We start from the raw sequence: 57,671 nt of genomic DNA on the forward strand, positions 1-57,671 counted from the left end.
CCCACAGCTCCTGCTGCCGGCGGTGCCGGGTCTGCGCGAGCGGGGCGGTGGGCATGCCTCAATCGTACAGGTGTTCGAACGCGAGGGGAAGCGCTGGTGAAGCGAATACGCTTGCAGCGTAACGGGATCCATCCGACCTGCCGGGCATCGTGCAAGCCCACCAGCCTCACTGACCAGCGATCAGTGATCGACGCGCCAACGGCCGAGGACGGTGCCGTCCTCCTCGAGCAGCAGCATGGGCGTCAGCGCCACGTCGACGCCGGGTCCGGCAGTGATCCGGCCGGGCCCGCCTCCGACCATGGTGGGCGCCCAGGTCAGGTCGACCTCGTCCACCACGCCTGCCGCGAGCATCGCTCCGAAGAGCGAAGGGCCGCCCTCGGACAACATGGTGCGAAATCCTCTGTCCTCCAACGCCGCTCGTGCTCCCACGAGGTCGACCTGTTCGACGCCGGTCACGATGACGTTGTCCGCACCGAGCACGGCCCGCGCGCGCTCGACTCCCGCGTCGTCGGCCGCCTCGCAGGTCACGAGCAGGGCGCTGCCCCGGGGCGAGGTCGCGGCGACCTTCGGCGGGAGGTGGCCGCGGTTGCTCACCACGGCGAGGACCGGGGCGTCGGGGTCCTCGTCGCGCAACGCGGGATACCCCTCGTCGCGCACCGTCCCGGCACCCACGACCACGACGTCGGCCAGCCGGCGCAGCAGGGAGAAGACGGTGAAGTCGGCAGGCGTGTTGATGCTGCCCGAACGCCCGTCGGCGCCGGTGACGGAGCCGTCCAGTGACGACACGAAGTTGACGCGCAGCCACGCGCGGTCACCCGGCACGGCGTACGCCTCGCGCAGGGCTGCCTCGTCGAGCACGGTGCCGGGAGCGGGGGAGCCGGTCTCGCTGAGCAGCAGGCGCATGGCGCGCAGTCTGCCTCACCTACGCTGCGTGCGTGGCTTCCCTCACCGACCGCTCGCCGAAGCTCGACCGCGACCGCCTCGTGCGCGACCTCGTGCCGCCGCCGCGCTTCGACGGGGAGCGCTTCTCCACCTACCGGCCGGACCCGTCCGAGCCCAGCCAGGCCGCGGCCGTCGAGCGGCTCGAGGAGTATGCAGCGGGGCTGCAGGGGGAGACCGGCGGCAAGGGGCTGTTCGGGCGGCGTCGCAAGCGGCCGCAGGCGGGGCGCGGCATCTACCTCGACGGCGGCTTCGGCGTCGGAAAGACCCACCTCCTCGCGAGCCTCTGGCACGAGGCGTCCGGGCCCAAGGCGTTCGGGACGTTCGTCGAGTACACCAACCTCGTCGGCGCACTGGGGTTCGCCCAGACCGTCGAGGCGTTGAGCGGTCACCAGCTGGTGTGCATCGACGAGTTCGAGCTGGACGACCCCGGCGACACGGTCCTCATGGCCACCCTGCTTGCGCGCCTCACGGAGGCGGGCGTGTCCCTCGCGGCCACGAGCAACACGTTGCCGGACGCGCTGGGGGAGGGCAGGTTCGCGGCGGAGGACTTCCTGCGCGAGATCCAGGCGCTGGCGTCACGGTTCGACGTCGTCACCGTGAACGGTCCCGACTACCGGCACCGTGACTTGCTCGAGAGCCCGGCTCCGCTCGAGGAGGCGGAGGTGCACGAGGCCACCGACCGTGACGGCGCGGTCCGTGACCACTTCGTCGACGTCACCCGCCACCTGTCCACCGTCCACCCCAGCCGCTACCGGGCGATGCTCGACGGCGTGACGGCCGTGGGCTGGACGCACGTCCGGGCGGTGACGGACCAGGCGGTGGCCCTGCGGCTGGTCGTCCTCGCGGACCGCCTGTACGACGAGGACATCCCCGTCTTCGCCAGCGGGCTGCCCCTCGGCGAGGTGTTCTCGCCGGAGATGCTCGCCGGCGGCTACCGCAAGAAGTACTACCGCGCGGTCTCGCGCCTCACAGCCCTCGCGCGCGGTGACGACCGGTGACAGGATGCGCCAATGGCGAAGAAGGACAAGAAGTCCGGTAAGTCAGGCAGCTCCGGCAAGGGTGCGGCTGTGGCCGCCGCGACGAAGGCCGGCCGTGCGAAGAAGGCCAGCAAGCACCCCGACAGCAAGGCAGCCAAGGCGACCGCCCTGGCGCCGGTGTCCTTCAGCGACGCGCTGCGGGTGCGCGAGGGGTTCATCCTCGCGGAGTGCGACCCGGGGTCGACGCCGGCTTTCGACGGGGACAAGGCCGCTGGGCAGGAGGCGCTGGCAGCGCGGGCCGGCGAGATCGGCGAGTTCCAGGAGCGGCTCTACGCCGAGTCGAAGATGGACGGCCAGCGGTCGCTGCTGCTGATCGTGCAGGGCATGGACACCTCGGGCAAGGGCGGCATCATGCGCCACGTCGTCGGGGGGATGGACCCGCAGGGCGTGCGCTACACCTCGTTCAAGGCACCCTCGGCCGAGGAGCGCAGCCACCCGTTCCTGTGGCGCATCCGGAACGCCCTCCCTCACCCCGGCCAGGTCGGGGTCTTCGACCGCTCGCAGTACGAGGACGTCCTGGTCGTCCGGGTGCACGACCTCGTGCCCCGGTCGACGTGGTCGCGGCGCTACGCGCAGATCAACGCGTTCGAGGAGAAGGTCGTCGCCGACGGCACCACCGTCGTCAAGGTGATGATGCACATCTCCACCGACGAGCAGAAGGCGCGGCTCGCCCGGCGGCTCAAGCGCCCTGACAAGCAGTGGAAGTACAACCCGGGTGACGTCGACGAGCGGATGTCCTGGCCGCAGTACCAGGAGGCCTACCAGGCGGTGCTCGACCGGACGTCCACCGACGCGGCGCCCTGGTACGTCGTCCCGGCCGACCGCAAGTGGTACGCCCGCCTGGCCGTGCAGAGCCTGGTCCTCGAGCACCTCGAGGCGATGGACCCGCAGTGGCCGGCCGTCGACTACGACGTCGCCGAGGAGCAGCAGCGCCTGCGCGCCACCTGACCCGTCCACGGGCGCGAGAGGCGGCGCGACGTCGGACCGATGAGTTCCGACCTGGTGGGCGGTCGGTAGGGGTGAGGCAGCAGCGCCTGCTGCTGCCCACGGACGAAAGGACCGGGACATGCTCCGCGACTCCAAGGCCTTCAGCGGGTTCTCGACCGACGACATCGAGGCAGCACGGGCGTTCTACGCCGGCGTGCTCGGGCTCGAGGTGACCGAGCAGATGGGGATCCTGACCCTGCACCTGGGCGGGGACCACCGCGCCATCGTGTACCCCAAGCCGGACCACCAGCCTGCCGGTTTCACCGTGCTCAACTTCCCCGTCGCCGACATCGAGAAGGCCGTCGACGAGCTCAGTGCTGCCGGGGTGCGGTTCGAGACCTACCCGGGGACGCCGATGGAGACCGACGCCAAGGGCATCTTCCGCGGCGGTGGCCCGCTGATCGCGTGGTTCACCGACCCGGCCGGCAACGTCCTGTCCGTCATCCAGGACTGACCGCCACCCGCCGAGTGTGCGGCGGTCAGCGCTTGAGCCCCGGAGGTGGCTCGGCGAGGTACCCGAGACCCCACAGGAGCACCCACGTGGCCAGCGCGCAGACGACGACGAGCACGATCCCGCCCGCGGCCATCGCGGCGCCCGAGGGCCGCTGGACCGGCGCGTGCCACACCTCGGTCTGTGGCCGCGGCGTCGGTGCGCCGAAGATCGCGCCGACGCACATGCCGAGGACGACGATGGGCAGCCCCATGTACAGGAGCGGGTCGGTGACGTCCTGGTAGCTGAGCCCCTTCATGGCGGCCGGCAGCAGGATGAGCAGGGCCGCGAGCACCGCGCCCATGAAGAGACCGATCGTGGCTCCCCGTCCGGGTTGACCTCTCATGCGGCGAGTATCGGGTCGCGCCCAGCGGGCTGTCGATCGTCCGTTCGTCGGTTGCGTCGAGCGGGCGACGTCGGTTCAGGCGGAGAACGCCCGCTCCACGAGGGTCGCCGCGCTGTGCGCGCTGAGGCCGGCGTCGAGCGTCCCGAACGTCGACCCGTGGTCGCCTCCGAGCCGGCTCGCCACGAAGGCGTCGGACACCACCCCTGGGGCGTGCCGCGCGAGGAGCGAAGCCTGCAGCGTCACCGCGAGCTGCTCCACCAGGCGCCGGGCGCCGGCCTGCGCCCGGGGGTCCGCCGCTCGTGCAAGGGCGTCAGGGAGCCGGTCGATCGCGGCGTCGAGGGTGGCGCCGTGCCCGCGGCCGAGCGCCACCTCCGCGAGGTAGGCCTCCACAGAGGCCGGCTCGCGCCCGACCGCGCGCAGCACGTCGAGGGCGTTGACGTTGCCGGAGCCCTCCCAGATCGAGTTGAGGGGCGCCTCGCGATAGAGCCGGGCCAGGCCGTTCTCCTCGACGTAGCCGTTGCCCCCCAGGCACTCCAGCGCCTCGGCCACCATCACCGGTGTCCGCTTGCAGACCCAGTACTTGCCGAGGGCCACGCCCAGGCGCGAGAACGCGGTGTCGCCCTCGTCGACGGCGTGGGCGAGTCGCAGCGCGAGCGTGGTGGCCGCCTCCGTCTCGAGCGCCAGGTCGGCGAGGACGTTCTGCATGAGCGGCTGGTCGACCAGCAGCGCGCCGAAGGCGGTGCGGTGCCGCGCGTGGTGGATGGCACGGAGCAGCGCGGCGCGCATCGTCGACGTCGAGCCCAGGACGCAGTCGAGCCGGGTGGCCGCGACCATGTCGAGGATGGTGCGGATGCCGCGGCCCTCGTCACCGACGCGGACGCCCCAGGTGCCGTCGAGCTCGACCTCCGACGAGGCGTTTGACCGGTTGCCGAGCTTGTCCTTGAGGCGTTGCAGGGCAAAGGAGTTGCGCGTCCCGTCGTCGAGGACCCGCGGCACGAGGAAGCAGCCGACTCCTGCATCGGTCTGGGCGAGGACGAGGAACGCGTCGCTCATGGGCGCCGAGCAGAACCACTTGTGGCCGGTGAGCCGGTAGGTGTCGCCACCCTCCAGCGGGCCGTCGGCCGCGGCGACGGCGCGCGTCGTGTTCGCGCGGACGTCGGAGCCGCCCTGCTTCTCGGTCATGCCCATCCCCGCGATAGCGCCCGCCTTGGCCGTGGCCGGGCGCAGCCCGAAGTCGTAGGTCCGCGAGGCGAGCCGGGGTACCCACGCGGACGCGAGCTCGGGGTTCGCCGCGAGCGCCGGCGCGGCGGCATACGTCATGGACACCGGGCACAGGTGGCCCTGCTCGACCTCGGACCACGTCGTGAAGCCGGCAGCGCGGCGTACGTGCGCGCCCGTGCCCCTCGGCCGTGTCCAGGGCTCGGCGGTCAGGCCACCCGCCACCGCCACCTCCATGAGGGAGTGCCAGGCGGGGTGGAACTCCACCTCGTCGAGGCGCTCACCGGCAGTGGAGTGGGTGCGCAGGACGGGCTCGTGGGTGTCCGCCTGCTCGGCCCAGCTGCGCGCCTGCGCCGAACCCGAGAGCGCACCCAGGTGCTCGACCTCGGCGTGTGCGGCGTCGTCGCCCCACCGCTGCAGCGCCTCGACGAGCGCGGGGTTGCTCGTCAGCGCGTTGTAGTCCGGGAGCGGCGGGGCCTGGTTGGTGACGGCGTGGGTGGGCACGGGGGCAGAGTATGCGGGATACCGTGGGCTGGTGAGTCTCAAGTCGCGGGTCCGTCGCGAGCTGGTGCGCATCCCCGGCGCCATGCCCGTCGCGCGGATGACCGTCGAGACGATCCGGGTCTGCCTGCGCTACCGCGTGACCGGCCTGGCATCCGAGGCGGGCTTCTTCATGCTGCTGTCGCTGCCGCCGTTGGTACTGGGGCTGTTCGGCGGCGTCGGCTACCTCGGCAAGTGGCTCGGCCAGAGCACCGTCGACGAGATCATCGTGGGCATCCAGACCTGGGCGGGGCGCTTCCTGACGCCCGGAGTCATCCAGAACACCCTGCTGCCCACGGTGCAGGACGTGTTCAAGGACGGGCGGTTCGACCTCATCTCCGTGGGCTTCTTGCTGTCGGTCTGGTCGGGGTCGCGCGCCCTCAACGTCTTCGTGGACACCATCTCGATCATGTACGGGCAGTCCGGCGTGCGCGGGATCGTGCGCACGCGGGCGCTCTCCCTCACGCTCTACTTCCTGTCGCTCGTGGTCGGCGTGGTCGTCATCCCGCTGGTCGTCATCGGACCGACGTGGCTCAAGGACCTGCTGCCCAAGGAGATCGAGCTCCTCGCCTGGCTCTACTGGCCCGTGGTGACCATCGTGGCGGTGGCGAGCATCGCCACGTTGTTCCACATCTCCACCCCGCGTCGCACTCCCTGGGCGCGCGACGTGCCGGGAGCGGTGCTGACCCTCGTGCTGTGGTCGCTGTCCTCCTACGTCCTGCGTGGCACCGTCGCAGCCTCCCTGAAGGGCGGCACGTCGATCTACGGGCCACTCACGGCCCCGATCGTCCTGCTGATCTTCCTGTACGCCCTCGCCATCGCCGTGCTCATCGGTGCCGCGCTCAACGCCGGGATCCGCACCCTCTGGCCGGTCGAGGAGCGGCTGTCGCTGCGGGCCCGGGCGGTCGAGTGGGTCAAGGCGCGGCTGGCCGACCGCAGGGACGACCGGGCGCGCCCGGTGGATGCCCCGGTGCGGGCCCCGCTGCCTGCCGAGGACGGCTGGGACGGCCCGGGGCGGGACGGTCTCGCAGGCACGCTCGAGGAGCTCCGGGAGGAGGCGCGCAAGCCGCTGACGCCGGTCCCGGAGGGCTCGGAAGACGCCCAATTTGGAGAGGACGCGGGTGATCGGATAAGTTTCCTTCGCACGCGCAGCGGGTAGCAACACCAGCCCGTTCGACACCAACGCGCGTGTAATGCGGATGTAGCTCAGTTGGTAGAGCGCAACCTTGCCAAGGTTGAGGTCGCCGGTTCGAGCCCGGTCATCCGCTCGGAGGGTTTGACCGCCTTCACGGTGGAGTGGCCGAGAGGCGAGGCAGCGGCCTGCAAAGCCGCGTACACGGGTTCAAATCCCGTCTCCACCTCGACACGTACGAACCCGAAGCACCACCCTCGGGCGATTGGCGCAGTGGTAGCGCGCTTCCTTGACACGGAAGAGGTCACTGGTTCAAACCCAGTATCGCCCACCAGTACGAAACAGCCCCTGACCAGCGGAAACGCAGATCAGGGGCTGCTTCGTTGGGCCGCGTCAGGGACGCCTGCTTGACTAGCTGCTTGACTAAGAGGTCGCGTTTCGGCCCTCGTACCGGTCCCTGCACGTCCGCTGACGTGCGTGGACGTCCGACGGTGGGCCCGTCACTTCCCGCGCGGGGAAGAGGTCACTCGCCGTCATGGGTACGCCGCGGGATGGACCCTTCTGCGGTGCCTCTGCGCCGATCGTGTCGAAAATCAGGCGTCTGCTGCACGGTTAGGTGACAGCGTGACCTGACCCGCGCTCTGGTTCCCTCCTGACATCGCGGATTGGGTCGAGCAACGCCGCAAGCTGAACCAGACACGAGAGCCACGCGGCCGGGTCAACTGCCGGGCCCGGATACGAGAACGCCATGGGAGGCGGTCCGGGTTCTGGGGATTCTGTTCAAGGATGGGTTCGGGCAAGGCCAGACCCGAGGGCGGCGGTCGACAGTGCGACTACCGCAGCCGCGGTGAAGGCGGCGGAGAAGCCTGCGGCGCCGAGGTGGCCGGAGGCGGGGGTGGCGGTGGAGACACCGATGGCGGTGAAGGTGGCGGTGCCGAGCGCGGCGCCGACTTGGGTGGCTGAGCCTGCGAGACCGGCTGCGAGGCCGGCGTGCGTGGCGGGGGCCGCGGAGGCGATGACCATGGTGGTGGGCGTGAAACTGAGGGCGACACCGATCGCGACTAGCAGGAGCCCGGGGAGGACGGCCACGGCATACCCGTTCCCTGCCGGCGCGTGGGCGAGCCACAGGTGGCCGGCTGCGAGAACCATGAGGCCGGCCACGAGGGTGCGCTGCGGGCCGAGGGCGCGAAGGATGCGCGGAAGCAGGGCGAGGGAAAACGCGAAGCCGGTCAGCGACGTGGGAAGCATCGCCAAGCCAGCCTCCCGTGGGGCCATGCCGAGGGCCTGCTGGAGGTAGAGGGCTACGAGGACGAAGGTGGAGGCTCGGGCTGCGCCGCCGAGGACAGCAAGGGCCACGCCGGTGCTCAGGGTTCTGGACGCGAAGAGCTCGAGGGGTACGAGCGGGTCGGGGGTGCGGCGTTCGACGGCCATGAAGATGGCGAGCAGGGCGGCGGAGGCGGCGAGGCTTGCCAGGACAGTCGGAGAGGTGAGGCCGCGTTCGGCGATGCCGAGTGCGCCGTGGACCAGGGCGATGACGGCTCCGGTGATGGCGGCGGCTCCGTGCCAGTCGAACCGGCGGCGGGTGCCGTGTGCTCCTTCGGGGAGGACGTACGGGGCGAGGGTGACGGCGGCGACGGACACGGGCACGGTCACGAAGAAGACCGAGGACCAGCCGAAGGTGCCGACGAGTAGTCCGCCGGCCATGACGCCGGTGGCTCCGCCGAGTGCTGAGGCGGCGCCCCAGATGCTCATGGCGCGCGCTCGCGCGGTGCCGGGGTAGGTGAGCAGGAGCAGGGACATGGCGGCTGGGCTGAGTGCTGCGGCGCCGGCGCCTTGGATGATGCGACCGCCCATGAGGAGACCTGCGTTGGGGGCGAACGCGGCCAGGAGGCTGCCGACGGTGAAGAGCGCCGAGCCAGCGACGAACATGCGGCGCCGCCCGAACAGGTCAGCGGCACGCCCGGACAGGAGCAGCAGGCCGCCGAACGCGAGCACGTACGCGTTGACGACCCAGGTGATGGCGGTGGGGCCCAGCCCCAGGGCGCCCTGGATGGAGGGCAGGGCCACGTTGACGATGGAGGTGTCGAGCATGACGACGAACTGCGCGGACACCAGCAGCCCGAGGGCGACCCAGCGGCGTTGACCGGCACGCCGGTCTGCGGCGTTGATGGTCGTGCTGATGGGGTCTGCCGGGCGGGTGCTGGTCTCGAGGGTGGCGGACACTTCTGGCTCCTTGGGTGTGGCACGGGTTGTGGTGCATGTCCAAGGTGCCGCTGGGGCAGGGGTGTTCGCGCCGGTGAAATGGCCGGGTTACGGGGCCCGGGCACGAAGCGCTCCTCCTGCCGCGTGAGCTGTCCTTGATGCGGACTGGCTCGCCTGAGCTGGCAGTGCGGACTGCTGACGTGGCGCGCGCCCGGTGACTAGGGGGCCAGCATCCAGTCGATGGCTTGCTCGACGTGGATTGCGGTCGTGTCGTACAGCGGCACGGAGGCGTCGCCCGCTTCGACGAGCAGACCGATTTCGGTACAGCCGAGAATGATGCCTTCGGCGCCGCGCTGGGCCAGGTGGTCCATCACTTCGCGGTACCTGTCGCGTGAGGAGTCGAGGACGACGTCTTGGCACAGTTCGTCGTAGATGATCCGGTGGACGTCGGCGCGTTCGGCGTCGTCGGGGGTGATGACGTCGAGACCTTGGTCGCGGAGGCGTCCGATGTAGAAGTCCTGCTCCATCGTGAACGCGGTCGCCAGGAGCGCGACCGTATGAAGCCCGTCGGCGCGAATGCGCGCCGCTGTGGCGTCGGCGATGTGTAGGAGGGGGATGTTCGTGGCTGCCTGAAGCTGGTCGGCGACCTTGTGCATGGTGTTGGTTGCGAGGATGAGTCCTTGCGCGCCGGCGCGTTCAAGTTCTTGGGCGGCGTCGACGAGCACTGTCGTGGTGCCGTCCCAGTTGCCGTCGTGCTGCATCGCGGCGACCGGTGCGAAGTCGACACTGTGGACCAGGAGGCGGGCTGAGTGCAGGCCGCCGAGCCGTACGGCGACGCCGTGGTTGAGCAGTCGGTAGTACTCGGCTGTGCTGGTCCAGCTCATTCCGCCCAGCACTCCCAGAAGTTTCATGGCGTCATGTTCCTCTCGATGGTCGGGACCGGACAACGTCATCCGGTGGTTCGGTGTCTTCAGGTGCGTCTTGTCTGTCATTGGGCTCGGATGGTGAACGGGACGGTGATGACGTGCCCGTTCGCGACGCGGAACTGCGCCCAGGTCTGGTAGGTCCCGGCGGTGGGGAACTCGGCGTGGACGTCGAGCTCGGGGCCGAAGGTCTGCCCTGGCAGGGCGAAGACTGGGCGGCCGCGGGAGTCGGTGACCTCGGCGTGCTCGTGGGCGAATGTCTGCCCGTCTGCGCGCATGATGACGATGTGGCCGGCGGCTGCGAGGTAGGGCTGGAGCTGGTTGATGGGTTCGCCCGTGGCGGCGTCGGTGAACGTGTAGTGAAGGTCGCTGCGTTGGCCGGGCCGGGGCTTACCTGCGAGGTCGACGCGGATGCCGTCGACGACGGCGGTACGCGACCCTTCGGACAGGGTGTCCGGGTTGGGGGCGATCCCTGCGACGGTGATGACCTGGCGCTGGTGGATGTCGGCCATCTGGCCCTGCCGCCGGAACTCGGTGTTGATGATGAAGCGTCCTGGCGTGGGGAAGGTGACCTGGACGGCGAGCTGGCCCGGTCGTCCGGTCGGCTGAAGGTGGATGTGAGTGAAGGTGCCAAGGTCCGTCCGGGTGGCGATGAGGTGCATCCACGCCTGGTGGCTGCGGATCAGGTCCTGCACCGGCTGGTCGGTGTGCGCGTCGAGCACGGTGACCGTTAGCTGGGTGGGGACTCCTGGCCGGGTGTTGGCGGGGAGGTCGACGCGCACAGCGACTCCGGCGTCAGCGGCGTCGACCGGGGGCACTTCGGCGGTCATCATGACGCTCATCGCGGGGCGCATTGGCATGCCGGTGCTTTGGGTCCAAGCCAGCTGGCCGTTCATCCCGTGTGCGGCGACGTCCATCCGGCTGAGGGCGGTCAAGCCTGCGCCGAGCGTGAGGGCGACGACGGCGACGCCAGCCAGGTAGGCGTACTGGCTGACACGGGCCCGCAGCGGCGGTCGCAGGATCTCGGCGACGGTGTCGGGGCGGGCGAAGCGGCGCAGCCGCAGCGCGTTGGTCAGGACGCTGACGGAGCTCATCGCCATGGCGGCGCTGGCAAGCACGGGGTCCAGGCGCAGGTCGTGCCACCAGGACACGGCACCAGCGGCGACGGGGATGAGGAGCAGGTTGTAGCCGAACGCCCACCCAAGGCCCTGCTTCATGGTGGTGACGGTGCGCCGGGACAGGGCGATGGCGGAGACGATGCCGCGCAGGTCGCCGCCGACGAGGGTGATGTCGGAGGCTGCGATGGCAACGTCGGCGCCGGTGCCGATGGCGATGCCTACGTCGGCTGCGGACAGAGCCGCGGCGTCGTTGATCCCGTCGCCGGCCATGGCAACGACGTGACCTTGCTGCTGGAGCTCGCGGACCTTGGCGGCCTTGTCGGCCGGCAGGACTTCGGCGAGGACGTGCTCGATGCCGACCTGGCCGGCGATGGCGTTGGCGGTGGCGGCGTTGTCGCCGGTGAGCATCCACACCTGGGTGCCGAGGGCGCGCAGCTGGGCGATCGCCTGCGCGGATTCGGGCTTGACGGTGTCGGCCACGGTGAGCACACCGGCCGGCTTGGCGTCGATGGCGACGAACATCGGGGTGCGGCCGCGGGCGGCCTCATCGGTGGCGGCTCGGGTTAGGACGGTCACGTCGATGCCATGGGCATCCATCAGGGCTTGGTTGCCGACCAGCACGTGGTGACCACCGACCTTCCCGTCGATGCCGTGGCCGGGTACGGCGTCGAACGACTGCAGTGCCGGCAGCGTGAGCGCTCGGGTGGTGGCGGCGTCGACGATGGCTTCGCCGACGGGGTGCTCGCTGCCGGTCTCGGCGGCGGCGACCAGGGCCAGGACGGTGTTCTCGTCCCAGTCGCCGATGCTGGTGACGGAGGTAAGGACGGGCTTGCCGCGGGTAATGGTGCCGGTCTTGTCCAGGACGACGGCGGTGACCCGGCGGGCGGTCTCGAGGGCGTCGCCGTTGCCGACGAGGATGCCGAGCTCGGCGGCGCGTCCGGTGCCGACCATGACTGCGGTCGGCGTTGCGAGCCCGAGGGCGCACGGGCAGGCGATGATGAGCACGGCGATAGTGCTTGTGATGGCGGTCGTCATCCCGCCGGGGCCGAACAGGGCCCATCCGGTGAACGTGGCTGCGGCGAGCAGAAGGACGATGGGCACGAACCAGGCGGAGACGCGGTCGGCAAGCTGCTGCATGGGGACCTTGGAACCTTGGGCGTCCTCGACGAGTCGCACGATCTGGGCCAGGGCGGTGTCCTGCCCGACTGCGGTGACCTGCAGGACCATGGTGCCGGTGCGGTTGAGGGTGGCGCCGATGACCTGGTCGCCGACGGACTTGTCCACTGGCAGGCTTTCGCCAGTGAGCATGCTTTCGTCGACGGCGGATGCGCCGTCGGTGACGGTGCCGTCCACGGGCACCTTCTCACCGGGTCGCACTCGCACGAGGTCGCCGACGACGACCTGCTCGACGGGAATGTCGACCTCGGTGCCGTCGCGCAGGACGCGGGCGGTCTTGGGGGCCAGGCCGACCAGGGCGGTGATCGCGGCGGCGGTGCGCTTCTTCGCCCGCCCCTCCATCCACCGGCCGGCCAGGACGAGGGCCAGGATGACCAGCGATGTCTCGAAGTACACGTGCAATGGCAAGCCCCACCGTTCGGCGGCGGCGGGCCACAGGGTGACGAACGCGCTGTACACGTAGGCGACACCGGTGCCCAGGGCGACGAGAGTGTTCATGTTCGTGGAGCGGTGCTTGGCGGCGGCCCACGCGGCGGCGTAGATCTCACGACCGGCCCAGAACTGGACGACGGTGGCCACAACGAGGATGGCTGGCATCAGCCAGTCCATGACGTCGAGATACAGCGGCACGTACATGAGCACCATCAGTCCCAGGCCGGTGGCGAGGGTGACCTGCCACTTGCGTTTGAGCGCGCTCAGGTGCGCGTCCCGGTCGTCGCGCTCCGGCTGCGTGGCGGCCGGCTTGTTCGCGTCGTCGTTCGCGTCGTGGTGGACGGTGGCGGTGTAGCCAGCCTTGGCGACCACTGCGGTCAGGTCCTCCAGTGCGATGTGCGCGGAGTTGAAGCGGACGGTGGCGACCTCCGTGGCGAGGTTGACCTGCGCGTGCACACCTTCGAGCCGGTTCAGGGCCTTCTCCACCCGCCCGACGCAGGAGGCGCACGTCATGCCACCGATGTCCAGAGTGCAGCTGTCCAGCTGTTCGGTTCCGGTGGTGGCCTGTGCACTCGTGATGGCACTGGTGGTCATGGTGGGCTCCTGGGTCGGGCGGTACGACATGTGCTTCATGGTGGTTGAGGGGTGGCGGCGTCGAACCGGCGAAATGGCCGGGTTTCGGTGCGCGAGAGGTCAGGTCTGTGTAGCGAGGTCGGCGTAGGCGGACGGGGACCAGCCAGCGAGGACTTTGGGCCGCAGGGTTGCGCCGAGGCGGGCGTAAAACCGCTGGGCGTCAACGTTGTCGGGCTCCATGCCCCAGCGGATGATGAGCTGTTCCGGCGCTGCGAGGGCGGCGAGGGCGCCCATGAGCTGGCGGCCGGTGCCGCCGTCGCGGTGGCCGGGGCGGACGTACAGGTCGTCGAGGTTGATGACGTCGCCGCCGGTCCACAGGTGCAGCTGGCGGATGGCGGAGACGTAACCGATGGGTGCCTTGTCTCGTTCGGCGATGAGCACGATGACGTCGGGACGCGCGAGCAGGGTGCGCCACTGGTCCACGTCGACGTGGACGTGGGCGACCTGGTCCTCGTGGGCCGCGATTTCGCCGACCATGGTGGCGACCTCGGTGGCGTCGGCCTCGTTGGCTCGCCGCACTCGCAGTGCGGGACCCGTGGTGTAGCTCGTGGTGGTCATCTGGGTGCTCCTTTGTCGTGGTGCGGTTGGTGGGATGGCCGTGGCGCCGGCCCGCAGGGGTGGGCCGACGCCACGGGGCTACTGGGTGGCGATGGCGGTGAGGACGTCGAGCTTGGCGGCGCGACGGGCCGGCACCAGTCCGGCCGCCAGGCCGGCCAGGACCGCGGTGGCGACCACCGCGATCAGCTGCACAGCCGGGACTCGGATCACGACGGGGTTGTCAGCGGCCAGTCCGGCCAGGGTTCCTGCGGCCAGAACGAGCCCGAGGGCGACTCCGGCGACGGCGGCGATGGCGGCGACCAGGACGGCTTCGGCACCTACCATGCGCCGCAGTTGCGCCCGGGTCATGCCGACCGCCCTCAGGAGCCCGATTTCGCGGGTCCGTTCGACGATGGACAACGCCAGCGTGTTCGTGATTCCGAGCAGGGCGATGAGGACGGCGAACCCGAGCAGCACGGTGATGAGGCTGATGACCTGCTCGGTGGCGGCGGCGCGCCCAGCGGCCGCTTCGCCCTGGTCGCGGATGGCCGCGTTGGGGAAGTCCGCGACCGCGGCCCGCAGCGCGACGCGCGCCTGCTTGCCGTCTACGCCGTCCTTGAGGGCGACGTAGACGGTCGCGTCGACGTTCTCGCTGTAGTGGGTGGCGTACGTGCCCAGCGACAGGACGTAGTTCGTCGACATTGCCTGCGCTGACCGGTCGTCCATGACACCGACGACCCGAAGCTGCTGCTGCCCGTCGCGGGGGAAAGTCATGGCGAGGGTGTCCCCTACGGCCAGCCCGCGCTCCTTGGCGACACTGTCGGCGATGACGACGCCGCCGTCCTGGAGCGCGGTGAGCGTTCCGTCGGTCATCGTCACCTTGGCGACCTTGGGCAGGGTGTTCGGGTCGACTGCGGTCAGGGCGCTGGTGGTTCCTTGGTCGAGCCAGTGCCCGTACCGGGTGGTGGACGTGTCTGCGACCTGCGGAAGGTTCGCGACCCGCTGCCCCACCTCGGGGGACAGCCCACCGAGCATCTCCTCGCGACTGCTCTGCACCATCAGGTCGGCGGTGATGGCTTCACCGCCGGCGGCGGCGATGGCTTTGACGGAGGAGCCAATCACTGCGACGAAGGTGATGAGGGCGAGAGCCAAGGCCAGGGCCATGGCGGTGGACGCCGTCCGGCGCGGGTTGCGCACTGTCGCCTCGCGGGCCAGCTGCCCAGGCACACCTAGGCGGTTCAGTGGACGGCCCACGGACCTGGCCAGTCTCGGCGCGAGGACGGGCCCGAGCACGACCACCGCACCAAGGAGCAGGGCTGCCGCGGCACCGACCCCAGGCATGCTGCCAGTCGTTGCGGCGACCACCATGAGAGCGACTGCGATGGCGAACAGGACCAGACCGGTGATCAGGCGACCGCGCTTGGTGGTCGCGGGGGCAGGGTCCGAGGCGCGCATCGCCTGCACTGGGGCGACGCGGGCGGCGCGTCGGGCCGGGCCGACCGCTGCGAGCACGGTCAGGAGAGTTCCGGCGATGAGGCCGACGAGCAGGGTGCGGCCGGTGACGGTCAGGGCGCCGCCGGGGAGGGCGAGGCCGGCCGACTTGGCCAGGCCGCGAAGGCCGTATGCGGCGCCGACGCCGACAGCGGTGCCGCCCGCCGCGCCGGTCAGACCGACGAGAAGAGCTTCACCGAGCACGGAGGTGAGCACCTGGCGACCGGTGGCCCCAGCGGCACGCAGCAGGGCGAGCTCGCGGGAGCGTTGGGTCAGGACGATGCCGAACGTGTTCGCGATGAGGAACGCTCCGACGACGAGGCCGGCACCGGCAAGGGCGAGCAGCACGATGCGCAGGTAGCTGATGGACTGCTTCGCGGCGTCGGCGCTGGCCGCTGCGGCGTCTTGGCCGCTGGTGACGGCGTACGTGATGCCGAGGGTGGCGGCCAGTCGGGTGCGAAGGTCGGGGACGTTCACATCGTCGGCGGCGATGGCTTCGATGGACGTGAGGCCGGTGCCGAGCCCGAGCAGTAACTGGGCGGTGTGCAGGTCGGTCAGCAGGACGTTGCTGTTTGGGAGCCCGTCGGCGTCACCGATTTGGGTGAGCCCGACGACGCGCAGGGTGCGACTGGCGGTGGCGGACACGGTGATGCGGTCGCCGAGCGTGACGTGCTCGGCCTTCGCGGTGGCGACGTCGAGGACGACCTCGTCGGCGCCGGTGGGGGCATGCCCAGCGCGCAACGTGTAGGCGGTGAACGGTGAGCCGGCCCAGGTGCCGAGCAAGGTTGGGCCCTTCGGCGTCACTGTCTTGCCACGTACCTGGAGCTGGGCGGAACCGCCGGCGACGGCGCGCACCTTCGCGACACCGGCGGTGCCAGCGATGCGGTCGGTGAGGGTGGCGGGCAGCGGGTCGCGCTGCACCTCCACGCCCATGGCGGAGTCGAACCCGGCGGAGCTGCGGATGGTGAGGTCGACGCCGGCGGCGGCGGTGCGGAACTGGTCGTCCAGGACTCGGCTGCTGGTGTCGGTCAGGACGAGGCCGCCGACGACGAAGGCGACACCGAGGGCGACGGCGACCCAGGTCAGGGCGAGGCGGGACCGGTGCGCGATGGCGTTGGACAAGGTCAGTCGCCACATGGTGGTCACTTCCCGTCCGGGGTGTCGAGGTGGGCCGTGCGGGCCAGCACCGTCTCGGGGGTGGGGTTTGCGAGCTCGTCGACGACGCGGCCGTCGGCGAGGAAGACGACCTGGTCGGCGTACGACGCGGCGACGGGGTCGTGGGTGACCATGACGATGGTCTGCCCGTAGCTGCGGGTGGCGTCGCGCAGGAACCTCAGGAGGGCTGCGCCGGAGCGGGAGTCGAGGTTGCCGGTGGGTTCGTCGGCGAACACGATGTCGGGGCGGGCGATGAGGGCGCGGCCGACGGCGACCCGCTGCTGCTGTCCGCCGGACAGCTGGGCGGGGCGGTGGTTCAGGCGGGCGCCGAGGCCGAGCATGGCGACCAGTTCGGCCTGCCAGGCAGGGTCGGGCTTCTTGCCGGCCAACGTCAAGGGCAGGGCGATGTTCTCGGCCGCGGTCAGCGCGGGGACGAGGTTGAACGACTGGAACACGAAGCCGAGCCGGTCTCGGCGCAGCAGGGTGCGGTCCCGCTCGGACAGTGCGCTCAGGTCGGTTCCGCCGAGCAGGACCTGGCCCGAGTCGATGCGGTCGAGTCCGGCGAGGGCGTGCACGAGGGTGGACTTGCCGGAACCGGATGGGCCCATGACGGCGGTGAACCGGCCGGCGGGGATGGCGACGTTGGCGCCGTCGAGGGCGCGGACGGTGGCCTCGTCGCGGCCGTACGTCTTGACGACGTCGATGGCGCGGGCCGCGATGGTCGGGAAGGGGGCGGATGCGTGTTTGAAGCTGGTGGCGTGCAGAGTGGTCATGTCGTTCCTTCGGGTGTTTGTGGCCGTCGCAGACGTCAGCGCACGGACAGGAAGATGGGAGGGGTGGGGTGGAGGGACTCGACCGTGGCGCGGGCGCTGCGGCGGTCTGCCCGGTGGCGCGACAGCTCGTCCTTGGCGTGGTGGGCAGTGACCGCCGCCTTCAGGTGGCGTGCACGGGTGCGGGTCCTGTAGGTGCGCAGCGTGTTCATGGTTGGTGCGTCCTTTCGTGCTGCATGGGTCGGTTTGGGTCGTTGTCGGGCCGTGCTGTGTTGCTGGGGGCGTTGCGGGGTCGCGGCGGCGGGGGCTGGGGGGCTCGTCCCGCCGCTGCGGCCCGGTTAGGGGGTCGGTCAGGGGGCCAGGAGGTAGCCGGCCTCGTCGACGGCGGCGGCGATGTCGGCGCGGTCAACGGGCTGGGAGGCCGTGACCGTGACGGTGCCGGAGGCCACCTCGACGGTGACGGAGTCGACGCCAGCGACGGCGGAGATCTCGGCGGTGACGGCCCGCTCGCAGTGCGAGCAGGTCATGCCGTTCACCGTGAACGTGGTCGAGCCGATGAACGTGCGGGGGGTGCTGGACAGCATCTGAACTCCTTGATGGTGGTTGCGGTTCTGGTTACGAGAGTCGGCGAACATGGAGTTGTTCACGCCGGTAAAACCGCCGGGTTCTCGCCGCAGCCCCGGGGCGCCCAGGTGTATTTGTGCTGGTGACGGGACCGATTGGCTCTCGCGATGTCCGCGCGGCTGGTTAGCATTTGGGCGTGCTGGCTGGACGGGGTGTGGAGCGCGCGGCAGTGACGCGCCTGCTCGAGTCGGCCCGGGATGGCCGCGGTGGGTCACTGGTGGTGCGTGGCGTCGCCGGGGCCGGGAAGTCGACTCTTCTGGCTGAGGCAGTGACGGACGCCGAAGACGTGATCGTGCTGCGTACGTCCGGGGTCGAGTCGGAGTCACCGCTGGCGTTTGCCGCGCTACAGCGGCTGCTGTGGCCCGTCCGCTCCCGGATCGACGCCCTGCCCGTACCGCAGCAGACCGCGTTGCGAACTGCCTTGGGTGAGCGGGAGGGTGACGGCGACCGGTTCCTGACGTTCATGGGCATCCTGAGCGTCCTGGCGGATGCGGCCGAGGAAGCCCCGGTCGTGGTCGTGGTCGACGATGCGCACTGGCTGGACGACGCGTCCACCGCAGCCCTGCTGTTCACTGCCCGCCGAATCCAGGCCGAACGCGTCGCGCTGCTCTTCGCCGCCCGGGACGGTGACCCTCGCCGGTTCGACGCACCTGACCTGCCGACCCTGTCCTTGGCAGGGGTGTCCGGGCCCGATGCGGACGCCCTACTCGCCGGGACCGCAGGCCGCGTTGTCGAGGCGGCTGTGCGTGACCACCTGGTCGCTGCCACCGGCGGCAACCCCCTCGCCCTGGTCGAGCTCGGCGCAGCGCTCACCCCCGAGCAGCTCGCTGGCGCAGCACCGATGCCGTCGCCGTTGCCGCTCACCGATGGGGTTGAACGAGCGTTCCTGGACCGGTACCGGCGTCTGCCCGAGGCCGCGCAACAGCTGCTCCTGGTCGCGTGCGCCGACGACACAGGACGGGTGAGCGTCATCCGCGGCGCCGCGGACCGACTCCACGCCGACGACGACGCCCTGGAAGAGGTTGAACGTGCCGGCCTGCTCAGCGTGACCGGCAGCCAGGTGGCCCTGTACCACCCGCTGGTTCGCTCGGCCGTCTACACAGCAGCGACCAGCGCCGGACGACGCGCCGCGCACCAAGCGTTGGCTGACGCCCTCGGCGACGACCCGGACCGACGGGCATGGCATCTGGCCGCCGCGACCGACCGCGCGGACGACAACGTCGTCGCCGCGCTCGACGCCGTCGCCGCTCGGGCTGCCGGACGAGGTGGGCACGAAGCTGCCGCAGCCGCGTGGGCTCGCGCAGCAGAGCTCACCAGCAGCAGTCCAGACCGCGGCCGTCGCCTGTACCGGGCGGCGTCGTCGGCATGGCTGGGTGCGCATCCGCCGCAGGCAGCCGCCCTCGCGAACGCCGCCGACCCGCACATCGACGACCCGCACCTACGGGCGCAGCTCCTGACCCTGCAAGGGCAGATTGCGTGGAACACCCGTTCGTTGAACGACGGGTACGACTTCGTTCTGCAGGCCGCGGAAGTGGCCGACAGGGTTGACCCTGCGATGGCGGCGCAGCTGGTGATGCTCGCCGCCGCCCTCGCCGCTTTCGGGGCGCATTCACCGCGCCAGCTGGACCAGGCCCTGTGGCACCGCGCCCCGGCGCCGGATGCTCCGGCGCACGGGTTGGCTGCGGCCGCGCTGCTGCGGGGGTTCCGCGGCGTTGCGGACGGCAACTGGGCGCTGGCAGCTGAGTCGATTCGTGCCGCGTTCGAGCTGGTGGACGCCGACCCTGCTGACGACCACGTCCTGCAGCCGAACCTAGCCATTGCCGCGTTTCTCATCGACGACGACGAGAGCAGTCTGCGGCTGCACGACGAGCAGCTCACCATCGCTCGCAGGGATGGGGCGCTCACCATGGTCGAGCACGCCCTGACCCGAGGGTTCTGGTCGCAGGTCGCCACGGGCGCTTGGGCGAAGGCAGCCGCGGCCGCGGTGGAGGCGCTGCCGCTGGCAGCCAGCACCGGGCACGTTGGGATGACAGCGCTGCCCACCGTCGAAGTTGCGCTCATGGCCGCGCTGCGAGGCGAGGACACCGCTGAGGCGCTTCTGGAGACGGTGGCCCAGATTCGCCGCGCTCACCGGGTCGGCATCACCGATGGCCTGGTCGTTGACCTGGTCCACTGGGCGTCGGCCTTGCGAGCCAGCGCCCACCCGGCGGTTGCTCTGCACCACTTCGAGCAGATGACGAACCCGCCGCTTCGTCGGATGGCGACCCTCGACGTGTTCGACGCGGCGGCCCGCGGCGACCGCCCCGACATCGTGCGTACCTGGCTCGCGGACATGGAAGCGTTCGCGGCCGGTGCCGGTGCCCCCGCTGCTTGCGCAGTGGTGGAGCACGGGTGGGCGCTGCTGGCGGACGGTGACGACGCGGAACGGCACTTCCGCGCTGCCTTGGCTGCGCACGCGTCGTCGGTGCGGATACCGGATCGGGCCAAGACCGAACTCGCGTTCGGTGAGTGGCTGCGCCGGGCTCGACGACGCGTGGACGCCCGAGAGCACCTGCGGTCGGCGGCCGCGCTGTTTGAGGAGCTCGGCGCCACCGCGTGGGCGGAACGAGCCGGGCAGGAGTTGCGCGCCTCCGGGGAGAAGGCCCGCCGGCGTGACGTGTCCACTGCCACCGCCCTGACTGCGCAGGAACGTCAGGTGGCCGCGCTGGTGCGGCAGGGCCTGTCGAACCGGGATGCGGCAGCTCGGCTGTTCGTCAGCCCTCGCACCGTCGACTTTCACCTGCGCAACGTGTTCACCAAGCTCGGCGTCGCTTCCCGAGCCGAGCTCATGGCCATGCCGCTGGAGGTGTGAGAGCGCTGTGCGGTGATGGGGCCGCCATGGCGCAACCCGGCGATTCTGCCGGGGTGAAGCATCGCCGGCAGTCCTAGCGTTCGGAGGCAACACCCGAACCAAGGAGCCACCATGAACAACACGCCTACGGCCGGCCCGGCGCCGCTCGATGTCATTGTGGTCGGCGCCGGTCAGGCTGGCTTAGCCATCGGTCACTACTTCGCTCAGGGTGGCCTGAGCTTCGTCCTGCTGGAGGCGGGTGGCGAGGTTGGCCATACGTGGCGGAACCGGTGGGACTCGTTGCGGCTGTTCTCTCCGGCGCAGTACGACTCGCTGCCGGGTATGCCGTTTCCTGCCCCGGCGGACAGTCACCCTTCCAAGGACGACGTGGCCGACTACCTGGCTTCCTATGCGGAACGATTCGACCTTCCGGTGCGGTTGAACTCGCCGGTGCTGCGAACGCACCGCGAGCAGGACGGGAACTTCGTTGTAACCACGCCCTCCGGTGAGCTGCGTGCCCGGCAGGTGGTGGTGGCCACCGGCCCGTTCCAGACGCCCCGGGTGCCTGCTGCCGCGAGCGAGCTCGACCGGCAGGTGCAGCAGCTCCACAGCGCCGACTATCGAAACCCCGGCCAGGTGCTCGGCACGCGTGTGCTTGTGGTCGGTGCTGCGAACTCCGGGCTCCAGATCGCGGACGAGCTCGCACCAACCCATACTGTGAGCGTCTCCGTCGGGTCCAAGCCGCTCGCCCTGCCGCATCGCATCGCGGGCAGGGACCTGTTCTTCTGGCTGACGAAGGTCGGCTTCTTCAAGGTGGCGGCGACCAGTCGCCTGGCTCGGCGGTTGCGCGCCCGCGGTGACCTGGTCATCGGCACCCGCAGCGCCGACCTGCGCAGGGCCGGTATCGGGTTCCGGACCCGTCTGACCGGGTTCACCGGGGACGTCGCACAGTTCGCGGACGGCACCACAATGCGCGTGGATGCTGTCGTGTGGGCTACCGGGTTCGCGTCGGACTACTCGTGGCTGGAGGTGCCCGGCGTCATCGTTGACCGGCAGGTCCGCCACCAGGACGGCGTGACCCAGGTTCCGGGGTTGTACTTCTTGGGGTTGCCGTGGCAGACGAGCCGGGGGTCGGCGTTGCTCGGGTTCGTCGGCGCTGACGCGGCCGCCCTGTCTGCGCGCATTGTCGGGGCTGTCCGGGCGGCGCAGGAGGCGCCGGCGGTCCACACGGCGTCCTGATCCAGGCCCCGCGGCAGCAGCGTTCGGGGCGCGCGGCCACACTTGACGGTGGCGTTGGTCACACGTTCGGCTGGTTCGCGCCGCGCGGCAGGGCTCCGTTCGACCCTGACATCGGGACCCCCCGTGCTCAATGGGTACAGCGACCCGGCTATGGCTGACAAGGTCGTGCACCTCGTCGGCAGTCAGCCTGGCAAGACGCTGCTGCGGCGAACGTCAGGGTGCTGGATACCGACCAGCGCCTTGCGAACATCCTGCTCAGGGGGCAGCTGTAGGGGCACCCGGTGTAACAACGACGCTGACCTCGATCCCCCCGTCGATGGTCATGAGCTGGGAGGCGACGGCTCAGGCGCAGTGGTCGCAGGTCATCTCGACGACTTGGAAGGTCTGCGTCGAACGGGTCTCGCCGGTGCCGGTCGTTGCGGTCGATTCGCTGCTCGCGTCGCCGAAGGCGTCTGTGGTGGGGGTCATCGGTGTGCTCCTTGCTGAGGCAGTGGGTTGGTTTGCTGTGAGCGTGCGGTCAAGGGGTGGTGTGCTCGCTGGCTGTCAGCGGATGGTTGGTGCGGACGGCGGTGACGACGTCGAGCACGGCCTGGCTGGTCTGGACGGCGTACTGCTTCTGCCCGAGCAGTCCTTGGTGGGTGGCTCCGTTGACGACGCGCCAGACGCTGTTGGTCGACAGGGTGGCGCTCCGCTTCTGGTCGGTCAGCCAGGACTCGGGGTGCTCGCCGGCGGTGAGAACGAACAGGGGCTTGTCGCCGAAGTCGTGCAGGGACGCGGCCTCCTGAACGATGGCGCCGCCGCGGAGGTACTCGTCGACGATGCTCTGCACGGTGTGCCCCTGGGCGATGTCGTACGCGAGCTGGTCCTCGTAGCGGCCGGGCAGGCTGCCCCGGGCTAGGCCGCCGTACAGCCGACCGAGCCCGACGGGGGCCGTCAGGGAGGTGAGGTTGGCGAACCGGCCGTACGCGTCGTCGGAGCTGTTGCCGGCGGCGGGGACGACGGGCATGGCCGGCTCGCTTGAGGCGGTGGAGTCCAGCAGGACTAGACCGGCGACCTCGTCGGGGTAGTGCGCGGCGAAGATGCGCACGTACAAGCCGCCGAAGGAGTGCCCAGCAAGCACGTAGGGGCCCGGGACGCCTGCGCTGTGCAGCAGCGTGTGAAGGTCGGTGGCGATCTGGGCGCCGTCTTGGGCGGCAGCGGAGGGTTCGCTGCCTCCGCGGCCGGCGCGGTCGTAGACGCACGTGCGTGTCCGGGCGGCTACGACCGGGGTGATGAGTCCCATGCTGGCCGACGTTCCGCCGGCGCCCGGCTCCAGGACGACGGTCGGGGCCCCCGAGCCGGTGCACTCGAGCCGCAGCTGGTGGCCGTCGACGGTGACGAGGCGTCCGGCGGCCAGGTACGGGTTGGGCTCGCCGGCCGAGCGGACGACCTGCCAGACGCCGCCGACGGCGCACAGGGCGAGGATGGAGAACACGGCGTACAGCTGGACGCGTCCAGCGCGGCTGCGTAGGTCGTGGTGCATCCGGACCACCATCCACACCACGAGGCCGAGCAAAGCGGGTGGCCAGACCCAGCTCAGAACCCCGCGGGTCGACCCGAAGACGAGCAGCAGGAGCCCACCTGTGCCCATGAACACGGCGGGGACCGCAGCCCAGCGTTGCGGCTGGTCGGTGAGCCACTGGGAGAGCCCGAGCAATGTCGCCCAGCCAATCGCGAAGCCGCACAGGACCGCCCCGGTGACAGCCGCCTCAGTGACCGGGACGAACGGGCAGAAGGTGAGGACCACCGCGGCGAGGACGCCTGTCGCGAGGGAGACGGCCACGACCCCGCCCATTCGACGGCGGGGCGTGGCGACGGTCGTGGTCATACCGTTCTCCAGAGCTGAGGGTGAGGTGTGGACGCGTCGTCGCAGGAGCGGGGGTCGGCGAGTCATCTGATGGCGGTGTGTTCGGTGATCGCCTCGATCAGGCGCGGCCACAGCGCGCGGGGTCGGTCATGGCCCATGTCCTCGACCAGCAAGAGTCGGGCGTTGGGAACCAGCTCGGCGGTTCGCCGACCGCCGCTGGGGTCGATGAGGGTGTCGTCGAGGCCGTGGATGACCAGGGTTGGCACATCGAGGGACGAGAGCGCCTGGGCGCGCGAGCCGTCCAGGATCATGGCGGCGAGCTGTCGGGGGACGCCCGCGGGGTAGTACGCGCGGTCGTAGTTCGCGGCAGCGTGGGCCCGCAGCTGTGCTGCGTCACCGTAGCGACGCGAGGCCCACTCAAGTTCGCGCACGGCCGTGGCCACGTACCCGTCGCGGTCAGCTGGCCGGGAGGCGAACAGCACCTGCTGTGCCTCGGGCGTCGACTGCCCGTACTCCGGCTCGCCGGTCGAGGACATCATCGACGTCAACGACAGCACCCGGCTAGGGAACTCGATCGCCATCCTCTGCGCGATCATGCCGCCCATCGAGGACCCGACCACGTGAGCACGGTCGATGCCGAGCTGGTCGAGCACGGCGATACCGTCGGCGGCCATGTCCCGCAACGAGTACGGCGCCATCGCGAGCGCGCGCTCGAAGTCGCCAGACGTCACCGCGGTGATGAGGTCGCCGAGGGAGACCGGGTGCTCGTCCAGCTTCGTCGAGAGGCCGCAGTCGCGGTTGTCGTAGCGGATGACGTAGCGGCCGCGGGCAGCGAGCATGCGGCAGAAGTCGGCGTCCCAACCGAGCAGTTGGGTTCCGAAGCCCATCACGAGCAGAACGGCCGGGTCGTCAGGGGCTCCGAAGGTCTCGTGCTCGATAGTGATGGGTTTGCTGCTGGTGTCGGTGAGCGCGACTGCTGGCTCGGTGCCCGTCGTGGTGTCTGGCGTCGTGGCCGCCTGGGGTGACATGGCTGTCTCTCTCGTCGCGCGTCTGAGGTCAGGTGGGCCGGTACCGAGACAGGGGGATTGCGGCACCGGCCACATGACGAACTTTACATGTCGTAATCGACCTGTCAATACATACATGTTCAGGTAGGGTGTGCTCATGTCCTTGCGCTACGCGGTTCTTGGCCTGCTGGCCCGCCGTCCGTCCACCGGCTACGAGCTGACCCAGACCTTCGACCGGTCGCTGCGGACCTCATGGCACGCCCGGCACAGTCAGATCTATCCCGAGCTCGCCAAGCTCGAGGATGCCGACCTCGTGGAGGTTGTTGGGCATGGAGCCCGCCGGAGCAAGACCTACGCGATCACGGATGCCGGCCGTGCCGAGCTACGACAGTGGCTCGTCGAGGCGGAGCCTGACCGGTCCCAGCGCAGCGAGAGCGGGCTGCGCCTGTTCCTGACCCCGCTGCTGGACCCGGCCGACAGGCAGGCGACGTACCAGCGTGATCTCGTGCACGTCGACCAGGAGCTCGCCAGCCTCCAAGAGGTGCGAGCTGAGGTGCGAGCTGCGCCGGAGCCGGAGGCGTTCGCCCCGCAGGTCGAGCTCGGCATTCGGATCAACACGGTGCTGCGTGACTGGCTGCGCGAGCAGCTCCAGGCATCCGCCGGCGGCCCGGGCCATGACTGAACCCCGCCAGACCGGGGGTGTCCTGGGTCCGAGCGGACCGGTCCTGGACGGCTCAGCAACGACTCATCTCGGTCCTCTCGGGCCGCCCGAAGGAGAGGAGCCCGCGGTGACCAGGACGTACCGGGTTCAGGTGACCGGTCAGTTCACTGATCTGACCCCTGACGTCCGCGCCCAGCTTCGAGCCGAGCAGGCCGAGCATGATGTGTTCCTCGCGGCGTTCACGCCGGAGGGAACCTTCACGTACACACCCACGCTGACCCGCTTCACCCTGCGCTACCTCCTCGAGGTCTCGGAGGATTCGGCCGCAGAAGCCGATGAGGCTGTCGGAGTGCACGGCGAACTTCTGGCGATGCTGTTCCTCGAGGCTCGGAGCATCACCCACAAGACGTTGACCACGACGGCAGTTTGCGTGGACGACGTCAAGACCAAGCGCCGACGCAACAAGCCATGACCTGAGTCGGACCTTGCGCGAGCGCCGCGACCCACGCCCCCGGTTGGCGCAGTCCATCCGGGGGGCGTGGGCACTGGGGCAGCTCCCTGCCGTGCGGAACACCTCCGCGGTTGGGTCGGCACGTGTACAGAGTTTCCGAGGGGACGTCCCGCTGGGGTTTCCGGATGCGTGAGCTGCAGCGTCCGTCAGCCCTGATGCGCCGGCCTAGGCAGGTGTCGGGGGCGTGGTGACAGCAGGTGCGCCATCACGTCGGGTCGCGCCACCAGAACGCTGATTTGCTCACAGGTGGTGTTCGACGCGGTGCCGCGGAGGCTGACGGCGGCGAGGTCGGCGCCTTGGTCCAGCAGCTTCGACAAGGTCCGGGCCTTCGCCTTGTTGACGTATGCGGCCACGGGGGCGCCGTCGGTGTCGGCAGTGACGGCAACCGCGAACGGGTCGTGCTTGTTGCTCGGTTCGCGCTTGAGCCGGACCGCGGTCCCTGAGGAGAAGTCACCTCGTCGGCAGGCTGCCTTGTGGTAGCTCTCGCCGCGCAGGTTGGAAACGTAGATTCCCGCTGGCGCCAGGCGCCAGGCGTCGGTCGGTCGGTCCGACGAGCATGCCGGTCGAGTCCTCGCACAGGCGCAGGACTTGGTCTCCGTCCTAGCGGTAGCGGATGAGGTGCAGGAGCGGCATGCCGCTGTCTGCGTCGATGAAGCGGTCTCGGTTGCCGTCGACCGGCACGTACCAGCGGGTCTGCTCGGACGCTGGCATGAACGGTGGCGGCTTCGCTCCTGCTCCCGCCTGGGCCGCGACCGCCGGCTCGACCTGGCGTTTGCGAAACATGTCTTTCCACCCCATGTTGCGAACCTACCCATCAGGGCAGCGTCGGGTCGTGGGAACGAGAAAGGCGAAGGGGGTGGTCGCCTACTCAACAACGTCAGAGCGGTCCAGTGGCCGAGGCACGAAGGAGAACGTCGCAAACGCGTCGAAGGAGTCCCGCCAGTTCTGCGACGCCGCCGAAGTCACTTGGTGCACGCCCAGGTCGACGGTGAGGCGGCCGGGGTCAACTTTGGCCGACCCAGGCCGGTCAGCGCAGCACCACCCTTGGGGTGCGGGTGTCAGGACTTCGCGGCGGCAGCGACCTTGCTCATGCCGGCGCGGGCGACCTTCTCCATGTCGTCGCCGGGCATCGGGGTCAGGCCGGCGGCGGTGAAGGAGACGACGTTGTGCCCGACGGCGACGAACACGGCGTCGATGACGACTTCGATGCCTTCGGACTTGGCCTTGGCGCGGAACGCGAGGGTCTGGTCGCCCAGGTTCGGGAACGACAGGCCGGTCATGGTCATGGGCATGCGGTCGGCGCCGTCGACGACGGTCATCTTCGAACACTGGGTGAGGACCTTGGCGAGCCCTTCGACCTTGTCGCCCTGGTTGTCGTCGTCGAAGGAGGCGACCTCTTCCTCGAACTGGACCCCGAGCATGCCGCCCTGGGTGAACGACGCCTTCGCCTTGGTCTTCGCCTTGGTCTTCTTGCCGGAGGTGTCCATGTTGTCGAACAGCTTCTGGCACGACGCCGGCTCCACCGTGGACGTGTCGTCCTTGTCAGGCTCGGCCTCGGCCGCAGCCCACCCGGTCGGCATGTCGCCCACGGCCAGCAGCGCCGCCTTGACCTGCTTGGCGTTGAGCTTGTCACCGGCGCCCTTGGGCTTCGGGGCAGCCTTCGTCGTCTCCGCGACCTTGACGGCAGGCGACTCGGTGCCCACCGTCACGGCGCGCTCCGGCGCGCTCCCGCAAGCGGCCAACGAAAACGCGAGAAGGGCGAGGGGCAGGGCAAAGCGGATGGTGCGATTCACGAGATGTTCCTCCAGAACGGTGCGGGGTGCGCGTGCGGGCGCAGGGCCACCGTAGAGGTCGCGGCGGACACGGCGTTGACCGTTTTGAGGCTCCTGTGACTCAATCGAAATGGTTCGCACCCTTCGGGACAGTCTGCGCAGGGCTCGGGGTCCGCCAGCCCCTACTGCCGGGCCTGGCATGGACCCTGGGTGCGGCAGGGATGGGCGCGGTCGACATGCGACCGAGCTGCCCGCGACGGAGCGGCTTCTCCTCCGCCGGTGGTAGTGATGTCCACGTTGCCGAGCTGGGTCGGTCGAAGCTTCGCCTGGCTGCTCGAGACCGGGCGAGCCCCGTTTCACTGGGTGAACTACGTCGGCTCGTGCGGTGGCGCGCTCGTGTTCAATCACGCCCGGTTGGGACGGCTGTGCGACCACACCATCGGCCACCTGGTTGCCAGCCTTGAGCGGGAGCCGGAGGCGCGGCTGGTGCGCGGGATGCCGTTCCCAACGAGCTGGGACCCGTACTTCGAACAGCACATGACGCTCGCCGATGTGTACGCCTATCGGCCGCTGCACTACGCACACCATCGCAGGCTGCTGACGCTCGACCACTGAACCCACGTGGACCGAGCGACCAGACCAGGGGCGCGTGCAGACACCCGCAGAGCTCTCGAGGGCGCGTGTCGCTCAGGTCCGGAGGGTGGCGCTCCGGCGGGTCTTGCGCAGCAGGGTGGGCAGCGCAGCCGCGCCGGTGGCCAGGGCCAGGCCCAGCGCAACCAGCAGCGGGAGGCGGACCTCGCCGCCGGTGTCGACCAGGCGCAGGTGGGCGGATGGGTAGTCGATCATCTTGGCGGCTGACACTGCGGTCGCCCGGCCCGAGTGCGAAGCCAGGTATTGCAGGGCGCCATCGAAACCGGGCGAGTTGCCGCCCGCGTGGATGGCATCAACGGGGACGTGGTGGCGGGTGGCCCATCCCTTGAGGGTGGGGTCGAGGGTGGTGCCGGCCGGTCCGGGGACGGCGAGCCTGGTCGGGGTGGGGTCGTCGCTCAGGGTGCTGGTGTGCAGGACCATTCCGTGCTTGGTGGTGACGGTGCCGGTGGCGCTGAGTGGGATGGGCCGGGCGGCATAGGACACGTCGTACACCTCGAAGCTGCTGGCGAGGTCGATTTCGCCAATGCCGTCGGTGAGGACGATGCCGAGGGTGGGCCTGCCCCAGGGGAGGAGGGCGTTCAGACCGACGGGGGCGTCGGTGCGGGCGAAGGACTGGGTGGGGATGTCGGGTGACTGGGTGAGAGACCAGTTGGGGTAGCCGACGAGGCGTCCGACGCGGGTGGCTTCGTCGGCCCCGGCGAGGTCGGCCATGACGCCTAGGGCTCCGGGGATGCCGGAGGTGACGCCGGCTGTGGAGGTGATGGGGCCGTCCTGGACGAACCGTTTCCCGGCAACCCAGTTCACAGCCGGGTACTTCTTGGCGTAGGTGTGCAGCCGGGACCAGTGGGCGGTGGCGGTGCGTCCCTCGAGGAGGCCCGCTGCGGCGAGGATTTCGGCCCCGTTGCACACGCTGAGGATGCGCGCGCCAGCGCCCGCTTGGTCGGTGACCCAGGCGCGAAGTGGCGCTTCGGCTGGTCCGTCGGCGGTGGCGACGGCGGGTACGACGACCACGTCAGGGCGAGGTGTGCGGCCCGACGTGGTGTCGGCGAACGTGTACGTCGGCACGATGTAGGGCCCGCCCTGGGTCGGCTGCGCGGTGTGGGTGGCGGCGACTGTGTAGACGGCGAACTTCGGTGAGCTGGCAAAGACCTCGTAGGGGGCGAGGGCGTCGCTGCCGATGGTGCCGGACGCTCCGAGGACGACGGCGACCTTGATGGGGCCGTTCGACGAGGGCCGACTGGTCGGGGTGGGTCCGGTGGTGTGGGTGGGTGCCGGGGTGGTGGCCTGAGCCGTGGTGACCCACGCTCCGGAGGCGGCGAATCCGCCCATGGTCAGCAGCGCCAGCGCGCTGGAGACGGCGACGCGGAGGGCGCGGCGGGTGCGGCGGGTGCGGGTGGGCATGGGAGTGGTTTCCGTTCGGGTCGGGTGCTGCTGCTGTCGCGTGGGATGGCGGTTGGCGGAGGGGTCCGGAGCGGCCCGCCAGTGGATCGCGGGCCGCTCCCCGGGCCGTCGCCACCGTGCAGGGGGTTTAGCGGCGGGGCCTCGGCGGTCACCTGGGAAGGGGGTTGCGGTGACCGGGAGCTCGGGTGCTGCGTGGTCGCTGACGCAGGGTTGGTGTCAGCGGGTGGGCAGCGGGCTGTGGGTGCGGACGGCTGCGAGCACGTCGGTGATGGCGGCGACGGCGTGAGTGGCCCCGGTCGGGTCGGTCAGGAGCCCGACGTGGGACTGGTTCTCCACCGTGTGCCTTGAGTTGGTTGACAGGGCTGCCATCTGGTCCTGCGCGGTGCCCCAGCCGGGCTTGGCGTCGACGTTGTCCTTCGCGGTCAGCACGACCAGCGGGGTGTCGCCGAGCGTGGTCAGTGCCTGTGCCTGGCGGAACGCGACCGGGAGGGCGGCCTGTTCGGCGCGCTGGTTCGCCCACCCTCGGCCGCTGTTCGTGAACGTGGACACCTGCGCCCCGGCCTGCCCCGGCAAGGCGGGCGGCGTGGCAGCTGCGAGGACGTGGCCGATACCGGACCTGAACAGGGTCGGTGCGATGGCCAGGGCGCGCCGCATCACCTGGTACTCGCCGTTGAACGTCTTGACGAGCTCGACCTGGTGAGGGCTCGCGCTGTCGAGGAGGACGACACCAGCGACGTCGGAGGGGTACATGTGCGTGTACGTGAGGGCGTGGATGCCGCCGCTGGAGTGACCCGCCAGGACGAACGGACCGGGCTCGCCGGCAGCGGTCAGGAGCTTGTGCAGGTCGGTCGCGGCGGTTGTGGCGTCGGCCGGGTTGGAGGAGTCGTCGCTCCAGCCCTGACCGGCACGGTCGTACGTGCACACCCGTGACGTGGCGGCAACGGCCGGCTGGATGCGGGCCCACAGCGGGGAAACCTCCCCGAGCCCGTTGAGCAGGACGACGGTCGGGGACCCGGTGCCGGTGCAGTTCAGGTGGAGGCGGTACCCGCCGACGTCGACGAGCTTACCCGGCATGGGCTCGGCTGCAGCGGTCGGGGACGGGGCGCTGGCTTGGTACAGGCCGCCCAGACCGGCAAGGGCCATGGCGCTGGCAACTGGGTAGATGAACAGGCGCGACCGGCCGGGCATGGTGCGACGTGCCTGTCGCCAGACCCAGACGCCGAGGGCCACCATGGCCGGCGCCCACACCCATGACAGTCGCGTCATGGTCGGCTCACCAGCGTTGATGGCTGCGACGACGACGCCGGAAGTAGCCATCACGGCGGCCGGGACGTACGCCCACCGTTGGGGTTGGGTCGTCCAACGTGTGGTGAGGAACGCGAGCATGGCCCACCCGGTCGCGAACGCGACCATGACGGCGCCGATGACGCGGGCCTCGGATGCGTCGGGGACGACCCCGACGATGAGGCCGACGGCGGCCAACGCACCGGTGGCCATGGACGCGAACGCGATGCGACCCATCGGGCCGACCCGAGTGGCCGGCGACGTGGTCCCAACCGTTCTGGTGGTGGTTCGGACGGTGGTGGTCATGACCTTTCCCCTTTCCTGGCCGTCCGGTGTGGACGGCCACGGGCACCACGGTCGTGGTGAACGGATTTGCTCGCCCCGGTCACATGGCCGGGATTGCGACCCCTTCGTGGTGCGTCATCGACGCTACGAACGGCGAGTTTCCGCCCGCTGTCCAGCGACTGTCCCCGCGGGCTGACCCACGCCATGACGTCGCACACGCATAACCCGGTCACTTGACCGGGGCGAAGCACCCGCCGGTGGGGTCACTCTGAGGTGCACCCGCCGGAACACCCGCAGCAGGACATGCTGTGAGCAAGGAGACCCCGATGAACACCCACACGACCGTCGGAACGCACACCTGGACGATGGGCACCGGCGGACGCCTCCAACCCGCCGACACTCGCCGCCTTCTCGTGGACGTCGCCCGTGCCCACGCCGGCAACGCCGTCGGACGGCTCACCCTGCTGACGCATCTGAACTCGGGCCGGAACGCGTACGTGGACCCGGCCCGGCTCATCCCGCCGAACTCGGCACTGACCCGGGCAGCGACCGACGCCGCCACCAAGGTCCTTCCCCCGCCCCTGCTCAACCACAGCTACCGCACCTACGTGTTCGGTCGCGCCATCGGCGAGCTCGAAGGAGTCGACGTCGACGTAGAACTCCTGTTCGGCGCCGCCCTCCTGCACGACATCGGCCTGGTCACCGCGACCGGCCGCGACGACTTCACCCTCACCTCAGCACGCGCCGCCCTCGACGTCGCCGAGACCGTCGGCCTGTCCACCGCCGCCACCGACACCCTCCAGACCGCCATCACTCTGCACCACAGCCCCCGCGTCACCCTCGACGCCGGAGCGGTCGCCTACCTACTCGCCGCCGGAGCCGGTGCCGACGTCGCCGGTCTTCGCACCTGGCAGCTCCCCCCGAGCATCCTGACCGCCACTGTCCGAGACCACCCCCGCGACGGGTTCAAGAAGTACTTCACCCAAGCCTGGGCCACCGAAGCAGCGCGCGTCCCCCAGGGCCGCGCCCGCTTCCTACGCCGCTACGGCGCGTTCAGCGCCGCCATCGCACTTGCCCCATTCGACGAGTGAACCCGCCCGACAACCAGCCCCCTGAAGGACCCTTCAGATGAAGGTCATCGTCCAAAACCCGTAACCTTGGTGGCCCAGCGCAAACCCACACCCCAAGCGCGTGCGCGTTCACGTCACCACGTCATCACGCTGCCGCCGGTGGCCAGCACCAGGACCCGCATCGTGGGGGTCTCAACGTCACGGGCAGCTCGAACCTGCTGCCGGTCCCGCGGCTGGGAGAAGTCGCCGGCGTAGTACCCGTTGTGCGGGTGAACCCAGCGCTCCGACGTGCCCGATTCCTCTTCCACACTCATCCATCCAGCCATCGGTCTCACATCCCCTTGGTCAGTGCCAGCGACCCAGTGCGGGTCCTTGCACACCACCGTCAGGCACATCTCTTGCCGAGCCCTGTCCCTGCTCTTTCGCCAAGAACCCCCTCACGGCAGCCAACCCTCCCGGGCGCAGACCGCAGCGCCCAGGGGTGGACAGCGCGCGGACAGCGGTGCCCCGCATCGTGGGAGGCAGGTCCTACATCGGAGGTGATTGCCGAATGCGGCAGCTCAACCTGTTCGTCGGCGGCATGGGCTGCCGAGGCTGCGTCCGCGAGGTCACAGCGCTGCTGCGCGACGTGCCCGGAGTCGAAACGGTCAGCGCAGACACGGCCCGCTCCGTCATCCGCCTGAGCGGAACGATGCAACCCGACTCTGTCATTGCCGCCTTCAACGGCTCCACCTTCACCCCCACGCTGCTGCCCCCCACCCTCGAGTCAGATGCCGCCGAACACGACCGCGGGGCGACGACAGAGTGAGGACAGACCGCCGACACGGCCCCGGGCGACGCTGGTCACACCTAGGTGTCCGCGCCCGGCAGCTACCCCGCGCACTCACCCAACCGACTTCCCGCCACGACCGCGGCGGCAAGCTCAACAAGCACCACCCGCAGGCATGGGCGGATGAAACTGCATCGGTCCTCCGCGGCCGCCCCAGACTCCTACGCCACCACGGCGCGTTCAACTCGCCGCCATCGCACTCATCCAGCTCGACGAGTGACCCCGAACCACACACGCACACCCCACCCCGCAAGGACCCCGTCATGAAAGCCATCGTCCAAGACCACTACGGCAACGCCACCTCGATCCGCTTCGACGACATCGACCGCCCACCCGTGCCCGACGACAAGGTCCTCGTCCAGGTCGTCGCCGCCGGCGTCGACCGCGGCGCCCTGCACTTCATGACCGGACAGCCCTACCTGATGCGCCTGGGCACCGGTCTACGCACGCCCCGGGTCCGCGTCCCCGGCGTCAGCTACGCCGGCCGCATCGAAGCAGTCGGGGCCAATGTGACCGGTTTCGCCGTCGGCGACGAGGTGTACGGAGCCGCCCGCGGCACCTACGCCGAATACGTCCTCGCATCCCCGGACAAGATGGCGCACAAGCCCACCCAGCTCACGTCCGACCAAGCCGCCGTGCTGCCCTACGCGGCCTTCGCCGGCCTCCAAGCAGTTGCAGACCACGCCAAGGTCCAGCCCGGAGAACGCGTCCTGGTCATCGGCGGCACCGGAGCCGTCGGCAGCGTCGTCGTCCAAGCCGCCAAGGCAGCCGGCGCCGAGGTCACCGCAGTGACAGGCCCACACAACCAGGACGCCGCCACCGACCTGGGAGCCGACCACACCATCGACTACACGCAGGCCGACTTCACCGACGGCACCCACACCTACGACGTCATCATCGACGTCTTCGGCCGCACCCCCACCCGAAAGCTGCGCCGCGCACTGACACCAAGCGGACGGCTCATCATCGCCGGCGGCGAAGGCGACCGCTGGATTGGCGGCATCCAACGTCAGCTTGGGGCCGTACTCCTCAACCCGTTCATCGGTCAGAGCCTGCGCATGTTCCTCGCCAAGGAAAACACCGCCACCCTCGAGCACATGAACGGCCTCATCGCCGCGGGGAAGGTCCAGCCGCCGCACACGCACACCTACCCCCTGGTCGACGCGGCCAACGCCGTCCACGACCTTGAGGCGGCGGCAACACCGGGACGGCTCGTGCTCACCGTCTGACTTACCCGCCACAGCCACCAACGCAATTGCCGCGAAGCCCCCGGGGCGGTGTCCACGCCGCCCCGGGGAGCCGCGCGTCCGGAACTGGCTGTCGCGGCTCGTGGGTGCAGAGGTCTATACGGAGACTGGTCACGGCAGCGGGACCCTGACCGTGGTCGAGCCGGTATCGCCGCGCAACGAATGCGGGGCCCAATCCCGGCCGATGTGCCGGGGTGAGTACGCCCAGGTCGGAGAACAGTCGTCCATGCCCCACCGGTATCAGGCCACTAGCTCACCGGACGGAGCGAACGCCATGACACTGCTCGCGAGCTCGGCCGTGCACCAGCGCGACGTCATCGCAGGCTTGAACGGGTCAACTGCCCCGGGTCAGTTCTGCTCTTCACCGCGCACTCCCTTGACGTGCCGGGTCACCCGAACCCTTCGACAGCGCCAGGACAGACCCAGGACAGGGCTCCCAAGAACGCTTGCCTCACAGCCACCGTCGGCTGTCTGACACGAAAGAGGCCCCCATGTCTTCCACCCCACCCACCGCGGGGCGCCAGAGCAGCCGGCGCTGGCTGGCTCTCGGACTCATCGCCACCGCACAGTTCTTCGTCATCATGGACACGTCCATCATCGGAGTCGCCCTGCCCAAGATGCAGGCCGACCTCGGCTTCACCGCCCAGGGCTTGTCCTGGGTGTTCAACGCCTACGTCGTCGCCTTCGGCGGTCTACTGCTCCTCGGCGGCCGCCTCTCCGACCTGCTCGGTGCACGCCGCATTTTCTCCACCGGCTGGGCCGTCCTCGCCGCCGGCTCCCTCGTCGCGGGCCTGGCGCAGAACGGACCTGTGGAGCTCATCGGCCGCGTCGTCCAAGGGGCCGGGTCCGCACTCATCGCACCCGCCGCCCTGACGCTCCTGTTCACCACGTTCGGCGCCACCCCCAAGGAGCTCACCAAGGCCCTGGCCCTCTACGGCGCCGCCGCACCCGCAGGTGGCACCGCCGGCGTGTTCCTCGGCGGAGTCCTGACGCAGTACGCGAGCTGGCCCTGGGTGTTCTTCATCAACATCCCCCTCGCAGCCGCCGTGCTCGCCCTCACCCCAGCGGTGATGCCAGCAGGGGCCCGCACCCGCGGGTCGCTCGACATCGCCGGCGCGGTCACCGTCACCGGCGGCCTGGGCGCGCTCGTGTTCGCCATCGTCCAGGCACCCCACAGCGGCTGGACCTCACCCACGACTGTGACAGCCGCACTGGCCGGAGTCGTTCTGCTTGCGCTGTTCGTGGTGCTGCAGGCGCGGCTGCGTCAGCCGCTGATGCGCCTGGGCATCTTCCGCGCCCCCAACCTCGCCGCAGCCAACGGCGCCCAGTTCCTGCTCGGGGCGGCATGGATTCCGATGTTCTTCTTCATCAACCTGTACCTGCAGCAGGTGCTCGGGCTCGGCGCGTTCGCCAGCGGCGCCGCCCTGCTGCCGCTGACCGTGACCATCATGGTCGGGATGGTCGTTGCCGCGCCCAAGCTCATCGCCCGGTTCGGACCCAAGACGATGACCGTCGCCGGCCTCGCCACGTTGGCCGCAGGACTGGTGTGGCTGTCCCTCATCCGCCCCGACGGCACCTTCCTCGTCGACGTTCTTCCCGCAACGCTGGTCACCGCCGCCGGCATGGCGATGGCGTTCATCCCCTCCCTCGGTCTGGCCCTGTCGTCGGCCGCGCCGCACGAGGGCGGCCTCGCCGCCGGCATCGTGAACACCAACTACCAGGTCGGGTCAGCTCTCGGACTGGCCGGCATGACGGCGGTCGCTGCTGCGTTCGGCGGTACCGGCGCCGACGTCGCCTCCCTCACCGACGGGTTCTCCGCCGGACTGCTCGGAGCCGCCGCCATCGCCGCCACTGGGGCCGCCCTCACCGCCGCGTGGCTGCGCAACGCCTCGCCCGCCCATCAGGCCAGCGACGCCGCCTCCGCCGGCGAACCCGAGCACGCCTCCGCCTGACCCCCCAAGGCTCCGTGCCCCCGGCGAGCACCCACGCCGCCGGGGGCACGGCCCCCAACACAAGAACGCCAAGACCCGACAACCAAGAACCCACCCCACACCAGCACCCAACCCAACCCAAGGGAGATAAGCACCGTGAGCACCACCACCCAGACCTACACCGTCACCGGCATGACATGTGACCACTGCGCTCGCGCAGTTCGCGCCGAGGTCAGCGACATCGACGGCGTCACCGACGTCGACGTTGACGTCGTCCACGGCCAGGTCACCGTCACCAGCACCCAGGCCGTCCCGGTCGCGGCGCTGCGGTCCGCAGTCACCGAAGCCGGCTACACCCTGACCGCATGACAGCCGCCCGGCGGAGCCACCCCGTGCCCCGCCGGGCGACCTCATCCAAGCCGAGGCGTGTGCTGGCAAGGCCGTTCACTGCGCCCACCCGACCCTCTTTCGCACCGCCCCAGGAGAAGTAATGACCCCCCAGACAACCACCGCCGCCGACCGCACCCTGGGCGCCGACGAAGCAACCCAGAGCGAGACATGCACCCTGCAAATCGGTGGCATGACCTGCGCATCATGCGTGCGACGCATCGAGAAAGCTCTCACCAAGCTCGACGGCGTGACCTCAGCCCAAGTGAACCTCGCCACCGAGGTCGCCTCCGTCACCTTCGCGTCGAACCTCGTTGGCGTGGAGCAGCTCACCGCCGTCGTCAGCCGTGCCGGCTACACCGCCACACCAACGCATGCAGCGACCCACGATCCGACCACGCCGGTCGACACCACCGCCGCCGACGACAGCAGAGACCGAGAGCTCCGCCAGCTCAAACGCCGCTGGCAAGTCGCCCTCACCACCGGGCTAGGACTGATGGTCCTGATGTACGTCCCGCTCTACATCGACACCATGGACTGGCTCATGCCCGTCATCTTCCTCATCACGACCGTGGTCCAGTTCTGGGCTGGCCGGAGCATCTACGCCTCAGCGTGGGCAGCGGCCAAGCACCGCAGCACAAACATGACCACCCTCGTGGCACTCGGGACCGGCGTCGCCTACGGCTACAGCACCTTCGTCACGCTCTGGCCGGGCCTGGCCGAGAGTTGGGGCCTGCCCCTGCACGTCTACTACGAGACGTCGTTGGTCATCATCGCCCTGGTCCTGGCCGGCAAGTGGATGGAGGCAAAAGCCAAACGGGCGACCGCAGCGGCCGTCAACGCCCTCCTCAGCCTTGCACCCCCAACCGCTCGAGTCGTCCGGGACGGCCACGAGCTCGACGTCCCACTCGAACAGGTCGTCGTCGGCGACACGGTCCGCATCCGGCCGGGAGAAAAGGTTCCCGTGGACGCGGTTGTCACCACTGGCAGCACCACCGTGGACGAAAGCATGCTCACCGGCGAAAGTCTCCCGGTCGACAAGGAGCCCGGTGACACTGTCATCGGAGGCACCCTGAACACCACAGGTAGCGTGCTGGTACGCACCACCGCCGTCGGTGCCGACACCGCCCTGGCCCAGATTGTGCGGCTCGTCGAGGACGCCCAAGGCGCCAAAGTGCCCATGCAACGACTGGCCGACGCCGTCTCCTCGTTCTTCGTGCCCGCCGTCATCGTCGCGGCCGCCCTCACCTTCGCAGGATGGGCGCTCTTCGGACCCGGCCAGGAAAACCTGACCATGGCAATCACCACCACCATCGCCGTACTCATCATCGCCTGCCCCTGCGCGCTCGGCCTGGCCACTCCGACCGCCGTCATGGTCGGCACCGGCCGCGCCGCCGAACTCGGCATCCTCATCTCCAACGGCGAGGCACTCGAGCAGGCCAAGCGCGTCACCGCCGTGGTACTCGACAAGACCGGGACCATCACCCGCGGACGTCCAGCCCTGACCACGTTCACCGCCACCAACGGCTGGGACGACAACCAGCTGCTGTCCCTGGTCGCCGAGGCAGAGGCGGGCAGCGAGCACCCAGTTGCGCAGGCCATCGTGGCGCACGCCCGCGAGCTCGGCCTGCCCCTAGCCCAGCCGCAGTCGTTCGAGGCCGTCCCCGGACACGGCCTGCAGGCCGTCGTGGACGGATTCACGCTCGGCATCGGCAACAAGGCGCTCATGGACCGGACGGGAGTCGACATCTCGACGCTCGAACCGGCTGCCGCCCGCGCAGCTGCCGCCGGTCAGACACCGATGTACGTCGCCGTCAATGGCGAAGCCGCCGGCCTGGTCGCAGTCGCCGACACCGTCAAACCTGAGTCCGCGAAAGCTGTCGACCAGCTGCATGCGCTCGGGCTGGAGGTGTGGATGATCACCGGCGACAACACCCTCACGGCCCGAGCGGTCGCTGAGCAGGTCGGAATCACCCACGTCTTGGCCGACGTCCTCCCGGCGGACAAGGACGCGGCGGTCGCCCAGCTGCAGGCGCAGGGTCACGTCGTGGCCATGGCTGGCGACGGAATCAACGACGCAGCCGCGCTGGCCCGCTCCGACCTCGGCATCGCCATCGGCACAGGCGCCGACGTGGCCATCGCCGCCTCCGACATCACCCTCATGGGTGGAGATCTGCGCGGCATCGTCGCAGCGATCGCCCTGTCGCGGCGCACCGTGAGCACCATGAAGCAGGGCTTGGTGTGGGCGTTCGGCTACAACGTCCTGCTCGTGCCGGTCGCGGCCGGGGCGCTCTACGCCTTCGACGGGCTCCTGCTCGACCCGGTGCTGGCCTCAGCCGCGATGGTGATGAGCTCAATCAGCGTGCTGACGAACGCGCTGCGACTTCGGCGCTTCCGCCGACCGGCGTCGGCGCAGGAGATTCTGCACCCACCGCTGCGGTCGCGTGTGGGCCAGTACGCCTACCTCGCTGCCGTGGCAGTTCTGGCCTTGGCCATCGGCAGCGCCCTGACGGGGGTGAGCCGGATGGACTTCGCCAAGCGCGGGATGAACGGCCTGCTCGCGTGGAACCAGTCCACGGGGATGCCGATGCGGCCGGCCATGAGCACCATGATGACCGCCGACGTCCCGCCCACCGAGGCGGCGCAGGCCGGCCTTGATGTGCGACTGTCCGTGCCAGCCAGTACACGACCCGGCGTCCCGACCCGGGTGACTGCCACGGCCGTCCAACACGGCACCGGCGACCCGGTGACCGACCTGACCTTGACCCACCAGGCGTGGATGCACCTGATCGCCGTGCGGGAAGACCTCGCCACCTTCGGCCACGTGCACCCGCAGCCCACCGGGCACCCTGGCGAGGTGGCCGTCGAGATGACCTTCCCGACACCGGGCCGGTACATCGTCAACATCGAGTTCCGCCGCCGCGGGCAAATGAGCGACGTGCACTTCCGCCAAGTCGTTACCGTGCCGGGGGTGCCGACCAGTCCTCGCGAGCCCGTCACCGTGAGCAGCCGTTCCGTGAACGTCCGGGGTACCAACGTCCAGCTCCTGGGCGAGGCGCGTGTGGACGGCAGCAGCGACCTGCACTTCCGGTTCTCCGACGCCAACACAGGCGCGCCGGTGACCGACCTGCAGCCCTACCTCGCCGCCGCGGGACACATCGTGGTCATCAACGCCGACGGTTCCTCGTTCGCCCACGAGCACGCCGAAGTCGAGGACCAGCGCGGACGCCCTATGTTCGCCACACCAGGTCAGACCTTCGGGCCCTCGCTGAACGTTCACGCCACCTTCCCGGCCCCCGGCACCTATCGGCTCTGGGGTCAGTTCCGCCTCGCGAGCGGCGTCGTGATCACAGCACCGTTCACCGTGCAGGCCAAGTAGGCACACCGCCCCGCCCGACTCGCGTCCCTCACCGCGTCGGGCTGGGCGGACCGGACCCCACCCATGCGACGAGCACCCCAGTCCGGCCGGAACGACCCTCGTGAGCCGACCCGCCCCCCACCAGAGACCGCTCCGCAGGCCGTTTGCCGTCAGCGCCCCCATGACGGCACCATGGGCACGACACGAGGTTGGGGTAATCGTTGCAGACGTTGCGTTTTAGGCTGCTGGGCTCGACCGACATGCTCGTCGACGACGAGTCCGTCAGCCTGCCCGGCGCAGCCGAACGTGCCCTGCTCGTCCTGCTGCTGCTGTCCCCGGGGCGCATCGTTCCCGCGACCACCCTCATCGACCGGTTGTGGTCCGAGTCCGCGCTCCCGGCCGACCCCGTCAACGCGTTACAGATCCGGGTGTCCAAACTGCGCCGTGCCCTGCGGGACGTCGACCCGGACCTCATAACCCGCGAACGCACCGGCTACCGCATCAACGTGGACCCCTCCGCCATCGACGCCGAAGCGTTCGTCACCCAGCTGCGGCAGGCCCGAACGGCGGCCGCTCACGGCGACTACACGGCCCAGCACCTCCAGGCGTACGACGACGCCCTGGCCCTGTGGCGCGGGCAGGCCCTGGCCGACTTCGCCGAAGAGCACTGGGCTCTTGCCGAAGCTGCCCGACTGACCGAGCTGCGGCTCGCCGCCCTGTCCGAACGGGCCCAGGTCGCGTTGGGTCTGGGACGGCACCGGGAGGTAGTCACCGACCTGGAACCGGTCGTCGCGGCCGACCCCACCCTGGAGTCGCTGGCCGGGCAGCTGATGACGGCCCTGTACCGCAGCGGCCGCCAGGCCGACGCGCTCGAGGTGTACACCCGAACCAGGACCATGCTGGACGAGAACCTCGGACTTGAACCGTCCACCGCGCTGCGGTCCCTGCATGAGCGGGTCCTTCGCCAAGACCCGGCACTGGGTGGGGACGGGGACAGTGCCCTCCTCGCTCCAGCGCCCGTCATGGCCCCCACCCGCCAACGCCGCGACAGAGCACCCCAAGCACCAGGAACCCTGGCATTAACCCCCAAGCCGCTCATCGGCCGCGACGACCAGCTCAGCTCCCTCGATGCCCTGCTCACCGACCAGCGGCTGGTGTCCCTCGTCGGACCGGGCGGCGCCGGGAAGACCACTCTCGCCTTGGCCGCTGCCGCTGCCGCTGCCCACCAGTTCTCCCACGGCGCCGTAGGCGTGCGGCTGGCACCAGTCAGCGACCCGGGCCAGGTCCCCGTCGCCTTCGCGGACGCGCTCGGCGTGCCGCTGGACGGAGGAGCCGCCGACCGGGACATCCAGGACCGCCTCACCCGGTTCCTGACCAGTCGAAACCTGCTGCTCCTGGTCGACAACTGCGAACACGTCGTGGACGCAGCCGCCAGCGTCATCGAGGACATCCTGGCCCGCTGCCCCGACGTCACCGTCATCACCACCAGCCGCGAAGCACTCGCTGTCCCGGCCGAGCTGCAAGTCCTCGTCGGCCCGCTCGACACCGCACCGGAGAACGCCGGCCCCGACCAGGTCCTGACCTACCCCGCCAACCAGCTGTTCACCGAACGGGCCCGGATGGTGCGACCCGGCATGGTCCTCGACGAGCAAGACGCCCTCGCCGTCGCGCGAATCACCCGAGCGCTCGACGGGCTCCCGTTGGCTGTTGAGCTGGCCGCCGCCCGTATCGCGTCCATGTCACCCACCGAGATAGCGGAACGTCTCAACCACCGGTTCGCCCTGCTCACCAGTGGTTCACGCACCGCCGAAACGCGCCAGCAGACGCTGCGCGCCACGGTCGACTGGAGCTACGCACTCCTCGAGCCCGGCGAGCAGGCGGTCTTCGACGGACTCTCGGTCTTCCGCGGCGGTTGGACCCTGGCCGCGGCCGAAGCCGTCCTGTCCGACGAAGGAATGGCCTACGGCGCCGTCCTGGACACCCTCGGCCGGCTGGTCGAACGGTCGCTGGTCGTCGTCGACCCAGGCCGCACCACCCGGTACCGGATGCTGGAGACGCTGCGCGAGTATGCCGCCGAACGACTCGAGGCCCGCAACGACGACATGACCCGGCGGCAACGGCACGCGGACTACTTCCGCCGGTTCACCCAAGACGCCGAGATGGACCTGCGCGGTCACGGCCAACGCGACGCACTGGTCCGTCTACGAGCCGAACAGCCCAACATCCGGGCCGCACTGGCGTGGCTCAGCTCGCCCGCCGGCGACATCGACGCGGCCCTGTCCATGGCAGGCGCGCTCGGCCTGTTCTGGCACTTCGGGCGTCACCTCGAAGGCCGCGAAGCCTTAGCTCGGCTCCTCGCACCCGGGACCGGGAGTGAGCAGGCCAAGGCCCACGCGCTGCAGGCGGTGTCCATCGTCGAACGCCCGCGCGCGTGCCTGGTCCATCCCAGCCCCCGCTGTGCCGAGACAGCCGAACAGAGCCTGACCCTGTTCGAAGACCTCGGCGACGCCTCACGTGCCGCCCTGTCGCAGGTGCTCCTGGCGGTGGAAGGAGTCACCGGCGCCCACCCCGAACGCAGCGGACAGCTTCTCCGGCACGCGCAGCACCAGTTCAGTGCCGACGACGACCCGTGGGGGCAGGCCGTCATCGGGTTCGTCCGGATGGAGACCGCCCTCAAGGCCGGCCACCAGGACGTCGCCATTCCCACCGGCAGGGCAGCAGCAGCCGCGTTCCGCGAGCTCGACGACCCCTGGGGGCTGTCCGCCATCCTGTACCACCTCGGATGGGGCCTGCGGCAGTTCGGCCGGTACCCCGAAGCCGCACGCACCCTCGAGGAAGCGATCGACGTGGCCACCAGCGCCGGCCTGTACAACACCGTCCAATGGGCGCTGGCCGACCTCGGCGTGACCCACCTGCACCAAGGACACCCGGGGCAGGCACGGGACATGTTTGCCCGCGCCAGCGCCGCGTCCGAGCACATCGGCGACGGCGCCGGCACCGTCCTCGCCACCTACGGGCACGCGCTGATGGCTCAAGTCGACGGTGACTGGGCGCAGGCACGCCTCCAAAACACGACCGCCCTGGAAGGCTTCCGCACCCTCGGGACGCCCGTTCCCCAAGGGCTGGCACTCGCGGGCCTGGCGCGCTGCGACGAAGCCGACGGTGACCTCGACGCCGCCCAGGACGGCTACCGCGGAGTGCTGGACCTCAGCCACCAAGTGGGCGAGCCGTCCTTGACCGCCACAGCCCTGGAAGGGTTGGCGCGGGTCGCATCGGCACTCGGCGACACACACAAGACCCAAACCCTGCTGACGCAGGCAGCCGACGTGCGGGAGACACGCAGCAGGCCGGCGCCGCCGCACGAGCAGCGAGACCTCGCGCCCTTCCTGCAAGCTAGTGCGACGTCCGCGGCAGACAGGGCTCCGTAGAAGCCCGATGACCCTGCAGATTCGGTCGCTCGGTAGCCCTGCTTCGACAACGATGGTTCGTGGATCGTCACACGGTGGGCTGCGGGTCGTACTGGATGTCCCTGCGCACCGTCCTGGCGCGGTCAACGCCGGCGAGCCGAGCCACGAGGTGCAGTGCCATGTCGATGCCGGCACTGACACCGGCGCTGGTGATGACGTCACCGTCGTCAACGAACCTTTCCATGGGCTGCATCTGGATGGTGCGGTCCAGCGACGCCAGAAGTTCGAGGGACTCCCAGTGGGTGGTGGCTGGCCGACCGGTGAGCAGTCCAGCGGCGGCATACACGAGGGCACCGGTGCACACGCTGGTCATCAACGGGACGGACTCACGCTGCGCGCGAACCCAGGCCAGATGGTCAGGGTCTCGCATCAGGACCCGCGTGCCTTGCCCACCGGGGTGAATCAAGACCTGCATGTGCGGCGCGTCGGGGAACGAGTGGTGCGCGTCGAGGACTAGTCCCTTGGCGGCTCGGACCGGCGCGCCGTCACGGGACAAGAATGACACCGCCCAGCCGTCGTCCGGGTGGTTCAGGGTCCAGTTCGCCAGGACTTCCCACGGGCCGAAGGCATCGAGCTCTTCGACGCCGTCGAACAGCAGGATGCCGATGTGCCGCACGGCGGGTAGGTGGGCCGCGAGGGCAGAGGCGGTGGTGGAGGTCATGGTTGGGTCCTTCAGGCTGGCGGGACGTTCTTGCGGATGGTTCACGATGCAGACATCGCGTGGGGTATCGCCCCGGTCAAAGTGCCGGGATGGTCCTCCCGACAAGCTGAGTGGGCGGTAGCGTCGGGTGGTGCTACACGGCCGTGAGCCCGAACGCGCGCATCTTGCCGCCCTCGTGGAACAGGCACGCGCGGGGAACGGTGCCGTCCTCGTCGTGCTGGGAGAGCCCGGTGTAGGCAAGACGGCCCTGCTGCGTGACCTGACCAATCCCCAGCAACCGTCGGGGGAGCGTGGGGACCTTCGAGTGCTGCGCACGGCCGGGGTCGAGTCCGAGTCGCCCCTGCCGTACGCCGCCCTGCACCGCCTGCTGCGTCCCGTCGCGGATTTCGACCCGTTGCCCGCTCCTCAGGCGCGGGCGCTGCGGGTCGCGTTCGGTCTCGAGGAGGGACCCACCGTCGAACCGTTCCTCGTGGGCGTCGCCACCCTGTCGGTGCTGACCAACGCAGCCGAACCGGACCATCCGCTGTTGTGCGTGGTCGACGACGCGCACTGGCTCGACTCCGCGTCCGCGGACGCCCTGCTGTTCGCGGCCCGTCAGCTGTCTGCCGACCCCGTTGCCATGGTCTTCGCCGCACGAACCGGCGAAACCGCTGGACGAGAGTTCACAGCGCCTGGGCTGCCCGTCCTGGAGATCCGCGGCCTCGGCGACAGGGCGGCCCGCCAGCTCCTCGACGAACGCGGCGGCGACGCGCTCCCTGGTGAAGTCGCGCAGCGCCTCGTCCGCGACACCGGCGGGAATCCCCTCGCCCTGCTGGAGCTGCCCACGGAGCTCAGCCCAGCGCAGCTGCAGGGCCAGGTGCCGCTACCCCGGCAGCTGGCGTTGACCGCCGGCGTCGAGCGCGCGTTCCTCGACCGGTGCCGCCGCCTGCCGCAACCGGTGCAGACACTGCTGCTGGTCGCCGCAGCCGACGCCACAGGCCGTGCAGCGACCGTCCGGCAGGCGGCCGCCACTCTCGGCGTCGACGGGACCGCCTGGGCGGACGCCGAGCGGTCGACCCTGCTCAGCGTCTCCAGCGACACCGTGACCGTACGACACCCGCTGGTCCGTTCCGCTGTGTACCAAGCAGCCACCAGCTTCGAACAACGGCAGGTGCACCGCGCTCTCGCACAGGCGGTCGACGCGGACGACCCCGACCGGGCCACGTGGCACCGCGCCGCAGCAGCCGACGGACCCGACGCCGCCGTCGCCGACGCCCTGGCCGACGTGGCGGTCCGGGCCGAACAGCGCGGCGGCCACGGTGCAGCAGCCGACGCGTTCGAACGCTCAGCCGCCCTGACCGCAAAGGAACCGGACCGAGCCACCCGCCTGTTCGGCGCCGCCCGTACCGCATGGGCGGCCGGGCAGACGATGCGCGCCCGCGCCCTCGCGGCGGCCGCCCGGGAACATGCGGTCGACCCGCTGCAGCGAGCCGACATCGACCGGCTCCGCGCCCGCATCGAGGTCAACGTCGGATCCGCCGTCGACAGCCACCGCATCTTCACCGTCGCGGCGCGCACCATCGCTCACCACGACACCGGTCGCGCCCTGGAGATGGCGTGCGCGGCCGCCCTGAACCGCGCATACGGCGCCGACAGCGGAGCCACCCTCGGTGCCGATGTCCTCACCGAGATGCTGGCACCAACCGTCACGGACACGCCACGCACCACCTGCCTGCGGCTGCTGCTGCGGACCCTGACCGCGACTGGAGACCAGGACTGGGCGAAAGTCATCCCCGCCCTCGAGCAATCACTCGAGGCTGGGCGCGAGGTGGAAGACCTGGACGTGATGGGCAATCTCGGCAACACCGCCTTGCACCTCGGGCACGACGAAGGCGCTCGCTTCTACTACTCGGCCATGGAGGCCGCCGCGCGCGAAGCCGGTGCCGGCATGGTCGTCATCTACGCCCTCGAACGGCTCATGTTCGCCCATCTGCCCACCGGACCATGGACGGCGGTTCGCAGCTCCGCCGACGAAGCGCTCACCTTGGCACGCAGTGTCGGCCAGCCCACCCTGACTGCGGCACCGCTGGCCTGCCTGGCGTTGCTGGCGGCCCTGACCGGCAGCGACGACGTCGACGACCGCCTTGCCGAGGTCGAGGACGTCGCCACCCGCCACCCGCTCGGCATCATGACCGGGCCGACCCACGACGTCACCCGGTGGGCCAAGGGCGCACGTGCCGCCGCCCAAGGCGACGCTGGAGGTGCACTGCACCACCTGTCGGGGATGCGGGTCCCGGCGCTGCATCGGTTCGCGTTCATCGACCGGCTCGAAAGTGCCGTCCGCGCCGGCGACACCAACCAAGCCCTGATCTGGGTCGAAGAGCTCGTCCCGTTCGCCACGGGCACCGGCCAGGCGTGGGCGGTCGGGGCCACCAACCTTGGACGGGCCCTGACCGCGACCGACCCTGCCGACGCCGCGTCATCGTTCGAGCAAGCTGTGGGGCACTACCGCAGGGCTAACCGCCCATACGACCTGGCACGAACCCAGCTGGCATACGGGGAGTTCCTACGCCGCACCAACCGCCGGGTCGACGCGCGCACCCACCTGCGGCCGGCACTGGAGACCTTCACCGAGCTCGGCGCCAGCCCGCTGGTGGAGCGCGCCACCCAGGAGCTGCGCGCCTCGGGCGAGACTGCGCGCAAACGTGACCCGTCCACGCTGCTGGACCTGACCCCGATGGAGCTCAAGGTCGCTCAGCTGGTCAGCACCGGCCTGTCGAACAAGGACGTCGCAGCCCAGTGCTGGGTGTCACCGCGCACGGTGGCGTTCCACCTGCGCAACGTGTTCACCAAGGTCGGAGTCAGTTCCCGCACCGAGCTCGCCCAGCTCGACTTCAACTGAACGACCCTGGCACACAGCCGCGATGGGCATCAGCCGGCTGAAGCACCGGCGAGTGGACGCAACGAACTGACGAAGGCAACTCGGGAGTCTCCCTGGTCGAACCGGCACCCGTGCTGACAATTGCCCCAGCCCAACAGTCACAACGGACTTCGGGTGTTGCCCAGGCTCGGGGAGCAGATCATCCTCGAGGGCATGAACACCTACGACGTCCTCATCGTCGGTGGCGGCGCCGCCGGTCTGTCCGCGGCCCTCGTCCTGAGCCGCGCCCGCCGCACCGTCGTAGTCGTTGACTCCGGCGCCCCACGCAACGCCCCTGCCGCCCACATGCACGGATACCTCTCCCGCGACGGCATGCCGCCCTCAGACCTGCTGAAGACGGGCCGCGCCGAGGTCACCGGGTACGGCGGAACTATCATCGCCGGCCGCGTGGACGAACTGGTTCGCGACGACGGAGGCGGTTTCACCGCCGTGCTCGGCGACGGTGACCAGATCCACGCTCGACGGGTCCTCGTCACTACCGGGTTGCGCGACGAGCTGCCCGACGTTCCTGGTCTGCGGGACCGGTGGGCCAACGACGTCCTGCACTGCCCCTACTGCCACGGGTGGGAGGTCCGCGACCGCGCCGCAGGGGTCATCTGAAACGGCCCAGAGACCACCCGGTACGTCCAGATCGTCCGCCAGTGGATCCGCGACCTTGTCCTGTTCGCACCCAACGGGGCGCTCACCGCGCAAGACCGCGCCGAGCTGGCTGCCCGCGCCATCAGCCTCGTCGAAGGCCCCATCGACCGCCTCGTCGTCGAGGACGACGTCTTGTCCGGTGTCGCCATGGCTGACGGGTCGCTCATTCCCAGGCAGGTCGTGTTCGTCCCGCCTCACCTTGTCCCGCACAGCGAGCTGCTTGCCAGCCTTGGTGCCCAGCTCGACCAGGACGGTTGGGTGACCACCGCGATGGCCGGAGCCACCACCGTTCCAGGCGTCTGGGTCGCCGGGAACGTCGCCAACCCGCGCGCACAGGTCATCACCGCAGCAGGCGAAGGGTCCGCGGCGGCCATCGCCATCAACGCCGACCTCGTCGACGAAGACGTCCGGGCGGCCGTCGACCAGGTCGGCGAGGGACTGGTGACCAACCCCGCCTGACCCACACGGCCAACCTCGACGGCCACCCGCCGCGTGCGGCCTCACAAAGCGCTGGGACCCAGGCAGGCGCCGCCGGACGCAGCGTCTCCGCATACCTGCTCGCCCCGCCGGGCGCGTGACTCCTTGCGCCTCGGGGGCATCTGCCATTGCACACCCCGGCCATTTGACCGGCGCGAGCCTGCGGCATTCAGACGACGGTAGGCATCACCCCACCAACAGATCGCCCTGGTGGACCACAAGCCGAGACCGTCAAGGAGTTGTCATGCACGCCAAGCTCACCGCCGAACCGGTCGCGGTTCACACCGTCACCGCCAGCACCCACCCTGCACCCAACGCCACAACTGCCACCACTCACCACGCACCCGCCCCTGCCACTACCCACCACGACCACACCGACGGGCCCCGCAAGCCCTGGACCGTCCTGGCCCTCGCCCTCGCCGCGCAAATCCTCGTCGTCCTGGACATCTCCGTCGTCAACACGGCCCTGCCTTCCATCGGCCGCGACCTGCACCTGAACGGGTCCGACATGCAGTGGGTCGTCACCGCCTACCTGATGATGTCCGGCGGCGGGCTGCTGTTCGGCGGCCGCATCGCCGACCTGCTGTCCTGCAAGAAGGTGTTCCTGACCGGTCTGACCGTGTTCACCACCGCATCCATCGTCAGCGGATTCGCCAGCAGCGCAACCGAGCTCATCGCCGCCCGCGCCGGCCAGGGCCTCGCCGCAGCCCTGATGACTCCCGCCGCGCTGTCGATCATCATGACCACGTACGCCGGCGCCCAGCGTCGTCTGGCCCTGACCCTGTGGGGCGCGGTCGGGTCCCTCGGCGTCGCCGCCGGAGTCCTGCTCGGCGGAGCCCTCACCACCTGGGCCGGCTGGCAGACCATCTTCTTCATCAACGCCCCCATCGGCGCCGTCGCCCTGGTCGCCGGGCTCAAGATCATCCCCGTCGCCACCACCCCTGCCGTCACCCTCAAGCAGTTCGACGTGGCCGGCGCCACAACCGTCATCGGCAGCCTGGCCGCACTCATCTACGGCCTCGGTGCCACCGAGCAGCACGGCTGGCTCTCCGCCCGCGTCCTGGTCGCCTTCGCCACCTCAGCGGTCCTCGCCGTCGCGTTCAAGGTCCGGGAGAACAGAGCGGCCAACCCGCTGGTCCCGCCGCACACGTGGAAGGTCACGTCCCTCGTGTCCGGCACCACCGTCATGCTCGGCGTCAGCGGCATCCTGGTCGGAACCGTGTTCCTCGCATCCATCTTCGTCCAGAACGTCATGGGATTCTCGGCTATCCGCGCCGGGGTCGCGTTCGTCCCGTTCGCCCTGGCCATCACCGCCGGTACCGTCGTCGCCAGGCACGCCATGACGCACGGCACCCCGCGGGCCCTCGCCACAGTCGGACTGGTCATCTTGGCCGGCGGAGCCGTCCTGCTCACCCAGGCGTCCGCAGGGTCCAGCTTCGCCACCGGCATCCTGCCCGGCCTGGCCACCATCGGCATCGGAGTCGGCATGGTCTTCGCCCCCGTCTCGGTCACCGCCATGGCTGGCATCCCGCCGCAGCACGCGGGGATGGCGTCCGGGTTCCTCATGACCGGGCACGAAGTCGGCGCCGCCCTGGGCGTGGCCGTTCTTTCCGCCGTCGCCAGCACCGCCGGCAGCCTGGCCAGCATCGCCGGTGTCGTTGCTGGCTTCGACCGAGGGTTCCTCGCCGCAGCAGGCATCGCCCTCGTCCTGGCCGTGTTCGCGTACATGCGGATGCCCAGCCAGCGCGTCGAAGGTGGCGCCGGAATGCACATGCACCACTGACGCAACCCCAGCGCACCACGCTCGAGCGCTCGGACCCCACCAAGGGTCCGAGCGCTCGAGCGTGTCTCGTCGTTCAAGCGCTCGTGACGAAGGGAAGGCCGCACCTCCAAGGTGGTGTCGAGGCAGGGAAATTCGCCCCGCAGGAGCCGCCCTGCGTGCCATACGCTCAGTGGATGCAAGTACTGGGGATTTGCTTCGCCGGGACCTCCACCGCCCAACGCCCCTCGATGAGTGCCTTCGTCGGCGACGTTCTGGGCCTGCCCGTTCGAACCGTCGACGGCGTGGAAGCAGACCTGTTCGCGCTCCCCGACGGAAGCTCGTTCGCGGTGGCCTCACCGGGTGGCATGGGAGACAGCGCCCGCTCGCTCGGGTTTCTCGTGGCAAGCCTGGACGAAGCCATCGCCGAGCTGCACGCCGCTGGCGTGGCAACGGATGCACCCGCGGTGAACAGCAGGGAGCGGTACGTGCACTTCACCGCACCGGACGGCCACCTGTACGAGCTGGTGGAACGCATCAACCACTGAACCTGACTTCGACGCTGTGGTGGTATCACCCCTCTCATGCTGAGCGAGCGGGGGAGCGGCGCTGCTTGACTAACTGCTTGACAACGGGAGCATGTCCGGGTGGATGCAGGCGCACATCGGGGGACTGGCTTCGTGCTCAGATGGACGTCCGGGCACGGTTGCGGACGGGTCGAGAATGCTTGACACGGAAGAGGTCACTGGTTCAAACCCAGTATCGCCCACCAGTACGAAACGGCCCCTGACCTGCGGAAACGCCGGTCAGGGGCTTGTTCGTTGCCCGGGACCAGGGGCCGGATCTGACCTCTTCTCTGTTGGTGAATGACTAACTGAGTGACCAAGGCCCTCGCACTCACTCGCAGCGACGGTCCGGCGGGGTCCGTCGCGGTCCGCCGTCGTCCGTGGCTGGCTTGGGCGGCCTGCGTCGGGCGGTGGATCTTGGTTCGGCTCACTGCTGACTTCTTCCGTGGGCTGTGCGCATTCGGGCCGTGGTCGGGGGCTGCCTACCGCAGACTGTGGAGGCGGGGGAGGAGGACGTTCGAGCAGCGGCGTCGCTGGGAGCTGGTGCGGACCGAGCTGTGGAGTGGGCGCCGGAACATTGCGGCGGCCGCGGCCTGGATGTTGGGCGGGGCCGTAGTGGTGCTGGTGCTGCCGGTCGGATCAGGCATGGTTCGAGGGTTCGTCGCCGGGACGCTGGCGACCAGCTGGGCGTGGATGGTCTTCGTGACGTCGTTGATCCGGACGTATCCGGTGACGATGGGGGAGTGGGGGGAGTCGTTCACGCGTGAGGTCCTCACCAGCCGGGAGTTCGGGTGGCCGTTCCTGGACGACGTCCCGATGGAGAAGCGCAACATCGATCACGTCGCGGTAAGTCCGCGCGCGGTGCTGGCGATGGAGACCAAGTTCGTAGGTGCGGGCCGGCAGTGGGCGACGGACCGCTATCGCGAGGTGGCGATGGATGGTGCCCGCTCGAGTGCCAGGTCCGTGCGATCGATCCTTCTCTCCCAGGGTTTCAAGGACGTACCCGTCGAGGCGGTGCTGATGATCTGGGGACCTGGCGCAGGACAGCTTGAGAACGACTGGGCGGTCCTGGATGGGGTCCACGTGGTCAGGGGTCTTGCCGCCGCGGATGAATGGCGTCGGCACTGCAACGACGGCGACATCAGCGCGGCCCGGGCAAAGGAGCTCCACGGGATCCTCAGGAGCCATCAGGCCATGCGTGATGCCCACGCCGGAGCCAAGACTCGTCCTGCTCACGCGAGCGCCGGCTGCTCGCGTCCGGGGCCGCCTCGCTCTAGGGAGAGCTGATGCAAAGGCGGCGGAATGACCCGCCTTCGTCGGCTGCCAACTGGCGTGCAGCCGCTCGGGGGCATTTGATTGTCCGCGCACATTGGGCTTGGCGGCCTCGCACTCAAGCTCGACGACGCCCTCGGTTTGGTCGCACCTCGGAAACAAGAAGGACGAGCAAGACGACGGCTGCAATACCCATACGCGCACCGATGTGCTCAAGCTGCACCCAAAGCCAAGTGAGGAGGCCGCCTCCGGCGAGGGCGTTGACACCAATCCACACGAGGGACCTGGGACCGACGTCTGGCAATCCGTCCCAGTGAGCTCGCGCTAACCGCTTCAGAAGGCGCCAACCGTTCAGCAGGAGGATGCCGCCCACGAGCGCCAAAGCTGCCATTCCGGCAAGTTCTCCGAGAGACGGTGCACCCTCCATCCATCGAAGAGGTCCGCGGTACAGCGGGTTCGGAGGTGCAGTCATGCGGGCACGCTAGCCGTGGCCACTGACACTGCCTGCAGGCCCTTGGAGGCTCGAGCCGCGCCAACGCGGTGGTTAGACGCACGATATTGGGCTCGCATCTTGCCGCAGGGATCCTCTGTCAAGCTCCGAGCGCGGAATGGTGCAGCATGGAGAGATGGCACCGGCTCCCGGCACGTATCGAGTCTCTGACGAATCTGGAGTCGCGTTCTCCGAGGCGCTGAATCTGTGGGTACCCCTCGCCTATGACTGGCTGATCAAGACCGCTCAGCGATACAACGGCTGGACCACATATCTCGAGTTGACCGAACACGTGCAGCAAACCTCGGGCGTCAGGACCCGGATGCTGATCGGAAACTGGAGCGGCAAGCTGTTGGAGCGAGTAGCACAGCTCGCCACCGACCGAGGCGAGGTGCCGCTGACATCGCTTTGTGTCCATCAGAACGGGACCATCGGCATCGGATATCTGCGCGCGCCGAAGTCAGTTGACGTCGATCCAGCAGCCGACGTCGACGAGCTGGCTGCGGCTCACCGACTGCTCTGCTACAAGAAGTACGCATCCGATCTGCCTGCTGATGGGGGCAAGCCGGAGTTGACTCCAAAACTGGCTGAAGCCCGCTCACGACGGACGACCGCGAGTCGGCCTCCTCCGAAGCTTTGCCCCGTTCACTACATCGAACTCTCGATAACCGGCGTGTGCAGTCTCTGCGATTAGCGTCGACATGGGCGCTTCAGCCCGCAAGGCGGCGGAATGACGCATGACTCGCCACTGCTAGTACTTCCACCCGCTCGCCGCCTCTTCCTCGGTGATCGCTGGGGTTGTGTCGACCACAATCACGCGCGCCGATCGGCAACGAAAAGCGCGCATCCGTTCGGAGTACTCAAGGTCGCGCTCCAGCGTGTCATCAGGCTCCACCAAGGCAACGATGGGATCGCCCTCGATCCCCGAGTAGTAGGCATGCATCCAGGCAAACTTGGACCTAGTGGTTACGTAGACCCAATCGGCAGCTTCTGCAGGTGAGGATGCTCCGGGGTACATCAACGCGGTACTCGGCGAGGCTCCCGTAACCGATCTTGGGAGCAGAACGTCCCCGTGCTTCAGCGATGCCCGAGTTCCGTGCCAGTACCGGACCGGTCTGCCCGGTTTCCAGCTGCCTTCGCTGACGACCATAGTGAGACGTTAGCGAAGCGGCGTTCGGCGCGGGCCAAATCCCAACTTGGGCGGTGAATGCAGCATGCCGTTCGGCTTAGCCGAAGCGCAGCACAAGAAGCCCAACGATGCGAACCACGAACTCAGCGTCACGCGTCTCGGGCGGGGGCCCATGGTGGGCGTCGCTGCGCTGGTTGCGAACAGATGCAATCCAGCGAACGATGGCGTCCACAGCGTCGGCCATAGGTGTATCGATTCCATCGAGCCAACCGGACTTCCGCGCCTGCTTCACCTGATCGCCGAGTTGGCCCCCCGCGTATCCGAGGTGCTCGAGCAACATCTGGAGTGCCGTCCCTGCATCGGTGACGGCGTCCGCCGCGTTACCCGCGGAGAGTTCTTCAAGGGCCTCCCGAAGCTTGTCGTCCACGTGGCGAAGTGCTGGATTGTTCGAGACGAGTGCCGCGAGTGGTTTATCGATGAGCACGACTGCCCCGAGGTCCTCTCGGAGGATCCCCTCTCGTCCCCGGATTGCGAACTTTGTTTCCGAGAGAATCTCCTCGACCTCATTCAGGAACACCTCCTCTTCATGACGCTGCCAAGGCAGGCCGGGCAGTCGCGCGTAGCCGTCGGCCCAAGCCCCGACGGCATCCAGAGCAAGCGGGCACTCCTCGTGAATTATGAATGAGATGAGCTGGTCGAATGGTCGAGCTCGCACCTGCGGGTGGGGTTTGGCGGCACGGAGACTCAGGTCGCCACGCGCGCCCACCACGAGTTCGATGGCGATGTGGGCCATCTCCTCAGCCGCATTTGGGTATTGCCACTGAGACAGGGTCATCCTCGGCTGATTGCGCTCGACCGCTAGCGCAAGCTTGTGCCGGATCGGTTCTTCCAGCGGGTCGCGAAACATATAAGGGGCCATCGCCATGCCGGCTTGATCGACGGGACGGGCATCGGATGGGCGGCGCCTCACATATTGGCTGTATAGCGTCACGCGGCCCGGTCGTCGTTCGTCACTCAACGAGGTCGGGTCCTCCGCAGAACGTCGATCCGTTCGTCTGAACAAGTGCACGCGACTAAGTATGGGCGTGCGCGTGCACTCGGCCGTCGCGACGCGGCGGAATGACTCAGTATCTCGTGGCCACGGCCCGACGTTGGGTATCGTTTCCGGCAAGCGGAACCATCAGTTCCTTCGTAGCCGATCGCTATCAGGCGTGAACCGCGTACCGGGCAGGATATGAGCCGGCCGAGTGCGACAAGTCGAGGACATCGACATGTCGGAATGCTCCAAGATCCCCTATGGCAGCCGTGGCGCCGCATTGTTCGCTATGCGTGGCATAGGCCGCGCCTACCGTAGGCGCGGCCGAACCGGTCCGAGAGGCGCCTACTTCTGCAGTCCGTGTCGCTGTTGGCACCTGACCTCCAGCGCCGGGGTGCAGACGCCCCCGTGGGAGAGGAGCAGACGAGAAGCCACCGTTCCCACGCGCGGTCGATGAGTCGCGTTAGAGACCGTCCACGTCACAGGGCCCTCAGACGCCTGCGACGTAGGCGGTGAGGAAGTGAACGCCGTGGCGGTCGAGGTTGCCTCGGGCGCGGTCGTAGTGCTCTGTGGTCCTTGGGTCAGCGTGTCGGGCGAGGATCTGGGCGTCGCGTAGTGGGACGCCGGCGTCCAGGGCGTTGGTGATGGCGGCGTGCCGTAGCGAGTGCGGGCTGATGTGACGCGGTATGCCAGCAGCCTTCGCGATCCGGGCGACCATGCGGTACGCGTCGCGCCGGTCGATGGGGTTACCTGTGAGCGGTCGCAGGATCAGCGGCCCTGTGGTGCGCTGCCCGCGGCACGCCTCGAGGACACGCAGCACGGGGACCGTGATGGGCATGGTGGCGGGCTTGTTGCCCTTGCCGACCAGGTGCAGCACGCGGTGGCCGCGCATGGTGTCGGCGTAGTCCTCGATCCGAACGGCTGCGGCTTCCGAGGCGCGGAGGGCGTTGATGCCGAGCAGGAACGCGAGGGCTCCGTGGTGGACGGTGATGGTCTGGGCCACTTGTAGGAACCTGATCAGCTCGAGCCGGTCCAGACCGTGGGTGCGGGACTCGTCGCGATGCACCTTCGGCAGCCGGGCGTACACGGCCGGGTCGGACCCGATCAGGCCATCAATGTGCGCGAACCGGAAGAACCCGCGGACCCCGTGCATCATCGTCACCACGGAGGAGTCCATCAGCCCACGGTCACTGAGCCCGCGGATGTACAGCTCGAGGTGGGCTCGCTGCACACCGGCCAGCGGGTCGAGGCCGTGGCCCTCGCACCAGGTGAACCACTCCCTGAGCTGATAGGCGTATAAGGCGTGAGTGTGCCCGGAGTATCGGGCCAAGAAGGAGACCGCCGCGAGCTGGGCGGTCGACATCGACGCGGGCTGGAACGGCAGAAGGATCGTCGTATCGGACATGGCGTCACCTCATGCGGCGACCGAACACAGGCCAGACCCCGGCGCCGCCCTCGCGGCCAGGCACCCAGACGACCCCGACGGTAGACCCGTGCCGTGGCCGCGGCGCCAAAGGGCAAATCCAGCAAACGACGCCTCCGCGGTGCGTAGACAACGTACGGTTCCCGGCGTGCAAGGGGGACCCGACGAGAAGGTCATGCGGCTGCGGTACGCCGGCACCTGCCGAGTCTGTGGAGCCGGGATCCCGGAGAAGACTCAAGCGGTCTATGAACGACAGACCAAGACCGTCCGCTGCCTGAGCCACGACATGACGGTTCCGCCTGAATCCACCTCCGCCACGGATGCAGGTCCAGTCACCCTTGAAGGCGTGATGGAGGCGGGACCAGTCGCTAACGCGGTGGTTGAGCCTGGCACCGCCGGAGCATCAGCTCGTCGGGAGTTCGAGCGTCGCAAGGCCAAGCGTGAGCAGCGCATTCGAACCCAGCATCCGCGGATCGGAGGGTTCCTCCTGGCCATCTCCGAGGAGCGGCAGTCCACCACCGCTTGGGACACCGGTGCCCTCGGCGAAGAGAAACTCGGCAAAGGCTTGGACCGCTTGGCATGCGACACCATCAAACTGCTGCACGACCGACGCATCCCGAGGTCCAAGGCGAACATCGACCACATCGCCATGACCGCCAACGGCGTCTACGTCATCGACGCCAAGAAGTACCGCGGCCGCCCTCAGCTCAAGATCGAAGGCGGCATCCTGCGCCCCCGCGTAGAACGGCTGCTCGTCGGATCCCGCGACTGCACCAAGCTGGTGGACGGCGTGCTCAAACAGGTCGACGTGGTCCGCGCAGCTCTTGCGGAGGACGTCCCGGTCCGAGGCGTGCTCTGCTTCGTCGAAGCGGACCGGCCCTTGATCGGAGGAGCCTTCACCACGCGCGACGTCCAGGCGCTCTGGCCCAAGAAGCTCTACCCCCAGCTCCAGGCGGAAGGGCCACTGTCCGCGGAAGCCATGGACGACATCCACCGACACCTGGCGAAGGCGCTGCCTGCCGCCTGAAGGATCCCTAGTCGCGGCGGAAGGACTCACGTTCAGCGCGTGTCCCTCTTTCGAGGATCGACGGCAGATAGGGCGGTGGCTGCCGCACCGTCCAGGAGTGGCGTCCATTGTGAATCGCGTGCCGGCGCGGTACACCTGTGCGTAGGCGAATGCGCTTCTGAACGGCGGTCACGCCTTGACTTGGTCTGGATGGCTTGTAGTGGGCGGTGCCGCCACAGCGATGGCGGTACTGCTGTTGTCACCGGCCCCGAAACGCCTTCAGGCGCTCCGCGACCACAAGAGGGTTCAGCGCGCCAAGAATCATCTCCTCCGCCGACTGAGATCACGACGTCGACTGGTGTTGGCGTGCGGGTTCGTTTCATTGGCGGGAGTCCTCATCCTCGTGGTTTGGATTCTGCCCACGGCGCTGACCAAGCACCCCGTCATCCCAGACGCCGCCGATCGACACAAGGCCGCCGCCGATGCTCGGTCAGCATTGGTCGCGCTTCTCGTGGCGGCGGGTGCCGGCGGCACTCTTGCCTACACCGCCAGGTCATATCGACTCAATCGAGAGGGACACATCACCGAGCGATACACCAAGGCGGTTGAGCAACTCGGGCACGACACGTTGGCTGTCCGTCTTGGCGCCATGTACGCACTTGAGCGAATTGCCGTTGACTCCCACCGCGATCACCAAACAGTGGTCGAGGTTCTCAGCGCCTTCATTCGGAAGACTGCGCCGGAACAAGCGAATGGTCGTCCGG

Annotated in this window: 49 protein-coding genes and 3 tRNA genes (1 of these 52 running past the window's edge); 28 read left to right on the forward strand and 24 right to left on the reverse strand. The window is 69.4% G+C overall.

The window, feature by feature from the left end; translation table 11 throughout:
• Positions 1-180: 180 nt before the first annotated feature.
• Positions 181-903: a dihydrofolate reductase family protein gene (locus tag ASG70_RS12255; protein ID WP_056884021.1), complete on the reverse strand. Its 723-nt coding sequence runs from the start codon at positions 901-903 to the stop codon at positions 181-183.
• A 32-nt stretch (positions 904-935) separates the two neighbouring features.
• On the opposite strand from ASG70_RS12255, the gene zapE reads away from it, so the two are divergent.
• The 3 genes from zapE (at position 936) to ASG70_RS12270 (ending at position 3,420) form a co-directional block, all read left to right on the forward strand.
• Positions 936-1,940, forward strand: coding sequence for a cell division protein ZapE (gene zapE, locus ASG70_RS12260; protein WP_056884022.1), 1,005 nt, complete (start codon positions 936-938; stop codon positions 1,938-1,940).
• Positions 1,941-1,952: 12 nt separating this feature from the next.
• Positions 1,953-2,927 (forward strand): polyphosphate kinase 2 family protein, encoded by a 975-nt coding sequence (locus tag ASG70_RS12265; RefSeq protein WP_056884023.1) that lies wholly within the window; start codon positions 1,953-1,955, stop codon positions 2,925-2,927.
• A 118-nt stretch (positions 2,928-3,045) separates the two neighbouring features.
• Positions 3,046-3,420, forward strand: coding sequence for a VOC family protein (locus tag ASG70_RS12270; protein ID WP_056884024.1), 375 nt, complete (start codon positions 3,046-3,048; stop codon positions 3,418-3,420).
• Positions 3,421-3,445: 25 nt separating this feature from the next.
• On the opposite strand, the gene ASG70_RS12275 is transcribed toward ASG70_RS12270, so the two are convergent.
• Positions 3,446-3,802, reverse strand: a complete 357-nt coding sequence (locus tag ASG70_RS12275; protein ID WP_156399953.1) for a hypothetical protein — start codon at positions 3,800-3,802, stop codon at positions 3,446-3,448.
• Between the two features lie 75 nt (positions 3,803-3,877).
• Complete coding sequence (locus tag ASG70_RS12280; protein ID WP_056884026.1) at positions 3,878-5,524, reverse strand: acyl-CoA dehydrogenase family protein; 1,647 nt, start codon at positions 5,522-5,524, stop codon at positions 3,878-3,880.
• A gap of 31 nt (positions 5,525-5,555) precedes the next feature.
• Between ASG70_RS12280 and ASG70_RS12285 the strand changes: the two genes are divergently transcribed.
• The 4 genes from ASG70_RS12285 to ASG70_RS12300 all read left to right on the forward strand — a co-directional run bounded on the left by ASG70_RS12285 (position 5,556) and on the right by ASG70_RS12300 (position 7,026).
• A complete protein-coding gene (locus tag ASG70_RS12285) occupies positions 5,556-6,719 on the forward strand; it encodes a YihY/virulence factor BrkB family protein (protein ID WP_235531468.1) in 1,164 nt (387 codons plus the stop codon).
• 36 nt (positions 6,720-6,755) lie between these two features.
• Positions 6,756-6,828 (forward strand) — tRNA-Gly (locus ASG70_RS12290).
• A 22-nt stretch (positions 6,829-6,850) separates the two neighbouring features.
• Positions 6,851-6,921: transfer RNA gene (locus ASG70_RS12295), tRNA-Cys, on the forward strand.
• A gap of 30 nt (positions 6,922-6,951) precedes the next feature.
• Positions 6,952-7,026, forward strand: a tRNA-Val gene (locus ASG70_RS12300).
• 446 nt (positions 7,027-7,472) lie between these two features.
• On the opposite strand, the gene ASG70_RS12305 is transcribed toward ASG70_RS12300, so the two are convergent.
• The 8 genes from ASG70_RS12305 to ASG70_RS12335 all read right to left on the reverse strand — a co-directional run bounded on the left by ASG70_RS12305 (position 7,473) and on the right by ASG70_RS12335 (position 17,713).
• On the reverse strand, positions 7,473-8,915 hold the full coding sequence (locus ASG70_RS12305) for an MFS transporter (RefSeq protein ID WP_082590593.1): 1,443 nt from the start codon (positions 8,913-8,915) through the stop codon (positions 7,473-7,475).
• Between the two features lie 197 nt (positions 8,916-9,112).
• The gene (locus ASG70_RS12310) at positions 9,113-9,886 is read right to left on the reverse strand and encodes an aspartate/glutamate racemase family protein (protein WP_304437975.1); all 774 of its coding nucleotides are present in this window, start codon (positions 9,884-9,886) and stop codon (positions 9,113-9,115) included.
• Positions 9,883-13,137: a cation-translocating P-type ATPase gene (locus tag ASG70_RS12315; protein WP_056884202.1), complete on the reverse strand. Its 3,255-nt coding sequence runs from the start codon at positions 13,135-13,137 to the stop codon at positions 9,883-9,885. The genes ASG70_RS12310 and ASG70_RS12315 overlap by 4 nt, the downstream gene beginning before the upstream one ends.
• 99 nt (positions 13,138-13,236) lie before the next feature.
• Positions 13,237-13,734: a GNAT family N-acetyltransferase gene (locus tag ASG70_RS12320; RefSeq protein ID WP_056884027.1), complete on the reverse strand. Its 498-nt coding sequence runs from the start codon at positions 13,732-13,734 to the stop codon at positions 13,237-13,239.
• A 78-nt stretch (positions 13,735-13,812) separates the two neighbouring features.
• On the reverse strand, positions 13,813-16,341 hold the full coding sequence (locus ASG70_RS12325; RefSeq protein WP_156399954.1) for an ABC transporter permease: 2,529 nt from the start codon (positions 16,339-16,341) through the stop codon (positions 13,813-13,815).
• Positions 16,342-16,346: 5 nt separating this feature from the next.
• Positions 16,347-17,132, reverse strand: a complete 786-nt coding sequence (locus ASG70_RS12330) for an ABC transporter ATP-binding protein (RefSeq protein ID WP_056884029.1) — start codon at positions 17,130-17,132, stop codon at positions 16,347-16,349.
• A gap of 35 nt (positions 17,133-17,167) precedes the next feature.
• Positions 17,168-17,341, reverse strand: coding sequence for a hypothetical protein (locus ASG70_RS19330; protein ID WP_156399955.1), 174 nt, complete (start codon positions 17,339-17,341; stop codon positions 17,168-17,170).
• A gap of 138 nt (positions 17,342-17,479) precedes the next feature.
• On the reverse strand, positions 17,480-17,713 hold the full coding sequence (locus ASG70_RS12335) for a heavy-metal-associated domain-containing protein (RefSeq protein ID WP_056884030.1): 234 nt from the start codon (positions 17,711-17,713) through the stop codon (positions 17,480-17,482).
• Between the two features lie 176 nt (positions 17,714-17,889).
• Here ASG70_RS12335 and ASG70_RS12340 point away from each other — a divergent pair, with 176 nt between their 5' ends.
• Together ASG70_RS12340 and ASG70_RS12345 are read left to right on the forward strand one after the other, a co-directional pair.
• A complete protein-coding gene (locus tag ASG70_RS12340) occupies positions 17,890-20,604 on the forward strand; it encodes a LuxR family transcriptional regulator (RefSeq protein WP_162253907.1) in 2,715 nt (904 codons plus the stop codon).
• 111 nt (positions 20,605-20,715) lie between these two features.
• The gene (locus ASG70_RS12345; protein ID WP_056884032.1) at positions 20,716-21,822 is read left to right on the forward strand and encodes an NAD(P)/FAD-dependent oxidoreductase; all 1,107 of its coding nucleotides are present in this window, start codon (positions 20,716-20,718) and stop codon (positions 21,820-21,822) included.
• A 342-nt stretch (positions 21,823-22,164) separates the two neighbouring features.
• Here the strand turns inward: ASG70_RS12345 and ASG70_RS20215 are convergent, their stop codons facing one another.
• The 3 genes from ASG70_RS20215 to ASG70_RS12355 form a co-directional block, all read right to left on the reverse strand.
• Complete coding sequence (locus tag ASG70_RS20215; RefSeq protein WP_255353845.1) at positions 22,165-22,290, reverse strand: hypothetical protein; 126 nt, start codon at positions 22,288-22,290, stop codon at positions 22,165-22,167.
• Between the two features lie 49 nt (positions 22,291-22,339).
• Positions 22,340-23,689: an alpha/beta fold hydrolase gene (locus ASG70_RS12350; RefSeq protein WP_056884033.1), complete on the reverse strand. Its 1,350-nt coding sequence runs from the start codon at positions 23,687-23,689 to the stop codon at positions 22,340-22,342.
• Positions 23,690-23,751: 62 nt separating this feature from the next.
• Complete coding sequence (locus ASG70_RS12355) at positions 23,752-24,696, reverse strand: alpha/beta fold hydrolase (protein ID WP_082590597.1); 945 nt, start codon at positions 24,694-24,696, stop codon at positions 23,752-23,754.
• Between the two features lie 136 nt (positions 24,697-24,832).
• Between ASG70_RS12355 and ASG70_RS12360 the strand changes: the two genes are divergently transcribed.
• Positions 24,833-25,357 (forward strand): PadR family transcriptional regulator, encoded by a 525-nt coding sequence (locus ASG70_RS12360; RefSeq protein WP_056884204.1) that lies wholly within the window; start codon positions 24,833-24,835, stop codon positions 25,355-25,357.
• 106 nt (positions 25,358-25,463) lie between these two features.
• Positions 25,464-25,808, forward strand: a complete 345-nt coding sequence (locus tag ASG70_RS12365; RefSeq protein WP_056884034.1) for a DUF6204 family protein — start codon at positions 25,464-25,466, stop codon at positions 25,806-25,808.
• 185 nt (positions 25,809-25,993) lie between these two features.
• On the opposite strand, the gene ASG70_RS20005 is transcribed toward ASG70_RS12365, so the two are convergent.
• The 3 genes from ASG70_RS20005 to ASG70_RS12380 all read right to left on the reverse strand — a co-directional run bounded on the left by ASG70_RS20005 (position 25,994) and on the right by ASG70_RS12380 (position 27,640).
• Complete coding sequence (locus ASG70_RS20005) at positions 25,994-26,371, reverse strand: HIRAN domain-containing protein (RefSeq protein WP_235531484.1); 378 nt, start codon at positions 26,369-26,371, stop codon at positions 25,994-25,996.
• Between the two features lie 76 nt (positions 26,372-26,447).
• Positions 26,448-26,630 carry a hypothetical protein gene (locus ASG70_RS20010; RefSeq protein WP_056884036.1) on the reverse strand — a complete coding sequence of 61 codons (183 nt, stop codon included), beginning with the start codon at positions 26,628-26,630 and terminating at the stop codon, positions 26,448-26,450.
• Positions 26,631-26,905: 275 nt separating this feature from the next.
• Positions 26,906-27,640 (reverse strand): hypothetical protein, encoded by a 735-nt coding sequence (locus tag ASG70_RS12380; protein WP_156399956.1) that lies wholly within the window; start codon positions 27,638-27,640, stop codon positions 26,906-26,908.
• A 267-nt stretch (positions 27,641-27,907) separates the two neighbouring features.
• On the opposite strand from ASG70_RS12380, the gene ASG70_RS12385 reads away from it, so the two are divergent.
• Positions 27,908-28,234 carry a hypothetical protein gene (locus ASG70_RS12385; protein ID WP_156399957.1) on the forward strand — a complete coding sequence of 109 codons (327 nt, stop codon included), beginning with the start codon at positions 27,908-27,910 and terminating at the stop codon, positions 28,232-28,234.
• Between the two features lie 72 nt (positions 28,235-28,306).
• On the opposite strand, the gene ASG70_RS12390 is transcribed toward ASG70_RS12385, so the two are convergent.
• The gene (locus tag ASG70_RS12390) at positions 28,307-29,671 is read right to left on the reverse strand and encodes a DJ-1/PfpI family protein (protein WP_056884039.1); all 1,365 of its coding nucleotides are present in this window, start codon (positions 29,669-29,671) and stop codon (positions 28,307-28,309) included.
• Positions 29,672-29,887: 216 nt separating this feature from the next.
• The gene (locus ASG70_RS12395) at positions 29,888-31,192 is read right to left on the reverse strand and encodes an alpha/beta fold hydrolase (RefSeq protein ID WP_056884040.1); all 1,305 of its coding nucleotides are present in this window, start codon (positions 31,190-31,192) and stop codon (positions 29,888-29,890) included.
• 374 nt (positions 31,193-31,566) lie between these two features.
• Here ASG70_RS12395 and ASG70_RS12400 point away from each other — a divergent pair, with 374 nt between their 5' ends.
• On the forward strand, positions 31,567-32,331 hold the full coding sequence (locus tag ASG70_RS12400; protein WP_156399958.1) for an HD domain-containing protein: 765 nt from the start codon (positions 31,567-31,569) through the stop codon (positions 32,329-32,331).
• Positions 32,332-32,444: 113 nt separating this feature from the next.
• On the opposite strand, the gene ASG70_RS12405 is transcribed toward ASG70_RS12400, so the two are convergent.
• Complete coding sequence (locus ASG70_RS12405) at positions 32,445-32,618, reverse strand: hypothetical protein (RefSeq protein WP_156399959.1); 174 nt, start codon at positions 32,616-32,618, stop codon at positions 32,445-32,447.
• Positions 32,619-32,860: 242 nt separating this feature from the next.
• Between ASG70_RS12405 and ASG70_RS12410 the strand changes: the two genes are divergently transcribed.
• The 6 genes from ASG70_RS12410 to ASG70_RS12435 all read left to right on the forward strand — a co-directional run bounded on the left by ASG70_RS12410 (position 32,861) and on the right by ASG70_RS12435 (position 43,490).
• The gene (locus ASG70_RS12410; RefSeq protein ID WP_056884043.1) at positions 32,861-33,118 is read left to right on the forward strand and encodes a heavy-metal-associated domain-containing protein; all 258 of its coding nucleotides are present in this window, start codon (positions 32,861-32,863) and stop codon (positions 33,116-33,118) included.
• A gap of 284 nt (positions 33,119-33,402) precedes the next feature.
• Entirely contained in the window at positions 33,403-34,368 is a 966-nt protein-coding gene (locus tag ASG70_RS12415; protein WP_056884044.1) for an NAD(P)-dependent alcohol dehydrogenase, read from the forward strand.
• Positions 34,369-34,877: 509 nt separating this feature from the next.
• Positions 34,878-36,338 (forward strand): MFS transporter, encoded by a 1,461-nt coding sequence (locus ASG70_RS12420; RefSeq protein WP_056884045.1) that lies wholly within the window; start codon positions 34,878-34,880, stop codon positions 36,336-36,338.
• Between the two features lie 135 nt (positions 36,339-36,473).
• On the forward strand, positions 36,474-36,686 hold the full coding sequence (locus tag ASG70_RS12425; RefSeq protein WP_056884046.1) for a heavy-metal-associated domain-containing protein: 213 nt from the start codon (positions 36,474-36,476) through the stop codon (positions 36,684-36,686).
• Positions 36,687-36,807: 121 nt separating this feature from the next.
• Positions 36,808-40,083, forward strand: coding sequence for a heavy metal translocating P-type ATPase (locus ASG70_RS12430; protein ID WP_056884047.1), 3,276 nt, complete (start codon positions 36,808-36,810; stop codon positions 40,081-40,083).
• Positions 40,084-40,283: 200 nt separating this feature from the next.
• The gene (locus ASG70_RS12435; RefSeq protein ID WP_156399960.1) at positions 40,284-43,490 is read left to right on the forward strand and encodes a BTAD domain-containing putative transcriptional regulator; all 3,207 of its coding nucleotides are present in this window, start codon (positions 40,284-40,286) and stop codon (positions 43,488-43,490) included.
• A 67-nt stretch (positions 43,491-43,557) separates the two neighbouring features.
• Here the strand turns inward: ASG70_RS12435 and ASG70_RS12440 are convergent, their stop codons facing one another.
• Positions 43,558-44,145: a DJ-1/PfpI family protein gene (locus ASG70_RS12440; RefSeq protein ID WP_235531469.1), complete on the reverse strand. Its 588-nt coding sequence runs from the start codon at positions 44,143-44,145 to the stop codon at positions 43,558-43,560.
• Positions 44,146-44,365: 220 nt separating this feature from the next.
• On the opposite strand from ASG70_RS12440, the gene ASG70_RS12445 reads away from it, so the two are divergent.
• The 7 genes from ASG70_RS12445 (at position 44,366) to ASG70_RS19335 (ending at position 53,007) form a co-directional block, all read left to right on the forward strand.
• Entirely contained in the window at positions 44,366-47,071 is a 2,706-nt protein-coding gene (locus ASG70_RS12445) for a LuxR family transcriptional regulator (RefSeq protein ID WP_200949256.1), read from the forward strand.
• Positions 47,072-47,263: 192 nt separating this feature from the next.
• On the forward strand, positions 47,264-47,710 hold the full coding sequence (locus ASG70_RS20015; RefSeq protein ID WP_235531470.1) for an FAD-dependent oxidoreductase: 447 nt from the start codon (positions 47,264-47,266) through the stop codon (positions 47,708-47,710).
• Between the two features lie 186 nt (positions 47,711-47,896).
• Positions 47,897-48,208, forward strand: coding sequence for a hypothetical protein (locus tag ASG70_RS20020; RefSeq protein WP_235531471.1), 312 nt, complete (start codon positions 47,897-47,899; stop codon positions 48,206-48,208).
• A gap of 262 nt (positions 48,209-48,470) precedes the next feature.
• Positions 48,471-50,009 carry an MFS transporter gene (locus ASG70_RS12455; protein WP_056884050.1) on the forward strand — a complete coding sequence of 513 codons (1,539 nt, stop codon included), beginning with the start codon at positions 48,471-48,473 and terminating at the stop codon, positions 50,007-50,009.
• 173 nt (positions 50,010-50,182) lie between these two features.
• The gene (locus ASG70_RS12460) at positions 50,183-50,533 is read left to right on the forward strand and encodes a VOC family protein (protein ID WP_056884051.1); all 351 of its coding nucleotides are present in this window, start codon (positions 50,183-50,185) and stop codon (positions 50,531-50,533) included.
• 561 nt (positions 50,534-51,094) lie between these two features.
• Positions 51,095-51,838 (forward strand): nuclease-related domain-containing protein, encoded by a 744-nt coding sequence (locus tag ASG70_RS12465; RefSeq protein ID WP_156399961.1) that lies wholly within the window; start codon positions 51,095-51,097, stop codon positions 51,836-51,838.
• 611 nt (positions 51,839-52,449) lie between these two features.
• Positions 52,450-53,007 carry a hypothetical protein gene (locus ASG70_RS19335; protein ID WP_156399962.1) on the forward strand — a complete coding sequence of 186 codons (558 nt, stop codon included), beginning with the start codon at positions 52,450-52,452 and terminating at the stop codon, positions 53,005-53,007.
• A 57-nt stretch (positions 53,008-53,064) separates the two neighbouring features.
• Here ASG70_RS19335 and ASG70_RS19530 read toward each other — a convergent pair whose 3' ends face one another.
• The 3 genes from ASG70_RS19530 to ASG70_RS12480 all read right to left on the reverse strand — a co-directional run bounded on the left by ASG70_RS19530 (position 53,065) and on the right by ASG70_RS12480 (position 55,883).
• On the reverse strand, positions 53,065-53,256 hold the full coding sequence (locus tag ASG70_RS19530; protein WP_056884053.1) for a hypothetical protein: 192 nt from the start codon (positions 53,254-53,256) through the stop codon (positions 53,065-53,067).
• Between the two features lie 283 nt (positions 53,257-53,539).
• Positions 53,540-54,349: a hypothetical protein gene (locus ASG70_RS12475; RefSeq protein WP_156399964.1), complete on the reverse strand. Its 810-nt coding sequence runs from the start codon at positions 54,347-54,349 to the stop codon at positions 53,540-53,542.
• A 619-nt stretch (positions 54,350-54,968) separates the two neighbouring features.
• On the reverse strand, positions 54,969-55,883 hold the full coding sequence (locus tag ASG70_RS12480) for a tyrosine-type recombinase/integrase (RefSeq protein WP_056884055.1): 915 nt from the start codon (positions 55,881-55,883) through the stop codon (positions 54,969-54,971).
• A 166-nt stretch (positions 55,884-56,049) separates the two neighbouring features.
• On the opposite strand from ASG70_RS12480, the gene ASG70_RS12485 reads away from it, so the two are divergent.
• The gene (locus ASG70_RS12485) at positions 56,050-56,928 is read left to right on the forward strand and encodes a nuclease-related domain-containing protein (protein WP_369818903.1); all 879 of its coding nucleotides are present in this window, start codon (positions 56,050-56,052) and stop codon (positions 56,926-56,928) included.
• 382 nt (positions 56,929-57,310) lie between these two features.
• Positions 57,311-57,671 carry the beginning of a pentapeptide repeat-containing protein gene (locus ASG70_RS12490; protein WP_235531472.1) on the forward strand. 425 nt of this gene lie beyond the right edge of the window, so the window shows 361 of its 786 coding nt (coding positions 1-361); its start codon is at positions 57,311-57,313; the stop codon falls past the right edge of the window.

Source organism: Phycicoccus sp. Soil748, from assembly GCF_001428025.1.
Taxonomy (GTDB): domain Bacteria; phylum Actinomycetota; class Actinomycetes; order Actinomycetales; family Dermatophilaceae; genus Pedococcus.

Excerpts from the sequence above, each read along its gene's own strand:
- ASG70_RS12255 (WP_056884021.1), bottom strand. The coding sequence starts at position 903 with ATGCGCCTGCTGCTCAGCGAGACCGGCTCCCCCGCTCCCGGCACCGTG.
- ASG70_RS12265 (WP_056884023.1), top strand. The coding sequence starts at position 1,953 with ATGGCGAAGAAGGACAAGAAGTCCGGTAAGTCAGGCAGCTCCGGCAAG.
- ASG70_RS12270 (WP_056884024.1), top strand. The coding sequence starts at position 3,046 with ATGCTCCGCGACTCCAAGGCCTTCAGCGGGTTCTCGACCGACGACATC.
- ASG70_RS12275 (WP_156399953.1), bottom strand. The coding sequence starts at position 3,802 with ATGAGAGGTCAACCCGGACGGGGAGCCACGATCGGTCTCTTCATGGGC.
- ASG70_RS12310 (WP_304437975.1), bottom strand. The coding sequence starts at position 9,886 with ATGACAGACAAGACGCACCTGAAGACACCGAACCACCGGATGACGTTG.
- ASG70_RS12315 (WP_056884202.1), bottom strand. The coding sequence starts at position 13,137 with ATGACCACCAGTGCCATCACGAGTGCACAGGCCACCACCGGAACCGAA.
- ASG70_RS12320 (WP_056884027.1), bottom strand. The coding sequence starts at position 13,734 with ATGACCACCACGAGCTACACCACGGGTCCCGCACTGCGAGTGCGGCGA.
- ASG70_RS12325 (WP_156399954.1), bottom strand. The coding sequence starts at position 16,341 with ATGTGGCGACTGACCTTGTCCAACGCCATCGCGCACCGGTCCCGCCTC.
- ASG70_RS12330 (WP_056884029.1), bottom strand. The coding sequence starts at position 17,132 with ATGACCACTCTGCACGCCACCAGCTTCAAACACGCATCCGCCCCCTTC.
- ASG70_RS19330 (WP_156399955.1), bottom strand. The coding sequence starts at position 17,341 with ATGAACACGCTGCGCACCTACAGGACCCGCACCCGTGCACGCCACCTG.
- ASG70_RS12335 (WP_056884030.1), bottom strand. The coding sequence starts at position 17,713 with ATGCTGTCCAGCACCCCCCGCACGTTCATCGGCTCGACCACGTTCACG.
- ASG70_RS12345 (WP_056884032.1), top strand. The coding sequence starts at position 20,716 with ATGAACAACACGCCTACGGCCGGCCCGGCGCCGCTCGATGTCATTGTG.
- ASG70_RS20215 (WP_255353845.1), bottom strand. The coding sequence starts at position 22,290 with ATGACCCCCACCACAGACGCCTTCGGCGACGCGAGCAGCGAATCGACC.
- ASG70_RS12350 (WP_056884033.1), bottom strand. The coding sequence starts at position 23,689 with ATGACCACGACCGTCGCCACGCCCCGCCGTCGAATGGGCGGGGTCGTG.
- ASG70_RS12355 (WP_082590597.1), bottom strand. The coding sequence starts at position 24,696 with ATGTCACCCCAGGCGGCCACGACGCCAGACACCACGACGGGCACCGAG.
- ASG70_RS12360 (WP_056884204.1), top strand. The coding sequence starts at position 24,833 with ATGTCCTTGCGCTACGCGGTTCTTGGCCTGCTGGCCCGCCGTCCGTCC.
- ASG70_RS20010 (WP_056884036.1), bottom strand. The coding sequence starts at position 26,630 with ATGTTTCGCAAACGCCAGGTCGAGCCGGCGGTCGCGGCCCAGGCGGGA.
- ASG70_RS12385 (WP_156399957.1), top strand. The coding sequence starts at position 27,908 with ATGTCCACGTTGCCGAGCTGGGTCGGTCGAAGCTTCGCCTGGCTGCTC.
- ASG70_RS12390 (WP_056884039.1), bottom strand. The coding sequence starts at position 29,671 with ATGCCCACCCGCACCCGCCGCACCCGCCGCGCCCTCCGCGTCGCCGTC.
- ASG70_RS12395 (WP_056884040.1), bottom strand. The coding sequence starts at position 31,192 with ATGGGTCGCATCGCGTTCGCGTCCATGGCCACCGGTGCGTTGGCCGCC.
- ASG70_RS12400 (WP_156399958.1), top strand. The coding sequence starts at position 31,567 with ATGAACACCCACACGACCGTCGGAACGCACACCTGGACGATGGGCACC.
- ASG70_RS12410 (WP_056884043.1), top strand. The coding sequence starts at position 32,861 with ATGCGGCAGCTCAACCTGTTCGTCGGCGGCATGGGCTGCCGAGGCTGC.
- ASG70_RS12415 (WP_056884044.1), top strand. The coding sequence starts at position 33,403 with ATGAAAGCCATCGTCCAAGACCACTACGGCAACGCCACCTCGATCCGC.
- ASG70_RS12420 (WP_056884045.1), top strand. The coding sequence starts at position 34,878 with ATGTCTTCCACCCCACCCACCGCGGGGCGCCAGAGCAGCCGGCGCTGG.
- ASG70_RS12430 (WP_056884047.1), top strand. The coding sequence starts at position 36,808 with ATGACCCCCCAGACAACCACCGCCGCCGACCGCACCCTGGGCGCCGAC.
- ASG70_RS20015 (WP_235531470.1), top strand. The coding sequence starts at position 47,264 with ATGAACACCTACGACGTCCTCATCGTCGGTGGCGGCGCCGCCGGTCTG.
- ASG70_RS20020 (WP_235531471.1), top strand. The coding sequence starts at position 47,897 with ATGGCTGACGGGTCGCTCATTCCCAGGCAGGTCGTGTTCGTCCCGCCT.
- ASG70_RS12455 (WP_056884050.1), top strand. The coding sequence starts at position 48,471 with ATGCACGCCAAGCTCACCGCCGAACCGGTCGCGGTTCACACCGTCACC.
- ASG70_RS12460 (WP_056884051.1), top strand. The coding sequence starts at position 50,183 with ATGCAAGTACTGGGGATTTGCTTCGCCGGGACCTCCACCGCCCAACGC.
- ASG70_RS19335 (WP_156399962.1), top strand. The coding sequence starts at position 52,450 with ATGGCACCGGCTCCCGGCACGTATCGAGTCTCTGACGAATCTGGAGTC.
- ASG70_RS19530 (WP_056884053.1), bottom strand. The coding sequence starts at position 53,256 with ATGCATGCCTACTACTCGGGGATCGAGGGCGATCCCATCGTTGCCTTG.
- ASG70_RS12475 (WP_156399964.1), bottom strand. The coding sequence starts at position 54,349 with ATGTTTCGCGACCCGCTGGAAGAACCGATCCGGCACAAGCTTGCGCTA.
- ASG70_RS12480 (WP_056884055.1), bottom strand. The coding sequence starts at position 55,883 with ATGTCCGATACGACGATCCTTCTGCCGTTCCAGCCCGCGTCGATGTCG.